The following is a 55,234-nucleotide window of genomic DNA, read 5'->3' as shown; positions in this document are numbered from 1 at the left end:
TCGCTGTGGGCCATGCCACAGCGGCGAAAGCCATCCCGTTTTGCAGTGATTTGAATCGACATTATGCAGTCTCCCCAGTCGAGCCAAACGCCATCTGCCAGAAACCATAACCGCCCGCAGCACGTGCTTCAGCACCAAACAGAAACTTCTTGCGCATGAAGACGTTATCGCTGTCATAGTCCGTTTGTTCAACGAACACCGGTTTTTTACGCTCTTGATAGATAAGCGGTTTAACTGGGCGTGTGGTGTCCAGAAGAAACCACGCGGTGTCTGAGACTAACTCTGGCACCACTAAAACTTCCGCCGTCCCTTTGTAGGTATTGGGCGTGTTATCAGGGAACCTGTCCGCCGTCATCAGATAGTTAGCGACATCTTCTAACGCAGGGGGGACAACTAGGATGGTTGGGCGAATTTTGAGTGAAGAGCCTTCCTCATCTTTGAAGCCGCGCATCGCGGTACGAGCGGCACCGTAGCTGGCTTGGGCTGCGGCAAGGGTAGCCGCTGACAACCGCTTGGTGCCTTTATTTGAAACGGATACCCCTCGTACTGGGTGGTCAGTATCAAAGAAGGGTTGGCCGTCATAGCAAAGGTTGATGAACCCGCCACTCAACAGAGCAAAGACAATGTCGGAAGGCAACTCTGCGGCGGACTGACCAGCGGCAGAGGCTTGTTGGGCATAGCCCAGCAGTTGATCGTCTTCAATATGATTACGGTCAACTTCAACTGTGGCTTCAAAATCATCATTGACGACGCTGTAGTTAAAGGCTTCAAGGGCTTTAACGACCTTGTCACCAATCCACTTGCGCATTTTTGGGAAGCGACTCAACCAGCTATAGTCGTTTTGCCCGCTGGTTGACGGCACCAGCATGGCGACTTTTTGCCAGTCGCTTGGGGTCTGATCAAAGGCATTCTGAAAAGTGGCTTTCAGATTGACGAAGATCTGTTTAACGTTCTTAAAGTTTACAAGCACGGTATTACTCCTTAAATCAGAACCCAAACACCGTCAGAATCAACGATGATCACTTTACCCGCGACAGGGCGGGCATCTTCACCATCACTCTTAGCAACCGTCTGGCTGTCCGCAACGTAACAATCCTTGCCGATATCAGATTGTGTCACGGCATCGCCCGCAAAATTGGCAAAACACCAGGCTTTACCACGGCGAACGAGGGCGTCAGCATCGCCATTAGCGCCAGCAAGGTTATCGACATAGCCATCTGAAACGCCCAGAGTCACCTGTGTTGCCACTGCCGATGCCATCACCGCGAAACCCGCAGCATTGGCACCAATGATGTGGCCACCAAAGATTTCAGTTTTCTGGGCAATCGGGACAGGCGACAACTCACCATCACGCCAGGGCGTATTGCGGTCTCTCATTTTTTCTCTCCTTTAATAAACTCGGCGATTTGTTTCGGGTCGGTTCCGAGAAGCGAGCAGATAGCCATATCCACTTCACCGTCATCTTCCTCACGGGCCGCTGGCGGTGAACCTGCTGGCGGCGTGCCTCCCGTCTGGGTTTGGGTGAGTGCGGCAATCTTGGGCGCTTTATCCAGGAAGCTTTTCAGGCTATCCGGGTTAGCCTTGGCCAGTGACTCTGCCCAGGCTTTCTGAGCCGGAAGCAATCGCCCGTCAGAGAGTGCGGCGGTAATCAGTCCATCACACTGCTGACTGGCCAATGCAGCTATATTGGCTTGAGCCTGAGTGACCGCTTCACTGACGGCCTGGTGCATCACATCGACAGACACCCATTTAACCGGGTCTGGCGTGGTGACCTGTGCGGTCAACGCGGCAATTTGTGTATCATGTTGGTCAAGCATTTGGAGCAAGTTCACCGACGCAGCTGCTGTTCCTTCATCATTTGAAAGACGCTTAATCAGCTTCATCAGTTCAGCCATGACTTCTTCTTGGGTGGTAGAGAGCGGCAGATTAAGCATCCAGCGCAATTGTTCGAGTAGTTCGTCCATTCCGGCGTTACCCTCAGAGGTTGAGTTGATGGCCAGGACGGATGCGGCGGCTAACATCACCTCATCCATATCATCCAGAGCCGGTGTGTTAGTCAGTGCTGCATGAAGTATTTGCAGCACATGACCGGATTTGCTGTAGTTAAAAACAGGGGAAATAAAGCGGTATTCTCCGGCGAGGATCATCTCCGCAGCGGCGTTAGTCCATTCGACATCGACCGCAAACAGACCATCATTCCCTCGCCATTCGAGCTTTTTAAACCAACCCGCTGCGGGGGCGGGCTGACCATTTTTGATGGCTCTTAATGTCTGGTGTTCGTAATCAATGACGTAGGGGGTTAACTTGGCATTGGCCGCATCAATGAGCCGCTGTGCAATCTCAGCGTTCATCACCCAGTGATCACATTCTTCAGGGCGACCATCTACCGCCCGGAATTCACCAGCGGGAAAGAGCTGGATGGTTCCGTGGGTCGCTTTTGTGATTTCGATTGCCAGAGCGGCGAATAATGTTTTTATGCCACCGAGAATACGGGGCCGTTAAAAGGGTATTCAGTGGAAGGGGTTCAGTGGATTACATCGAGGGATAACGCGCGGATCATCTTGCCACTTCACTCAGCACATTAGCAATGGCGTTAACCCATTTTTAAACACGATTTAAAAACTCGGTAGTGCGATTAAGAGGGGTAAAGTCCGGCGAGAGTGTCAGTAAACGATTAAAACGCCCTGCGTCGATTACAGGACGTTTACGGTTACGAATCAATAACACGGCGAAAGTAGTCTAAACCAGTATTTTCCATGGCTTCCACATCCTGCTCCGTCAGATGCAGAAAAGGACGTGCAGGCATCTTGATTGTGTGAGCACCCACCGCCGCCGTTTGCACAAAATTGGACTTTGACTTTTTGACGAACCGGTTACCGACTTCACCATTTTTATGCTGTTTGAAATGCATATCCTGCTGGCGGGCCTTACGTTTGATTTCACCGCCAAACTGGTGAATAGCCGCATAAGCCACATTGCTGCCGACACTGGCGCTGTCATTATCACTTTCTGAGACGATGCTCGCCGCCAGTCGTCCCGATAACTGTAGAATCTGACCACCGGCGCGTTTCTTGGCATAGGCCGGACTCCATCCCATCCACGCGGGTCGACCCTGATTTTTAAAGTTCTCTTCAACAGCGTCTCCCATTGCTGCCGCCAGTTCACGCATCAACGGCCCCCGGTGTTCCAGCTTGCTGATAAGCTCACCCAGGGAGCGCTCAAAATCAGTCACATTGAACTTGATACCGATACCCATCACAGACTCCCCGCCAGCACTGTGAGGTTAGCCAGCTCATTGCGTTGAGCCTCAGACAGCACCGCGCCTTTGTGCATCAGCTTGACCGCCAGACCGGTATTCCCGGCGCTGAGCGGAACGGTCACGCCATAGTCATTTTTTCCCTGGCGAACGATGTAGACCAGTTGCTCATCATCGAGCAATGTCGCCACCGGACGTTGCAACAGTTCCGGCAACTCCGCCCATAACGGCCCTGGCGCATCCAGTACCGCATTATCAAACGCCGTTAAAGTCACAGAGCCAGGCGCTTGCCCGCGCATCTCAAGCTTGGTGAGGGTCTCGGGTTCAATAGCACCAAGATGACGCAATGAGCCTTTGGGTTTTGGCTGGAGTGACACCTGATTGACCCAGCGTTTAACATCGGTTTTAACGGCATTTAACAGCGTGTTATCGCTCAGGGTCTCTTTGACGGCGAGGGATGCCAGGCGCGGAGACGCCACCGCCGATTTATCCATCAGCCGTTGTCCCAGTGCGGACAAATTACCCTGACCCGGATTGTGACCAAAGCCCGCATCCGGTGTATACAGTTCGCCATTGATACGAAAAGCCTGAACTGAGCGCGTATCATTTGGCCCCCACGCCTGCTGCACCGTCTCAATCCGGTCTTGGCTGGATTGCACGGTGATGCTGTGGCGGCTGATATCCGCCTCAGAACGCGCCCGAACGCGGCAGCGGCAACGGTAGCCATCTGGCGGATACATAAACTGCCAGACTGGGTCGTCATAACGGGCAGTAAAGCCATTTAACGCGGCATGTTTGGGGCGGGTTAGCCTGTCCATGACCGCAATCCGCTCCCAATAGGGGCGAAACTCGGCATTGGCAAGCTGCTCTTCATAGCGACCCGCGTTATAGGCAGATTGCATATTGGTCTGGAAGATGGTTTTCAGTCGGCGCGGGGTGAGCTGTTTGCCCTCCAGAACGCCATCCGCGTCGGCCACCAAGCCTTTACCCATCCAGCCCTTTTGCTCCAGCCCCGGGATAAGTTGTTTTTTGAACTGCTCAAAGGTGGTGCCGTTACGCAGGCTGTCACTCAGGCTATGGCGAACATCTTCCAGCACATCTTGCTTCAATATCCCTGCCACGGTGAACGCTGTCGCATGGGCGCGAGCTTCAACATCATGCCAGTTGAAACCGATGGTGTAGCCCTTGGATTCAAAGTAGCGAATAGCCTCTTCTGGCTTGAGCGTCATCGCCTGAGCCAGATTGACATCAGCTTTCGGCATTGAGATGCCCCCAGATATCAGCGACAAATATGGCCTGGGCCAGCAGCTGCTGGAGCTGATTATCATCCAGCGCCGGATAACTGGCCGCGATGATATTGATAGCTTCGTCAGGCGATTGGCCCTGACTTAGCGCAGCAACCAGCGGTGTAACGAGTTTTCCCATGGCCTGATTGATGGCTTCAGGCACGGTTTGCGCCTCATCCAGAACCACTTGCGCCGGGTCATCAATTTCCGGGTTCGCGCTCAATGCGGCAAAGGATTTAAACTGTTGCGACTTGGATGCCAGAGACAAACTGGCTGACATAGGCGCGGGTTCTGGCGCGGTCAGCACCTCTTCGCCTTGCTGCGGCACGGGAATGCCGAGCTTCTTATGTATCCACGATGTCGGGATGGTCTTCATACCGGCGCTCACTAAGTTAGACACCCCTTCAGAGAAGACTTTAATATCTTCAATATCACGGGTATCAAACACCAGCTTAGGCTGACGGCGTGCACTAACTTCTTTGCCATTGAGCGCCAATAACATCCGAATAAAGCCCCGGAAGAATCCCTCAAGTTGGCGGGCATCAGAGACCAGAATGTCATGGCGCACATCGTTATGGACATTGCCCAGTGCATTGGTTGAGGATTTGCCATCAGCCTGACTGGTGAGGGTTGCACCCAGGATAACTTTGGATTCGGTGCGCTCCGCCCAATCAATCATCGCCTGGAACGGGTCAGACTGACCAACGGCCGCAGACTCAAACTCAATCGAACTGCCATCAGGAATGATACCCGCCGCATCATGGCCCAATGTCACTAGCGCATGAAGCAAAGAATCTTTTTCTTGTTCAGTGGCTCCTGGCATGTATTTACCGACACGCAACGGCAGTCCGTAAATTTCCAGAAATTCGGCCATATCACGTAAGGCATAGTTTTTAAACAGATAAGGCCAGACCAACACGCGGTATAGACCGGACTGAGCAATAAACCCGGGCTTCGCGTTATGCGTATGCACCAGCCAGCCGAACGGCCAGAGCTCAGAACCCTGGAACGTGCCATCATTGAGGCGAATTTCGTCGTTGGTTTCCGGGGTGGTACTGAACCAGCGATGAGGCCGCAACACCACTTTGGTGGGTAACCAGACATTTTCCTCCAGCTCCCAGGTCTCAATTTCCTGCGCGGCAAAACCATGACCAATGGCGTCAGCCGCATTGAGAATGATATCTTCCATATCGGGGATGGATTTCAGCCAGGAAGAAACCACCACCGCCAGTTCTTTTTCGGCAGCAGTCGCATTTTCCGGTGGCTCAATGCTCCAGTCCAGCGTCAACAAGGCATTCTTGCGCTTGGCCATCTCCGAGAAAATATGCCCGTCACGCTCCAACATATCCTCAAACAAATCCGCCTGCGCGGACAGGTCGCCCCGTTCTGCGGCCTCAAGAATATGGGGCAATTTGCGAATACTCAGCCCTTTGGACGGGTGCATTGGCCACTGGCGGTTAAGCTGTGCGACGCGTGATGTCTGGGATTCTTTCAGTACTTCACGCTTAAGCGGACGACCATACTGGTCAACGATTTGTCCCATACTACCAACCTCCCGAGCCGAACCGACTACCGCGATCATTATCTCGGCTACGCGGCACCGGCGTAAATTCAAAGTGACCCGCACCGGAAACAGCCAGCGCCCACAACATGTGCAGGGCGTCCGGGCCATCATCATGATCGGCTTTGGGGAAATGACGTAATTGTTCAATCAACGTGGTCTGGCTGGCGTGCAGGCGGATCAAACCATTCACCATGTGCGGCTGTAATGATTCGATACGCAACAGTTTATCGGTGTGAGGAATAACGGCACGGGCTGGCACCGGCACACCGGCGATGGCTGAACGTTTGATGAGTTCGGTACGCAAGAACTCCTGAAACTGCACGGTTTCAATGCTCCATACCAGGCAGCGATAAACCTTCTGCAACTCGATAATGTCCGAGATTATCTTATCCGGCACCCGTTTGCGGATGGCTGCCTCGACCACGTCAAGAATCCCCGTGTGGCGGTTAAAGCCGCCGACCAATAAGGCCGAGGGGTCGCGGCTGGCACCCTGTTTACCCAGGCTAGGGTCACAAGCCCCGAAGAAAACCCACTCGGCAAGTCGGTTAACCCAAAAGTGAAACACACCTTCACCGGCAAAGATCGCATCTTCACCACTGACCGGATCATTCTGATATTCCGCATCAAAGGTGGCATGGCCATCACGCGCACGGATAAGCATCAAGGCGAGGATAGGACGGGCTGACCAGGACACAATGGCCCCTTCGTCCATCTCTGCGCGGTGTTGCTGGTAGTAGGCATTGGCCAGCATCTCGCCATCTGACCCGTTGTTGCGCAGGATCTCTTCCCATTTCTCCCACAGCGACATGTTGTCTGGCCAACGAATCAGGGCCTTAAAGCGGGCGACGCGCCACAGCGGATTTTTGAGGGTGCGGGAAAGGACGGAATCATAGTGCAGGATAGTCCCGATGTAGATCACATCGAGCTTTCCGCCCGCCGTTCCCAGCGGTAACACGGTCTTCTTCAGCCAGTTTTCCAGCTTCTCGCGCTGCTCCGGGCTGCGGACTTGCTCGTCATTCTCGATGTCATCCAGTACCACCAGATCAGGACGGTATGGCCCATGACGCAAACCACGGAGTTTCTTACCGGAACCGGCCACCTGAACTTTAATATCGTTACGGGTCAGGATAGTCCCCATCTGCCACACGCGACCCGCGCCACAAACATCAGGGAAGTCCATCAACAGACGCGGGTTGTACACCAGTTCCGCCTTGATAGCTTCAAGCATCGGATAAGCCTGGTCAATGGAGTCCATTACGATGACCGGGTAATGCTTGATGCCACAGATGATTGTCCACAGGACAAAGAGCTGACTGACCAGCGTGGATTTGGCTTCACCACGCGGGGCGGCAATGGCATCGTTCTCGCCTTTGGGACTGGCGACAATTTCAGGCAGACGACTGAACAGATATTTATGCAGTTCGCTCTTATCTTTATGGCGCACATAATGCGGGAAATAGTTCTCGATAAAGAACTCATAGCCCGTCACTGGGTTTTTTACCTGCTGGTGACGCTCAGCAATAGCTACCGCCGAGGGGTCAAAACCCACATCCTCGGCCTCAATGGTTCTGCGCAGGCTGGCGGCGAGGTCTGCCAGTTCGCTGGCAAAGTCACGCGCGGTGAATTTTTTAACCACGTATACCCCTATGAAAAACAATGTTGATTTGTTACTTTTTTAAACTCCGAATCAAAATTTTAAAGGAACTGATAAATGGCTTTGTCTCGATGCCCCAAATGCGAAAGCACCCGATTCGAACTGGTCGAAAAAGAAGTGGCTAACGCACGCTTTAAAATAATGTTCATACAGTGCAATTCATGCGGTACCGTGGTCGGTACAACCGATTATGAAAATACACCCAGCCTGCTTCATAAGCTGGCTACGGCACTAGGCGTTAAGTTATAAGCCTGTAGAAGAACTATTGAGGGCATTTTGCAGGCCCTCAATATCGTTTGTCTCAATCAGTTCATGCAGCTTGTTTTTCATCTCACGTGACCACGGCGCATAGGATTGATCTCCACTGAGCGCAACAGAATGACCTTCCTTAATGCTGTCTGAGTCCATGTTTAAACTGCTATTAACCGCGATACTGAATGCGTTTTTATGGGCGTGAGTTAATAACGCACGCCAGTCATACTTACCCATAGTGTTTCTCCACTTCATCACCAAAAGGCTCTAATATCTCAACGAATGCTGCTAAATGCTGGGGATGCTTCTCAGAAATAAAGATGCTGAGTTTCTGAAGAACATCCAGCGCAATGGCCAGTTGACTGGTTTCCGGCAATATCTTCTTGCTGGCAGATATCGCTTTATTAAACGCATCAGCCAGACTGGCCAACAGTTCGACCCGCTGTTGTGCCGGGAGGTCTGAATTACAGTTGAGTTGTTCCAGGGTGGTCTGGTACTGCGTGACTAACCCGGTAAGAACAGCCCGGCCAATATCCTCCAGTCCACCACCGGCAATAACGTGAGCTGCCCGTAATTTGTCCCAATCATCACCGCTATCCTGTGCCTCTTTTTTCCAGCGGCGAGCAGTGACAAATGACACACCCGCTTGTGCGGCAGCGATTTCCAGCGACATCTGGCCGAAAATATACGACCTACGCAGTCTGTCCCGTGTTTCCTGCGGATGCGCCATCGTTACAGCCCCAAACGGGCTTTAATAAGCACGATAGCCGTCGCGATAAGCCCCCCGGATAGACCACCGGCAATGGCTCCGGCTACCGCACCACGGCGCGTCGCTTCGACCTGAATGGTCGTCATATTGGTTTCTATCCGATCAAGTTTTAAATTGATGTCAGCTAATATCTCCAAGTCCTGTCCTGGAATAAAAAGCTGATCTAATTGGGTGCTGATTTTTTTCAGCGCATTAACTTCACTGTTGACGGCATTAACACGTCTACTCCGGCGTTTTTGGCGTGGTTTCATTTGTCTGCCTTCCTATCCAATTTTCCGTCAATACGATCAATGGCAATTCTGACATCACGTAATGTCGCCATCATGAGGTCAAAGTTTGTTTTGGCATCTTCACGCCGCTGATAATCGGTTTTTATGGTTTCAACCGATTTCTCTAAATTAGAAATATCCTTTTGTAATTCCTTTACCCAAAGGCCAAAAACAGCGGAAACTATTCCCAATAAGATTTGGAACCCGAGATCTAATGTCACTTGGCACCGCCTGAATAATATTTATTGATTTGTATTAATTGCGTTTCTAATTGCTGGCACCATTTCCCGTAGTCTGCGGCGTGGGCGAGAATATCCTCTGGTGGTAGCCCGCTATGGGTGGGCTGGGTTTCACTGGCAGTTGGTACAGAACCGCTGGCGGTGGGTTGCACTCGCTGATCACAATCGGGGTAGCCGAGAGCTGACTGGTAGACGCACAGGCTGTGAGGCCCAAGGCCAGTATAGGTAGCGCCATCTTGTTGAGTCGCATCATTGATTTGCCTCTTGAGTCTCTGGTTATCGCTATAGAGCTTGTCTATTTCGGCCTGCAACTCAGCAGACAATTTATCGCCCAACTGCTGAGCGGCTTTCTGACGTGCCAGCACGGCAGTCAAAGCGGCACTGGCGTCATTCGCGGCTTGCGCCTTTTCTTCTGCCCAGGTGGTTTTAGCCTGGCTAAAAGCCAGCCGCTCATTAGAAAGCTGCTTGCCGTAAATCAGTGCCGCCAGTGTAAACCCTGCGGCGGCGACAATAAGCAGCGCTAACAGCGGTTTCCAATAGGTTTTAAGGAGCGTCCGCAGAAGTGGCACTGGAGACCTCCTTATCGCGTTTGAGCGCCTGGTGTTTTGATGCCTGACTTTGAGTGACCCATGCGGCCAGATACAAACCGAACCAGATATCACCGGACTGGCCAAAAATGGTGGCCCACAGTAGCGCGAGAGAGGACACGATAAACGCCCCCACCAGAGTGGTATCTGACGTCGACAATCGCCCTGATGAGGGGTTGGTGATGAGTTCTTTGAGGGTTTTCATTATGGACATAGGACACGCTCGGCAATGGCTAATCGAGCCTGACGGTCAGCCAGGCCATTGCTGCCACCGTTAATCACTTTGGTCAAGCGAACAAAGCTACCGTTATCTGCATATGGGTTGCAGTTATTAACGTGCCAGAACCAGCCAGCAGAACGTGCCGCATACTCATCTTGCAACAACAGGTCAGGGTTAGTGATAAGGTCGATTTCTAACGCATGGCCACAACGGTAATAGTTATCCAGGAATGTGATTTGTTTCAGGCCACGGCCCCGGAATTTCCAGCCATCTCCGGGCGCGTTATTACCATAACGTTTGTGGTAAACAAGGTTGGCAATAGCTTTTTGTCGTTCAATAGGGACAACGGTTTCACCGGGCTGACGGCCCAACATCGCGCATTGATCCGCAGTTAAACGGGTATTAAAGGTGGCTTTTAAGCCCGCCACGCTGTAGTTAAATGACTCAGTAAGCGTTTTAAAACCCGCGCTTTCATGCCCGACCTGAGCGATAAATGCAGCCTGTCGACGTGGTGTATCAATACCGAATTCATTCATGGCCAACAATATATGCGGATACCAACGCGCTGCCAGCGTGGGCGATAAAGAAGCGGCAAGTTGAAACTGTGATAGGGAGATTTGCATGACACCATCCAATGGGTTGGGATGGTGTCAGTATTGCTATGGGGGCTTTAGTTAATCAGTGGAAGGGGTTCAGTGGATTAATTAGGCATTGCTTTTAGCGCGGCGAAAACAACATTCCAAACTTTCTCATTATCTGTTGGATGAACTTTTTTACAATCTACAGACTCATTACCAAAATCACCAGCGTCTATTTTATCAGCACCGGTCAATATAATAATCTTACGCCATGCACAAGCATGAATAGGTGATTGCGGAATATAATCAGGTTCACTACGTCCATCCATATAGTAATGAGCCAAATTTCTTTGTACCTGATAATCGCCTTGTAACGCTTTATTCACCATGTCTTTTTCTGACTCAGCATAGGCTGTTGCAGAACAAGTAAAAATCAGCGCCATGCAAAGGTATTTTTTCATTCTATCTAGCTCCATTAAAATAAAGAATGCTGTTGAGTATCCATAATATTTTTATTCCTCTCTAACAATCCCCAAGCGAACCTATCAGAGAAACCATATTTAGGGCATAGCTGCGTCATTACCATCAGTGAAGAGACGCCAGTGTCACGCAACTGCGCAAATTCAGCCAGGAACGAACGGTTACGCAACTCACGCAATGCCCGATCACAACGAGGGAGGTAAAGAACCTCCCCACCAAAGTGCTTGACCAACAGTTGCGCGTTTTCATCACCAATGGTTTCACGTAACAACGTGGCGCGGGCTGCGCCAAGTGCGCGCAACCCTTTACCGATTGGGAAGGTGGTGCCACCCAACTTATCGAGCAGGCGGGCTGTGGCTGGATAACCGATCAACTCGGCAATCTGCTGGACAGACTCTGGCAATAGCGCTTTAACCTGCTCAATATCCATCATGATTTCCCTCGACGTTTGGCATCAATAATCAATGCCTGCATCAGTTTTGTCAGTTGATCCAGCGGCAACCAATCAACATATCTTACCTGAAACATATGTTGCGCCATAGATTCAGCATAATCCCATGGTCGGTTTGCGTCAGCCAGAAGTGCTTCAATCTTACCGAGTATCGTCCTCTTGCTGGCGGGAACGCTGGGGCGACGTCCGCGTTTTGGGGTCGGTTTAGGCTCAAATCCATGAGCCCGCATATAAACCACAATACGTTCTTGCTGCTCGATGGAACAATGAGCCGAGCTGGTTTTACCTGTCAGGCGATAAATAACATCGCGGTAGGTTTCATCGTCCCAGGCTAAAGCAGACTTACCGACATGAATAAGCTGGATCAGTTTTTTGTCCATAACGCCCCCAGTTGAGTCCGTAAACTATCACTGACTCTTGTCGCCAAGCCCAACCGGATAAGCCAGTCAGATAGTGTATCCATCGCCTCGGCTGGTGAGGTATGCCAAGGAAACTTATCAAAGCCCACCAGAGCAAACCACTCGTTATTGAGAGAAGTTAAGGTTAATGATTGTTCAATAACAGTGTGTTGGTTTTGATGCGTCACCAATAAGTTAATCAAAGCGGAAGAACCTACAGAGTACGGGCTGCTGTGTTCAAACTTAGTGATGTGTTGGGTTAATTTCCCGCAGCCAGTCAGTAAATCAGCAGTATCCGCTGGAGAGTAACCGCCCAATTCAAGCAGCTTTGCCCGCGAGGTGGTAATCTCATCAAAAGCCGACTGGAGCACTTTCAGCAGTTCTTCGCTGTAGTCTTCACCCAGTGCCAGGTGATTTTTTAATACGCCAAGGTCAGTCATTCTGCACCTCATCTAATCGAGCGTGACCGGTCACATCAGTCAAATTTAAAGTCCGTGACTCACGATAAAACCAACATGCAGACTCACCCACAAATGCCGTATTGCAACCTGCTGGCAACGGAAGATTGCAGTGATTGCAATTACCCAACGCCGCCTCTTGCCGCTCCAGTCGCTCACCGTCACAAAAGATTAAAAGCTCAACATACTCGCTGGGGATATAAGGCTTACGACCCGGATTGCGGCGCTTGCAGCCATCAAGCAGCATTTTGAGCCCACGGTCAGAGAGAACGATTTCAAGACGATGCTGGCCGAACCGTGACTTTGCGCGGGCGCGGGAGAGGCGCTTACGCGCCGCTGCCTGCTCTTTATTGTTGTATTTAGTCATTGTCGTCATAGTCCTCTTCAATCAGCCGCGCTTCAAAAAGCATCAATCCCACAGGCCAAAGCAACACGGTTACGATGTAAGCAAGAGGGTGAATATCTTTTCTTGCCCAACCCAACCGTTTCAGAATGCTGACCCAGCAATAACCAAGGTAGATGTAGGATGCTACGGCCCAACAGATTAAGGTGATTTCTCTAATAGTCATCATGCCTCCTTAACCCATTCTGATTGTTCAAAACCCGCTTTCACTGCATCAACGATGCGAGACAAATATCGGTAGCGAGGATTTTCTATCATTGGCCAATTAGCGTAGTAAGGGTCATCTCCCAGCAAATCAGCTAAATCTGACCCCGAAATCCATTTGCAAACATCTGATTTGACATCCTCAGAGGAGACAGCCGCATCCCAATATTCACGGGCTTTTTCTTTCGTAATGTCATTTGCGCGAAGTAACCTGATAATCTCCCGCTTCACAAAAATAATATTATCGTCGTTATCACCATCATTTTGCTGGTCAAGCTGCGGGGATAAATAGCCGATAAGATAGTCATTGCCACAACGCCGGAAAAACTGACTGATTGTCTGGTCAGACATCGCGAACCACGATGCTGTCCATGCCTTTCCGTAGCAGGTGATAGTGATTTTCCCTTTGCCTGGCTCATAGTCATCAACCAGAACCTCAATAGGGTCTAAACGTTCCAGACCAGAGAGACGCATTTTCACTGATTGACTGATTTCAATTTCCATTAGACTCTCCCACAGATGCAATGGTTGGTTTCAGATGCTCAATGCTCAGGCCACCGGCGCGGCCATTGACGCTAACCACCACCGCACCATGCCCTAATGCCCAAGCCTCAGTGCGGGTGACCACCTCCACGCCGTCAGGAATACCCTTAACGGAGAAGTAATGGAAACGACTACCAATAGGGTATTTTTGATTGAATTTATCGGCTGATAACCCTTTCAGAAAATGGCTCATGGCTTCACCTTCCACTGTTTTTTATGGTGTTCAACGGCTTGCTTCATGGTGACGCGCTGTTGGTTCTTGTGAACCGTATTCCCGCGACTATCAAAGAAATTGAAGCGCGATTTACCAGGCAAGTTGGGGTACTCGATAACCACGCTGCCATCGGTCAGGGTGTAAATACGTTTGTTGCCGTTATCCTGATATTCCCGGCTGCTGACATGGGCTTTCATGGGCGACCTCCCCAGCCTTTAGACTGGGCTGATTCACAAAACATGGCGCGATGGAGGCACCATTGCTCGTTGACCAGCAGCATGGATGCGTCAGCAGCGGCCAGCCAGGCAGACATGGCGCTGGAGTATTTGAATTGTTGTTCAAGGACTACCGCTTTCTGGGCCAACGCCCTAAACGCAGGATTGGTGACGCCCAGTGGCAGGTAACGAACCTTACCTTTTCCCTTACCTGAGCCAACTTTACCAACAACAGAACCGGTATCCTGGAGAGTGCCAGCCATGCCGTAGCAACGTATTTTTCCATTCCAGCCACGGACAACGCGCCCTTTGCGGATATCACAGGCCAACAACGCACCAACGCGATCAATCGGTAAGCCGGTGAAGTTGGCCAGTTCGCGGCCTGTGGCAGTCCCCAGCACTTGTAGCGCCTGGCGCAATGAATCAGTCTTAGACAGATTTTCCATTATGACCTCCCAATCAATGCGGGCTGAGAATCAGTACCATTGACCGCATGAAGCAAGCTGGCATCTTTACCGGCTCGATATCCAGTCTCCGCAGCATCATCAGCCCCGCGACACTTTTTGGCTTCTCGCATATCGCCTGATTGCAGCCCAATATCTTTCTGCAATTTACGATGGTAGGCAGTGATTAGGGTTGCCTCTGTATCTGTAACCGTAAAATCTTTAATGACCTGATAAGCGCCTATTACCCACCCCTCACAGAAGGTATCCCCTCGGGCTATTTTGGTGCTGGCTTTAATGCTCTTGCGCATTGACGCGGTATATTCACGGCGGGCTTTCATCATTTGGCGAGAGAGTACGTCAAAGGCATAAGCTGCTATTTGTGGGCGTTCATTCGGGCCGTAGAAAATAACCTGACGCTGAGCGGTAGTGTAATAATTACGTTTAAAGGTCATATAACACTTAACGCCGAAAGCCCGACAGATGATATCTGCCAGCAGCCCCATATATTTAGGGACAGCCTGAGCATGAGAGGGAGCGCCTTTACTGCCTGCCTCGTTGATTTCCATCAAGTCGATATCAATGGATGTCAGACCATGCTCACGCATCAGGTTTTGAGCCTGACTCATCGCATTGGCAGCTTCATTGGGATTGGTACTGTGCTTAGCCAAATTCAGCAGTTTCTTTATTTTGGCGAGATACTTTTCTTTATTCATGATGATAGTTTTCCATTATTTTGGCGTAAGCGCGCCCCTGCGGGTTTACGCCATGTTTAAAGATGATTTAAAAGCGAATTAAATTAGCCCGCAGGCGTTAATGATTCCGTATTAGCAAAATAAGGTTCTTTATTAATTTCCACGACAGTCGCCGAATTAAAGTCACTAGCTGGGCCAACCGTCTTTACCGCTTTACCACCGCGTAAAACTTTGCAGGGTTGATAGATAAAAAATGCACCAATGGGATAGCGTCGATTAAACTCTTCGGCTCTCATATCAGACTCCAGAGATATCAAGGGAGATGGCCTGATATTGGTCACTGTCACCAATGCGTTCATAGACCCGGACATAAGAACGACTTCCCACCACCTGTACGGCTTCGCTGATGGCATCCATGGCGCGTAGCCAGCGTAAGTCCTGAATGTCATAACGACGCAGGGCCAAGACTGCCCCAGTATTGATCTCACCCTCTTTATCAGAGGAGAAAGCCCGGTTGATTAAGGTATGAATTTCTGGACGAGCACCTTCCACCCAATCGGCAAGGCATTCATCAATAAGCGCTTTAGCGGCTTGCAGGCGCTCATCAAAGGCAATGCGGTCTTGCATGGCCCGTTGGATTTTATATTTACCGTCAAAGGTATACAGCGTGACGTTGCCTTTCTTACCACCCAGTGAAACATTGTATTCATTGGCTGACAGGTCAACGAACGCGGCGATGTCAGCAAAGGTGGCCAACTTAAACTCGGTCAGCATTTTGTTAACGACCAGTGCGCGATTGATAATGTCACCCACTAATGTGTCGCGCATTTTGTCGATATCTTTAACCAGAGAGATTGGGGTCAGAATACCTTTAGCATCAACCCAGTACCCCTCTGGAGCGGCTTTATCAGTGAATTGTTTGTTATCAGTGGACATGCTTTTTACCTCGTTTTGTTTTAATTAATGCTTCGTGAGCCTTGATTGAAATATGCCCAGCCAACCCGCAAGAAACCGCTTTGGCTATCGCTAAATCATCCTTACCGTCTGTTTTTGTTGCTTCACACCGACAATCAACAGCCATCCGGTTTTTACTGTCTGTCGTAATATCAATGATTATTTTTGCCATAACTGGCTATCTCCAGATGATATGAGCGCCGCGCCAGATGGTCATTTTGACCAGGCTACGGACGCCATTGCGGGTTTCGGTTATCTCAACCGCGCCTTGTTCCCATGCCTTAAAGGGGCGATCAACTTCGATGATCGGACGGCGTAAGCGGGTATTTAATTCCACCACTTTAATACCGGCGCGTAATAAGCGATTAATAGGCTTCATTAAGGTCGGGTTATTAATAGGTAATTGGCACATGGCTTATTCCTTAATTAATTAACATTTTGGCGGCTTGGCGAACGGCACCGACACCCATGGGTGTTTCATTGATATGGCTAAGGCGAATTGCACCGCGCAGTAACTTAAATAAGCGGCGGGCATTGCCTTTTGATTCCTGATAAAGCGCCTCATTGATATCATCTGCTACCGCAGGTAACACACTGGCCGCAATGGCACTGACATCATCTTTAGGCAGGGCATTACCGATATTGAGCGCAAAAGCCACACGGCTATAAAGTTGGACGAATTCGCCACGCTTACCTTTCAGGTTAATCAACAGTCGCGGCATACCAACCAGGACAACGCCGATACCGCTTTTATCGTGCAGGCGGCGCAGCACTTCCAGTGACCGATGTGGCAGCAACTCCCCCTCGTCAATCAACAAGACATAGCCCGAATCACGTAATTTATTGGTACATAACTCAAAGGTTTCATGCATGTTGCCGCGAGGGGATAGCCCCAAACGGTTACAGATTTCTTCCAGTAAGACGCGAGCGGTAAAGCTGGGGTCAACTTCGATTAACAGCGCAGTTGAGTTCTGGCTGGCGTAAGCCTTTAATGCCATGGTTTTACCTAGCCCGGCCTCGCCGTAAATCACATTGATCTCACCGTCAACGTGGGCCATACGGATAATTTCCAGCGCTTTTTTGGATGCTGACGTTGCAACAAACTTCACGTCTACGCGCTGGGCTTTATCTTTCTCGCGAGTGCGATCGAGGAAAGCCTGTACCTCACTATTGACCCTGTCCAAATCCCCGTTATATTTATCTTGTAGATATTGATTGACGGTGGCAGTACTCATACCGATAGCGCGTGAAACCTGTGTTTGGTTGAGGCTTTTACGTTCCATCAGTTCTATAAGGTCATTTTTAATTGTCATGATTTAATTCCTATGTAGTGAATGAGCGGCATTTGATGGGCGTCAAATCGCCGCTTTTTTATTACCGTGTGTTTTTAAATATTCATCGCGATCAGATTGGAATAAAAACATCTCTTCCCGGTCATCATTAATGCGTGAGATATCACCCTGAATCAGTGAGCCAAAGTCAGGCGCACTATCAACGGTTAATACTGGATTAAGCTCGGCATTAATCTCTTCGGCTTTTTGTTCAACCAGTTTCATACGGCGGCTATGGCGGTCTTTTGCCACTTTCTGGACGTAATCGACAGGGAAGGCGGCGCGGGTATTACCATTCACAATCGCAGTACAGATAAACGAGCCATCAAGGCGGCGAACGGTAACGCTGCTGGCATCGTGAATATCGAACTCAACCAGAACTTCTTCGCCATCGACCTGAATTAAACCCTCAGCAAAATATTGGTTATTGAAGATAGACAGCCAACCGCGCTGGGCGGTACGTTTGACTTGCGGACGGAACATGTCGCGCAACTCGATATCGGAAAGGCGATCAATGGTCTCGCTGGCCAGCAATAACTGGCGGTACTCCGTAGCGGTATAGTGTTTACCATCGTCACGGCGGGGTAATTCACTGTGACGGTGAGTGGTGTTATAGGCTTCAATTTCATCTTCTATGGCATCGATAAGCTGCTGCCATGAGGGTAATTTAGCCATCGCCGCCTTTTGGCGACTGCTGAGCTCTTTATTCTTCCCCTGTGCATTGAAGGCTGAATTAAGGTCAACGCTGACCATACGAACCGTTTCGCGGTCAGCAGATTTACCGTTATAGGTGGCAAATTTACGGGCGATACGGGCAGGAATTTCGCGGTTAAGCCGCTCAATAATCCCACGTGCCTGCGGGTTACCGGGGATACCGGTGGGGTGTTCCACACCAAGACGCGATAAAATCCCCGTAATATCAGCATCTAATACGTTTGCGGTTTGACCTGCACCGTTATCTGAATAGTAAATCAGGGGTATGCCGTGACTCTGCATACCGTGGCGCAGTGCATCAGCCACAGCGATCACGTTCTCAGCCAGGCTCAGGCTCCAGCCGACGACATAGCGTGTCCGTCCATCAATAACCAGGGTTATTTCGGGGGTAAATGGGCGACCATGGTCAGGGTGTGCCACCTTCATTTTCATGCTGTGGCCATCGCCAATCCAAACACCATTAACGGGCATTTGTGACCAGTCACGCTTCACATAGGTATTCAGCGCTCGCATGGCAGAACCCGTAACACGGCCACGTTGTTTAACGACGGTTGGCAACTTGTCTAATGCCCGCCGCACGGCATAGACAGAAGGAATTGCGGCGAGCATAGCGGGCTGGTCTGCATACTGCATTTGCCAGTCATGCTCAAAGTTCTCGTAAGCCTCAGCAATGCTTAATCCGTTGGTGGTGCGGTAGTGCGCCATAAATAGTGGCATCCATTTAATGCGCTCAACGGGTTTGCCTTTATTGTGCCCTGGAGCCAATAAAACCAGACGCTCAGAGGGCGTGGCGGCACGTTCATAGTCAACAACCCAACCATTCAGGGTGCGGGTGCTGACGCCTGTGCGCAGACCTTTACGGGCATTGGCCATCGCGGCTGCTTTCTGCAAGTTCTCAGGCAAATTATTAGAACGTGACTGGTCACAAATATAATTAATGGCTCGAATGCGTGACAATCCAGCGTTCTGTAAATTGATAACCTCGGTCACCAGAGTGGCGCGGGCATCCGCAATATCACGCTGTAACTTGGTCAGATTGCCGGTGCTACGTTCCAACAGAGCGGGACATTGGCGCATAAGATCAAGTTCATGCTTGGCTTTTACCCTCGGGTTTAAATCGCCGTTAACTGCCGTTTTAACGGCCTTTTTTTCTGCTGTTAACAGAGAGTTGAGGTGGCGTTCTTTGATTATTGCCTGAGCGTCAGTGGGTAAACTCTCGACCAGATACTCGTAACTTAACCCTTTAACCCCGGTTAATTTTCTGCGTGTCCATCCTTCGTTCTTGGCTTTTTTACCTAGCCCCTGTGGGGTTTTGGGTAAACCATTAACAGACAGTAATTCATTCAGGGTTATCCAGATCATTTGCCAGCCCTCTCTGCATGGCGAGATGGCCAGATAACAGCAGGGGATACGCCAATAGCATTCGCGATAATGACTTCTGCTTTCGGGTAAGAGCCTCTGAGGGCATTTCTCAACGTGGATGGGGCCAGACCAGCATCGACTGATAAGGAAGTCAGTGACAACCCCTTCTTGTGTATTGCGGCAACGATATCCGCTCTATGCCAATCAGTTTCTTTCATTGTTTTCTTCCCGTTCTATTTGTTTTATGCCAACCTATACGGTTACACAGGTGGGTCACCTAACGGCGTTACACCATGTGGCTGATTTGAATATTAGACAGAAACTCAGTTGTTTTCAAATGGTTTCTTTCAAAGTTTCTTGCAAAATCGACAGTTTGAATTTAATCATTTGATATTTATGTGTTTTTATTTGAATGAATCCGTTTTGCTTTCTAGTTTATTTGTTTCGTTCATGGGGTTTTGTATGAAACAGGAATGGTATTTGGCAAAGGACTTGATTCATGTCCCTGGATTGCCTTCTACGCCGCAAGGAATTAATAAGCGGGCAAAGGTGGAAGGATGGGTGAAAAGGCCAGTGAGTGTGCCTGGTGTGCGTGGGCGTTCATTTGAATACCATATAGATAGCTTGCCGCAGGTTATCCGCCATTATCTTGGTTTGGCACAGGAAGCAGGCGTGAGTCAACCAAGCGCTAATTACAAGCGTGATGATTCTGTGGGCTTAGATGCGAATACACAGGAATGGCTGAAGATTTATGAATTAATGACCGAAGAAGAGCGTAACAGCACTTTACAGGTTGTTAGACGTAAGGGGATTGATACTTTGCTGGCAATTACTGACGAAGAGAACCAGGGCTTGATTAGCCTGCCTCCGCAGGCAAAGAAAACAGCACTGTTACTTGCAAAATTGCCACTTGAGAGAGTGAAAGAGATTTTTGATATCGCTGAGATGGGCGAACATGGCGCAGTATTAAATATCAACAAAAAGTAAGCAGATTCATAGAGATATATTCACGTACTTAATGATTTACCTCATAATTATCACAATGCTTTTAAAATGGATCATCGTATGATCTAATTTGTGCAGAATTGAATGCAAAAAAACGCACTTTTGATTATTTTTATCGTGACCATGCAAAATCGTTGAATTGCCCCGCAAGCCGCTCCTTTCAAGGCATCCCGCCTAAATCAGACTCTCCCTAAGCTATGTTAAAATGATCACTCCCCCACACGGATTATGAATAATAAGCCTGAAATAGATTACGAACAGGTATTAAAAGACAGCGGGATGCCGACCACTGAAACAGATATTCGGCTGAAATTTGACGAACTGGTAGAAGAAGAGGGGTTAATTACCAATACCTCCGGCATGTCGCCGTTCTGGCGGCTGATTAAAACCATTGTCACCCGCCCGGTGCTGTGGCTCAACGAGGTGTTAATCAATACCGTGCTGACCAATATGTATCTGGCCACTGCCAGCGGCTCTTTTTTGGATGTGTTTGGCTGGGGCGTCAATGCCAGTCGTAAACCGGCCACCGCTGCACAGGGCATGATCCGCTTCTATAAATCCGATACTCAGCAAGATGTGGTGATACCGGCCGGGACGATTATTCAGACCGAACGCATTAACGGCAAGGTCTACAGCGTGGTGGTGAGCAGTGAAACCGCCATTGCGGCCGGTGTCGCCAGTGGGTTGGTGCCGGTGAATGCGGCTGAGGTGGGCGGAGCGTTTAATCTGGCCCCCGGTTATTACCGAATTTTGCCGCAAGCGGTACCGGGCATTGAACGCGCCCAAAGCGAGGGCAACTGGTTGACGGTGCCGGGCGCTGATAAAGAGTCAGATGATGATTTTCGCGACAGGTGCCGTAACCAGTTCAATCTGGTTGGCAATTATCACACCGATGCGGTGTACCGCAGCATGATAGCCGGTGTTGTGGGGTTATCCATTGACCGGATTTATTTTTTGCATGATGCGCCACGCGGGCCGGGTACCGCCAACGCCTATTTACTGCTGGACAGTGGCGAGATATCCCAACCGTTTATTGATGCGGTCAATGACCATATCACCAATCAGGGCCACCACGGCCATGGTGATGATATGCAGTGTATGCCATTGCCGGAAAGCCAGCATGATTTGCGCGTCACGTTGTATATCAATAACAAAGAGAACCTGAGCGCGGATGAACTGACCGGGCTACACAACGGTTGTGAAAACCTGATCCGTTGCGCTTTTCGTCAAAACAGTCATTACAAAGTGCTTAAGACGTGGCCCTATTCCCGTTACTCATTTTCTAATCTGGGGCGGGAGCTGCACAAGGCGTTTCCGCTGATTGAGTCGGTGAGTTTTTCACTGACCGACATTGTCAGTGGCCTGAGTGTGCCACGCCTGAAAAGTTTAACGGTGGTAATAGAAAATGCCTGATTTCATCACCCGCTTAAAAAGCCTGCGTTTGCCCTCTTGGATGGACAAAGGCGAACCCAACAAGTTACTGCGTATTTGCCGTCGGTGGTGGCAATGGGTGCATGGCTGGCTGAGTTGGCCGCTTAATCAGTTGGATGCTGCCACTTGCACGGTGCCATTGCTTAACGTGCTGGCCTATCAGCGGGATATCAGCCGTTTTAACGGCGAGCCGTTGAGCTTATACCGCAAGCGGGTGCAGTACGCCTTTATTAACGCCGCTGACGCCGGTTCGGTAGCAGGTTTTATTGCCATCTTTGAGCGCTTAGGCATTGGGTATGTGGAATTGCTGGAGCGCCAGCCGGACATTGACTGGGACGTGATTCTGGTGCGCGTCAGTGATGGTCAGATAGCCAGTAACAGCGATTTGTTGATGCAGATTATTCGCCAGTACGGCAAAACCTGCCGCCGTTATCGCTTTGAAGTGATCACCGTCTTAGGGCTGCGTATTCGCGCTGGCTGGATGGGCAATGAATATGTGTGTTACAGCGCCAGCAGTGGCGTGGCAACCAGTGCCGCCGCAGCGGCCACCACCTTTACCGCCTCATTAACAGGGAAGAAATGATGTCTCAATCAATTATCACCACCGCTTTTGAGCAGTGGAAAGCGAGGGAAGCCGCAGGCGGTAACACCGTGGTGGTGGATGAATTTGTATTGGCTTTTGTGCCGGGGTTAAATCCGAATACTCCCATCAATCGCAGCGAGGGGTTACCCCCTGCCGGGCAGATTGTTCACCGTCAGGCGGTGAATAAAACCGGGGTGGTTAATCAAAATGCAGTGGTGTATTCGGTCACTATCGGTACCGAAATAGGGGACTTTGATTTTAACTGGATTGGTCTGGTGAATAAAGCCAGCGGCACGGTGGCCATGATTGTTCATGCGCCGACCCAGCGCAAAATTGCTAATGCCAATGGCCAGCAGGGCAATGCCTTAACCCGCAGTTTTTTAATGGAATATAACGGTGCTGCCAGTGAAACAGGTATCACGGTTCCGGCAGAAACATGGCAGATTGATTTTACCGCCCGGCTGACCGGCATTGATGAGCGGCAACGCCTGATTAACCTTGACCACTACGGCCCCGGTGCATTCTTCGGTAATGGCTTTTTGGTGGCCAAGACCGGCCAGCAATATTACGTGACCGCCGGTAATGCCTATGTGGGCGGGCTGCGGGCTGTGCTGGCGGCAAACAAAAATATTACGGTGTTGGCCAAGCCGGTGAAAGTGTGGGCAGACGTGAGTTTGCAGGGCAATGTGGTCAGTCAGTGGGAAAGCGTGGTATCCGTGAGCGTGGCGGCAACGCTGGCAGATTATCAGGACAATGCCGGGTTTATGCATCGGGTGTTTGCTGTGGCCAGCATTGATGCGGCGGGTAATATTACCGACCTGCGCCCGCAAGGTTCATTGACTGACGATGCGTTAGCAAAACATGAGAAATCCCGTAATCACCCGGACGGGACGCTGTTATATAAGGGGTTTGTCCAGTTAACCAGCGCAACGGATAGTACCAGCGAAACATTGGCCGCAACGCCGAAAGCGGTCAAGGCAGTGATGGACAGTGCCAGCAACAGCTTGGAGCTGCATGAAAAATCGCGTGATCACCCGGACGGGACGCTGTTATATAAGGGGTTTGTCCAGTTAGCCAGCGCAACGGATAGTACCAGCGAAACACTGGCCGCCACGCCGAAAGCGGTAAAAATCGCCATGGATAATGCCAACGCACGGCTGGCAAAAGACCGGAACGGCGCGGATATTCCCAACGTACCACTATTCCGGCAAAACCTTGCGCTCAAAGGCGCGGCACTGGTTGATATCGGTAAAGTTGCCGGTACCGTTGCCGCCGGTGACGATAGTCGCATTGTGAATGCATTACCCGCTACCGGCGGCACTATGACCGGCGCGCTAAAAATAACAGGGATTCACGGCGAGCCCATAGGACCGTCTGGATATAGAAGTTTTCTTATTGGCCCGACAAATTGCGGGATTACAAACCCGACAGGAACCGGCATAGGTCTGCATTCTGACAAGAATATTTACTTCTGGAATGACAACTCAGGCTATTCAATGATACTGCGCCCTGACAGGCTATCAGTGAATACACCCACTGGCTTTGCAAATATTAAAGGCTCTGGAATTACTCTAACAACAAATAGCATCACTGAGGCTCTTTATATTGAAGCCACAGGAAAGTGGTATGTCGGAAACGGCAGTGGAAACAACAGTAGTGTGCTGACTATATATAACAACGCGGCAAACGCGGGTCTGAATATTAGCGATACGGTATCGAGCACTGCACCATTTAAAGCCCCAAAGATTACAAGTGATGGCGATTTCTATGCGGGTGGCGGAGCCACAGCCTACGGTTATAACGGCGATATTAAAGGCGCAATATGGGGTAACGGCTGGCTATCTACTTATCTCAACGCGATGCGCAGTACATCAGCGTTGAGCGGAAATGGGTGGTGGCGTGACCCGGTATCAAAAATGATTATCCAGTGGTGTACCGGCCCCGCAATTATTCATGAAACGCTGAATGTGGTGACTAAATTCCCGATTCCTTTTCCGGCGGCGTGTTTGATGGCGCATGTGTCCACAAAAAACCCCGCTCAGGATATAAATAGTGATGTGTGGTATCAACTCGCAAGCTGGGATAACACCAGCGCAACGTGCATATTGCAGCGGCCCGGCGGCGGTACAGCCGGTGCAGCAGTTTACCCGCTATTTATTGCGATTGGTTTTTGACAGGAGGTCACTATGTATTGTTTTTCAGCTACAACACTGAGTTTTTACCCCAAAGAGTTGCTTGATGTTTATGCAGACGCCGGGACATTACCGAGTGACTTGATCGAGATTGGCGATGATATTTATGCGCAATTTGCAGCGCAACCGCCAGCCGGGAAAATGCGCGGTGCAGATAAAAAAGGTAAGCCGGTATGGGTGAATGTTCCTGCTCCCGTGGTTACGGCTGATGCTGTAGCAGCGACGGCCCGCCGCTATCGTGATGCATTTATTACGGCAACCGATGCCATCACCATTGTTGATTATTCAATTGATGATAAGCCTCTGACAGATGCACAGCGCAGTGAGTTAATGGCCATTCGTGCCGCTTATCGCGCATGGCCAACACTGGCCAACTGGCCATTAATCGAGTTGCCAGAATTACCGCAATGGCTTTTGATTGAAGCGGTAAATCAGGGCTATCGGGTGCCGGTATGGCCAGAGGTGCGGGATGTGGCGTAAAGCAACATTATCTATCCCCGGTAATATGGCCGCAGTCAATTGCGCCATGCTGCCGGTGCATCCGTGGGTTTATGGCGTAGGCCGTAGCGAGGAATCGGGCAGTTACCTTAGCCCGCAGAACGCCGTGGATCATCTGGCGGGAAAACTGGCGGGCAGCGGTGGCCAGCAGTCGGTGGTGGTATTTATGGTCTGCGCCGCTGACCATCCCGCCTTTATGCGAGCGCTCACGCAATTCTCTGCGGTGCTGCCGTTGCCGGTGTTCTCGCAAGTCGCCCGCATGGCCAGCACTGCGGCCACACTGGCCACCACCAAAATGCAGTTACCGGTCAATGCCGGAAGCGCTTTACCGCTGCCGCAGCCGTTATCCACCGCAACCAGCCGCATGGCCATCAATGCCCAACGTATCGCACAGGCCAAAGATGCCGCCGGGGCGGGGGCTAGCATGGCTGGATTGGGATCGGCGTTATCCGGTTTTGCCAGTGCTAAAGCGGCGGCATTGGCCAGTGTGGAAAATGCGTTAAATGGCTTACTGGCAGGCAGTGCGCAGGCGTGGGTATTTACCGCCAGCGGCAGCGCGGCCACGGTGGCCAGTGAGATGAAAAAGAACGTACCGCAGCAGGATGCGGTTTTTACTCTGGCCACGCTGTTTGCCGGAGAGGATTTAACCACGCTGGAGGCGATGATAAATGACCCAGATAGTCATGCTGGCACTGGACGGTGAAGCCATCCCGTTAAAGGGGTTGACCGTAACCCCTACTATGCAATTTCAGGAAAAAGACCAGTCCGGGCAGACGTCGAGCACCGCCACGGCAGAGCAGGGCATTAAGGCCAAAGAGCTGCGCGTATCCGGGCTGGTGTCGTTCAGCACCCCGGAGGTATTAACCCGCATTTTTGCACTGGCTGAAACCAAAGACGCAGGCGGCGCACTGAAAAAATACCGGGTAGCCAATCAGGTGGCGCAGGCGATTAATTTCCGGCTGGCCACCTTTACCGGCGCGATTGATGCGCCAAAACAGGATGGCAAAATGGCGTGGCTGGTGACCTTTACCCTCAAAGAGTTTTTGAGTGTGTCAGAAAAACGCGAGGCCCGCGCCGGGGGCAAAACTGCCGCCAAAAAGCAGACCGCAGGCGGTACCAGCGGCAGTGAAGCGGGCGAGGATGCCGAGAAGTTGAGCTGGTTTGAGCGCAAAGTGTTGAAACCGGTCAATGATGCGCTGGGGCCAACCTCATGAAATCTATTCGCAGGTTGATGCTGTCCGGCGATGTGGTGCCGCTGGTTGATGCCAATCTGGTGTTGGAGCTGAACGCCTGCGGGCGCGGCTTTATTACCGCAGAAACCACCACCGATTATACCGGCAAATTGGTGCGGCTGGATGCCGGTTACCCTGAATTAATCTTGCGCTGGTTTACCGGTTATGTGGAACGCTCGCAACCGGCAGAGAACGGCGCTCAACGGCTTTTTGTACGTGAGTTAACCGGCGTTTTCGAGCGCATGTGGCCGGTATCGATGCAACACCCGACCCTGCGCCAGTTGGCGGAATGGCTGACTGACAACAGCGGGTTAACGTTCCAGCTTGCCGCCAGTGCTGATTATAACGACAAGCCAATACCGCATTTTACCCACAGCGGCAGCGGCTATCAATTGTTGGCCAATATCGGCCACGCCTTTGGCATTACGGATTATGTCTGGTACCAGTTGCCAGACGGCGCGGTCTATGTGGGCAGTTGGCAACATTCATTATTTGCCGGTAAGCCAGTGGCTATCCCGCCTGAATTTAGCACCGCAGCGGCGGCAGGCAATACCATGACCGTGCCTATGATCCAATCGGTGCGCCCCGGAGTGGAATTGAATGGCCAGCGCTTAACTACTGTTCGGCTGAATAATGATGATTTGGTCTTAACGTGGACGCCGCGCAATAAAATCACCGGCCAGCCGTTGCAGAAAACCCCGATACAGCGTCAGATTGATAACGCCTACCCGGAGTTATCCGCCGGGTTACATCTGCCGAAAATGGCCCGTGTTGAGGGGCCAAGCGAGGCGGTGACCAGCGGTGATATGGCTGACCCGTTCCGGCCCCGTTATGCCGTTAATCTGCAATTGCTGGATGATGATGGCAAGGCCGCGGCAGATACGCCGGTTTACCCTGCGGTGCCGTTACCTCTGCCGATGGCCGGGGCCGAGTCGGGCATGTTCCAGTTCCCCCCGGCAGGTACCTTGGTGGAAGTGGGCTTTACTGGCGGCAGGCCGGATAAGCCATTTGTGCGTCAAACCTTATCACAGGGCAATAACCTGCCCACGGTGCAGCCGGGTGAGCAACTACAGCAACAGCGTGATGGGGTATCGCAGCGGGTGACGGTGGCGGGGGACTGGGAGCGTAAAACCGATCAGGTTATTCGTGAAGAATCCATGAGCCGGGTGATTACGGCTGACGATGAAACCCGCACACTGGTAGCCCGTGAAACCACCGTTCAGGCCACGGACAAAACCACGGTACTGGGGACGGCCACTTTACTGGCCGGTGCTATCCAGCAGATTAGCGAGGGGGATTACAGTCTGGCCACTCAAGCCAGTTACATGGCCAAAGTGGGCAAAACCTTAACCACCGATGTGGGGCAGGACTTGATAGAGAAAATTGGTAATATCCGCAGCAGCATAGCCGCCGCCCGGCAGGATGTGATAGCGCCAGTGGTGTGGATTGGTAGCCAGCAGATTAACGTGATGGCCCTCATGCTGGATACGCTGGATGTGGTGAAAGAGCTGGCGCAGTTGACCGCAGCACATACCCATACCAATACCGGAGGCCCGCTCAATGCTGCTAGCATCACCGCCACCGGTACCAAGTCAGACGGATTACGTGGTAAATACGCCCCTGTGATCGGCTAATCGATCTCGCACAATCAGCCCGCCGCGCGCGGGCTTTTTTACGCCTGTCACAAACCGCTGCCAATGGCCCAACACACCCCGCGATAAACTCACCACCACACCGTAATACTCAAAATGGATCACGCCAGCCACGGCTCGCGCACGTAGCGGAACATGCCACGAAAGAAACGTCATCATGACGGAAACGGCACTACACCGCACCCGCCTGCACACTTTGCGTAATAAAGTTTTTTCAGTTTTAATTTTCTACAAAACACCCCGCCAGCCCGCGCCGTGGCTGGGGCTTTGCAGAGTTTTGCCAACTGAAAAGATTGAAAAGAATTTCAGTATTTTTCAGTTTTCGGATCTCTAAGTGGATCGTGGAAAAGTATTAGTTAATTGAATTTAAAGGATATTATGTGAATTACGTGATTAGTAATATCTCTTTACATGGCTTTATATGTTTTATGAAAAATATAGTCAGGCTAGAGCTAGCACAGATTGCAAGAATGATAATTAAAATTCGCAAACTGAAAATAGTGAGGCAATATATTTAGCTAAGCTTGAAATGATTTTTTACACTCAAATAAAAATAGGATCGGTAATGAAAGTTAAAGAATCAGAAGTATTTGGTTCAATTGCGTCACCTGAAAATTTTAATCAGATACTGGAATTAGTACAGAAACACAATGCTCGGCGTAATAATGTATATATGTGGAGAGGGCAGGCTAACCTCAAATGGCCTATTCACAGTTCTGCATATAGACGTTTGAATTTAGACTCAAGTTCAGTAACAGAGCGGGGTATGAGGATGTATGAGAACTGGCTTCTGCGTCAGGCTAGCCATCAAGGCTATGACTATGAAAATGGACGAAGACTTTCAGACTTTGAATTACTCGCAAAACTTCAACATCATGGTGCGGCTACAAGATTGATTGATTTCTCAAGAAATATTTTAGTAGCTCTATGGTTTGCTTGTAGATCAGAACCGAATAAAACAGGGATTCTGCTTGGTTTACATACGGATGGATTAGGCGGTGTAGAGACTAAACTTGAAAATCGGCCCTATAAAAAAATATTTCAACTGGGGCAACACGACGATGATAGTCATCCCCAAGCATGGCAACCTCCTGTAGTAACAAAGAGAATAGCAGCTCAAAGCGCACATTTCTTATATAGCTCTGTTTGTGAACATAAAATGGGAAGTTTGGCATTTGATAGTAAGCCACATGCATTCTTAGCTATAGCTATATCTCCTAGCCTAAAAAGAATGTCATTGGAGCTTTTAGCTGGGACTTTTGATATTCGGCATATTACCCTTTTTCCAGATATTGACGGTTTTTGTTACGCCCACGGTGAACGATTTGGGCAATTTAATAACGAGCGGTGGTGATTTAGCTGGAGGAGTATTGTGTTTTATTCCATTGATTGAGCCTTGATCCATAATGATAGTATCGCCATTTCATCGCCAATAGCTATGCGAAGCGGTTGTAAGATATTGATAGGTAATGGCTTGGATTCCAGACAAGAAAAAACCCGATAGTCTTGAACCTAAGAAGGCGGGACTATCGGGCTCCTCAATATGGGGACATCAAAGAAAAGCAGTGGCACTAAATCAGACCCCAGTCTGGTAAGAAAGTTCTAGGGAAATGAAAAAAGGTTAAAATAATGTTTAGCTTTGTCTCGAATGTCTTTTTTAGTGCACTAGCCTAATATTCCCGGCCAGACAATGACGATTAATGAACCCGCCAATGTCAGTAACACGTTCGCAATGGCATAGGTACCGGCGTAACCTAATGCAGGGATGTTACTGCGAGCCGTATCACTGATGATATCCATGGCCGGTGCGCAGGTACGCGCGCCCATGATTGCGCCGAAAAGCAAGGCGCGGTTCATGCGTAATACATAAGCGCCAAAGATAAAACAGATAACCACGGGGACCAAACTCACGATCAAGCCGGAAATCAGCATTTGCCCGCCCACGGCACCCAGGCTGCTATTAATACCGCCACCTGCACTTAGCCCGACGCCCGCCATAAAGACCATCAAGCCGAACTCTTTCACCATATTTAGCGCCCCTTGCGGGATATAGCCGAAAGTCGGGTGGTTAGCCCGTAAAAACCCGAGCATGATGCCGGCCATTAACAGACCGGCGGCATTACCAATACCAAAACTGAAATTACTGAATTGGAAAGTAATCAAGCCAATCATTAATCCCAAAATAAAGAAGGCGCAGAATGCCAGCAGGTCGGTGACCTGGCTGTGAATGGAGATAAAGCCAATTTTTTCTGCCACGCTTTTGACGCGCCGAGCATCACCGCTGACTTGCAAGACATCGCCTTTATTCAACACCACATTGTCATCAATCGGCATTTCAATCTGGCTGCGGATCACGCGGTTCAGGAAGCAGCCGTGGTCGGTCAGTTTTAAGTGGCTGAGGCGCTTACCGACGGCATTGCTGTTTTTGACCACAATCTCTTCAGTAACAATGCGCATGTCCAGCAAATCACGGTCGAATACTTCTTTTCCGTTACGGAAACTGGGATCAAGGCGGGAATGGGCATCGGGATAGCCGACCAGCGAGATTTCATCGCCAACTTGCAGCACCGCGTCACCATCTGGGTTCGCCAAGATACCATTGCGGCGAATGCGCTCGATATAGCAGCCAGTTTGGCGATAAATCCCTAATTCACGGAGGTTTTTACCATCGGCCCACGCCACTAATTCCGGGCCAACGCGATAGGCGCGAATAACCGGCAAATAGACTTTGCGCTGGCTGTCAGTATCAAGGCCGCGCTCACGAGCAATTTGCTGAGCACTGGTCGGCAAGTCTTGATGCTGTAGTTTGGGTAAATATCTCGCGCCTAAAATCAGGCTGACCAGCCCAATAAGATAGGTCAGGGCGTAACCCAGGCTCAGATTATCTTGGGCGTGTTGCAGCGCCGGATTATTGGCGATGGTGTGGCGTAAAGTATCGCCAGCCCCCACCAACACCGGGGTGGAGGTCATTGATCCGGCCAGCATCCCGGCCGTCAGACCAATGTCCCAGCCAAAGAGTTTACCCAGCCCCAGCGCCAGAATCATCGCACTGCCCACCATGACCAAAGCCAGCATCAGGTAGTTTTTGCCGTCGCGGAAGAAAATAGAGAAAAAGTTTGGGCCAGCTTCGACACCGACACAAAAAATAAACAGCATAAAGCCCAGATTCAGTGCTTCAGTATTGATAGTAAAATGCTGTTGCCCAAGCAACAGTGATACCACCAACACACCAATAGCGTTACCTAATTGAATAGGCCCTAATCGCAGTTTACCCAGGCATAACCCCAGCGCTAAAACCACGAATAACAGCAAGATGTAGTTGCCGTTTAACAAATTTGCGACGTTTATATTCACGAGTATGACTTTCTATTCAGCCAGGATAATCCACGATATATACGCCCTTAATGTTAAATCAGAGCGACACATATCTTGTAATTTAAAAACCGTTTAATTCTAAAAAATACCGCCGACAGGATATAAATGTAGGCAATAGCGTGGGTTATTCTAGTCGGTCTGCTGCGAGACAGCCAGTAGTAAGCGGGAAGTTTGGTGTTGCCAGAGGGATATGCTTAATTATTAACTAAGTGCAGGGTTATCTGTTGGGAATGAGCCACATAAAGTGACTTTGGTCGGCCGCGATGACTGCGTTGATAGCAATGACAGGTAAGAAAAAAGGGCCGCAATGGCCCTTTTTCGCATAAAACTCATCATTATTGGCACTGCGGCTGTTACTGGCGGCACACCAACGGATCAGTTTGTCTGCCGATTACTTGAACAGGCTCAGATTTTCTTTAGCATAGGCTTCGAAATCTGTGCAACCGCCAATGTGTTTCTCATCGATAAAGATTTGTGGCACAGTTTCTACCGGTTTGCCGACTGTTTTTTCCAGATCAGCTTTGGTTATCCCTTCCGCGTGAATATCGATGTAACGGAATTTAAAATCGTCGCGTTCAGTTTCCAGTTTTTCCGCCAGCTCTTTGGCACGAACACAGTAAGGACATCCAGGACGCCCAAAAATCACAGCAAACATGTAAAACTCCTTGATTAAATTGAGGTAATCACTTCGTCAACAGTTACTGATATATTCAACTGTTAAATAACTTCTAGCGTATTACTCACTCTCACTTGGGTCTACTATGCCCTGTGGTGCAGTGAAAAAAAAGCAGGATTTACCTGTTAATCTGATTAATCCTACCTATTTGCTTCTCGATACTGTTACAAATAGTGAGGATTCAATACACTGGTTAAAAGCGAATAGAGGGCTTGTCGGAGGTAAAAATGCGCTCATTAGGAGATATGCCCCGTATTGTTATCGTGGCAGAAGTGCTGGGGATGTTGTTATTGGTCATGGCCTATTTAAGTATTAATGACTATGTGTCACTACCTGGCTCTATTGGGACACCGGCTGTTGCCATCATGATGATTTTTATCGGGATTGCTTTGATGATCCCGGCGGCAACTTGCATTGTTTGGCGTGTAGCCCATGGTTTTGGCCCGCTATTAGGCAGCGCTGATAGAGTATCCAGGCCACAATCAAAGAAAGAGTTAGAAGAAGCGCGAACCAAAAAAGAGAATAAATCTGGGTAAGGCCATGATTGAGTCTTTTTGGGGACATTAAATTAGTCGGGATTGAAGTGGCGCTGTCGGCCAATATTCCGTAAGCTATTCCACTTTTCATATTATGAGAATCGTGAGGTAGGTAGTTATGGATTCACTCATCGTCCCGGATTTAGCCTTATTACGGCGTTGGCTGGATCAACTCGGTATCTCATTTTTTGAGTGCGATTCCTGTCAGGCACTGCATTTACCACATATGCAAAATTTTGAAGGGGTGTTTGATGCCAAAATTGATTTGGTTGATAACATCATCCTGTTTTCAGCGCTGGCCGAAGTGCGGCCGACCGCCTTAATCCCGCTGGTTGCGGATCTTAGCCAAATCAACGCCAGCTCACTGACGGTGAAGGCTTTTATTGATATTCAGGACGATAATTTGCCAAAACTGATTGTCTGCCAGTCACTGACTGTAGAGGTTGGGGTGACATTCGCGCAATTTGGTTATTTTATGCAGCAGTGCGAAGAGCAGATTTCGATGATCATTCTGGAGGCGCGCGCTAACGACTTACTGTTTATTGGTAACAGTGATGACGATGAGTTGCCGCAAACCGCCACTGCTTACCCTGTCATACATTAATTGACTCCCGTGCATCAATAATCAGAGTGCTGCTGATCATCAGCGGCACACTGTCATTCCCCCCCGTAAACCATAAGATATTCTGCTTTTTACCCTCCTTTGCCAGATATTTATCGCCGTTTATGCCATTAGTGGCGCATTACATAGATAGAATATGCATAAAAAATCGATAAAAGGCGTTTTTTACCCTAGAGTCTGGTGCGGATTACCAACTGCGGTTATGCTGCTCTTTCTGCAAAGGGCATAATATTCCTCCGCAAAATCAGTGATTATCCTTGTTAGGTTAATCATCACCCACAGTGCATAGTCATGCATAGGGTATTTGTGGAAAGAGCGCTCGGCAGGACAAAGGCGTTGTATCCTACGGATGCACATTTATCGCACTAATTTACCCCCTATTTTGGAGGAGTTAACGGATGTTCACCCAACGTAAAAAGTGGTTATCGGGTGTTGCTGCTGGCCTATTAATGGCTGCGTCCGTCTCAGCATCTGCTGAAGAAAAAACACTGCACATTTACAACTGGTCTGATTATATCGCTCCAGATACGCTGGCTAATTTCCAAAAAGAAACCGGCATTAAAGTTGTCTATGATGTGTTTGACTCCAACGAGGTGTTGGAAGGTAAATTGATGGCGGGGAGCACTGGGTTTGACCTGGTGGTGCCGTCAGCCAGTTTCCTTGAGCGCCAATTGTCTGCGGGCGTATTCAAGCCGCTGGATAAAAGCAAATTACCGAATGACAAAAATCTTGATCCCGAGTTGTTGACCTTGGTCGGCAAGCACGATCCGGATAACAAATACGCGATTCCGTATCTGTGGGCGACTACCGGTATTGGCTATAACGTCGAGAAAGTCAAAGCGGTGTTGGGGAAAGATGCCCCGGTAAATAGCTGGGATTTGGTGCTGAAACCTGAAAACCTTGAGAAGCTGAAAAGTTGTGGCGTTTCCTTCCTGGATGCGCCAAGCGAGATTTTTGCTACTGTGCTCAATTACTTGGGAAAAGATCCTAACAGTATTCAGGCCACGGATTACACCGGCCCGGCGACTGAATTGTTATTAAAATTACGCCCCAATATTCGTTATTTCCACTCTTCACAATACATTAATGACTTGGCTAACGGGGATATCTGTGTCGCTGTGGGCTGGGCTGGCGATATCATGCAGGCCTCTAACCGCGCCAAAGAAGCCAAAAATGGTGTGAATGTGGCTTACAGTATTCCAAAGGAAGGGGCACTAGCCTTCTTTGATGTATTTGCCATGCCAGCGGATGCTAAAAATCAGGATGAAGCCTATCAATTCCTGAATTATCTGATGCGGCCAGATGTGATTGCCAACATCAGCAACCACGTGTTTTATGCCAATGCCAATAAAGCGGCGACCCCGCTGCTGAACGCAGAAGTCCGTGATAACCCTGGTATTTATCCGCCAGCCGATGTGCGAGCTAAAATGTTCACATTAAAAGTGCAAGATCCCAAAATTGATCGCGTGATCACCCGGGCTTGGACCAAAGTGAAAAGTGGTAAATAAACCATTGGCGGGAATCAGCCGCAGGCGATGAGCTGCTCACTGATAACGCGTTGATGGATAAGTAAAATAGACCATGGTAGGGACAGGGAGTTTATCTTCCTGTTCCTGTTTTTTATTGTGCCGCAGCTTGAATGCGGCCTGTTCTGCTTTCACGGAGAGCACGCTGAGTGAATGATGCCATTCCCCGCCCGCAGCCAAAATCCCAAAAGGTGTTTACACCCTTGTTGGAGATTCGCAATTTAACCAAATCATTTGATGGTCAGGCCGCTGTAGATGATGTCAATTTGACCATCTACAAAGGCGAGATTTTTGCCCTGTTAGGGGCTTCAGGTTGTGGGAAATCCACCCTATTGCGCATGCTGGCCGGTTTTGAACAGCCGACACAGGGCCAGATTGTCCTCGATGGGCAGGATTTGTCGCACGTGCCGCCTTATCAGCGCCCAATCAATATGATGTTCCAGTCGTATGCATTATTCCCGCATATGACTGTTGAGCAAAATATCGCGTTTGGTTTGAAGCAAGACAAATTGCCCACGAATGAAATCAAAAGCCGGGTGGCAGAAATGCTGACACTGGTGCACATGCAAGAGTTTGCCAAGCGCAAGCCCCATCAGTTATCCGGTGGTCAGCGCCAGCGAGTGGCATTGGCGCGTAGTCTGGCTAAACGGCCAAAGTTGCTGTTGTTGGATGAGCCGATGGGCGCGTTGGACAAAAAATTGCGCGACCGCATGCAACTCGAAGTGGTGGATATTCTGGAGCGCGTAGGGGCAACTTGCGTGATGGTGACCCACGACCAGGAAGAGGCCATGACCATGGCTGGGCGCATTGCCATTATGAACCGTGGCAAATTCGTGCAAATTGGCGAACCGGAAGAGATTTACGAGCATCCGAACAGCAGATTCAGCGCCGAATTTATCGGTTCAGTGAATGTGTTTGAGGGCGTATTAAAAGAGCGACTGGATGATGCATTGGTTATCGACAGCCCCGGCCTGCGCCATCCACTGAAAGTAGATTCGGATGCTTCTGTGGTTGACGGCGTGCCTGTTTTTGTCGCCTTGCGGCCAGAAAAAGTGATGTTGTGTGAACAGGTGCCGGAAGATGGCTGCAACTTTGCGGTCGGTGAAGTGGTACACATTGCTTATTTGGGTGATTTGTCCATTTATCACGTGAAATTACACAGCGGACAAATGCTTACCGCGCAGCTACAAAATGGCCACCGTTACCGTAAAGGGATGCCAACTTGGGGTGATGAAGTACAACTTTGCTGGGATGCCGACAGCTGTGTTGTCTTAGGTAGCTGATCGTTTGGGGAGCAAAAATATTGTGATACCAAAATCCACCCGTGGAGCAGCACAACCATCGGCCCGAGCTGTAAGGCCGGTAAAAGCGCTGATTCAACGTTTCCAGATGTCCCATGGCCGGAAATTGGTCATCGGCATCCCTTATTTATGGTTATTCTTGCTGTTTATGTTGCCGTTCCTGATTGTATTCAAAATCAGTCTGGCGGAGATGGCGCGCGCAGTTCCACCTTATACCGATCTAGTGACCTGGCTGGACGGCAAGCTGGATATCTCGCTCAATCTCGGCAACTATCTGCAACTGCTTGATGATCCACTGTATATCGATGCTTATCTACAATCACTGCAAGTGGCGGGGGTATCCACTTTATGCTGTCTGATTATCGGCTATCCATTGGCTTGGGCGATTGCCCATAGCAAATCATCTACACGCAATATCTTATTGCTGCTGGTTATTCTGCCATCATGGACATCATTCCTGATTCGGGTGTATGCCTGGATGGGGATCCTGAAAAATAATGGCATTTTGAATAACTTCCTGATGTGGACCGGGATTATTGATCAGCCGCTGATTATTCTGCACACCAATTTGGCGGTATATATTGGCGTGGTGTATTCCTACCTGCCTTTCATGGTGTTGCCTATCTATACCGCACTGACCCGATTGGATTACTCATTGGTCGAAGCGGCATCGGATCTGGGTGCCAGACCCTTTAAAACCTTTGTCAGTGTGATTGTCCCTTTGACCAAAGGGGGGATCGTGGCCGGTTCCATGTTGGTATTTATTCCGGCGGTCGGTGAATTTGTTATCCCTGAACTGCTCGGCGGCCCGGACAGCATCATGATTGGCCGTATTTTATGGCAAGAATTCTTTAATAACCGTGACTGGCCAGTGGCCTCCGCCGTCGCGACAGTCATGTTAGTGTTACTGATCGTGCCGATTATTTGGTTCCACAAGCACCAAAATAAAGCAGCAGGAGGCGCGGTATGAATAACTTACCGGAAGTGCGCTCGGTCTGGCGTCGGATTATCTTGATTGTCGGCTATACCTTCTTGTATGCGCCGATGTTGATGTTGGTTATATACTCATTTAACAGCTCGAAACTGGTCACTGTGTGGGCGGGGTGGTCTATCCGCTGGTATGTAGAGCTGTTCAATGATTCGGCGATGATATCAGCGGTGGGGTTGAGCCTCACTATCGCCGCGGCTTCTGCCACCATGGCGGTGGTGTTGGGGACGATAGCGGCGGTGGTCATGGTGCGCTTTGGCCGTTTTCGCGGCTCGAACGGTTTTGCTTTTATGCTGACAGCCCCACTGGTGATGCCCGACGTCATTACCGGTTTATCATTATTGCTGCTGTTTGTCGCCATGAGCCATGCAATTGGCTGGCCAGCGGAGCGCGGCATGTTCACCATCTGGCTAGCACATGTGACTTTCTGTACCGCCTATGTGACGGTGGTTATCAGTTCCCGTTTGCGCGAATTAGACCGGTCAATCGAAGAAGCCGCTATGGATTTGGGGGCGACCCCATTGAAAGTGTTCTTTGTGATTACTGTGCCGATGATTGCTCCAGCATTAGTCTCTGGTTGGCTACTGGCTTTTACCCTGTCACTGGACGATTTAGTGATCGCCAGCTTTGTCGCCGGGCCGGGTGCAACGACCTTGCCGATGCTGGTGTTCTCTAGTGTGCGCATGGGGGTGAACCCGGAGATCAACGCGCTGGCGACACTGATTTTGCTGGTGGTCGGGATTATCGGCTTAATTGCGTGGTGGTTTATGTCCCGTTCGGAAAAGCAGCGGTTGCGCGAATTACGCAAAGCTGCCCGCAGTTGATTATTAATAAATGGCTAATTGTGAATAAGTGATTAATTATTAATCAGTGGTTAATTGTGAATAAATAGCTGATTAGCCTGAAAACTGTTAGTCTTTCATTATCTTTTGACGCCGCTTTCGAGCGGCGTTATTGTCAGGGATAACATCAGGTTACAAAACCCGAACCGGGAGACAAACTGGGCAATATGAGATTGTTATTTTCATCCGCCGCCACCACGCCTGTCCCGGTGTTAATCGCCGGAACCGCCATTATTGCGACCCGTTTCCTCGGCGTAATCCTTTTGGTGGCGACGCTGGGCTGGAGAGGTACGGGCAGTTTTATCGCTGAAAGCCTGCAATACTGGGATTCCGCCCTGATCTTTATTGCCAGTATCTTGATCCTGTTGCTGGAAATAGTTTGTGGCGTAGCAGTATGTTTGCGGCAAAACTGGGCGCGCTGGAGCTATTTGGCTTGCCAATGGGTGGTCAGCATCTATTTACTGATGGCGTCACTGGACTGGTTAGAGCTGGATGTCGATGTCTTCCGCATTGATGGCGATACTGGCGCTGAAATTTTACATAGTCTACTGCTACAAAAGATCCCCGACGTGGTGATTCTCGGTTTGTTGTTTTTCCCTTGGCATCGCTATTTTCGGTCGTCAAAATGAGTGTTTAACGTAACACAGTGCTACAATTCGCCCTATCAACGGCCTCGGCCGCACATTCAATTTAATGTCTCAGAACGTTAATATCTAAGAACGGTTAATTATTAATGCATTGCGCACAATATACGGCGGGTAGCTGCCGTTCCTGTCAGTGGCTGGATAAACCTTATCCACAACAACTGGCTGATAAACAACATCATTTAGAAAATCTGTTATCTGGTCACGCCGTTACTCAATGTCTATCGCCGGTTTTCGGGCAGGAAAGTGCTTTTCGTAATAAAGCCAAAATGGTGGTTAGCGGCAGTGTTGAGCGCCCATTATTAGGAATGTTGCACCGCGATGGCACCCCGGTTGATTTATGTGAGTGTCCACTTTATCCCGCCAGTTTTGCGCCCGTTTTTGCAGTGCTGAAAACCTTTATTGCGCGTGCGGGCCTAACGCCTTATAACGTTGCGCGCAAGCGCGGTGAGCTTAAATTCCTGTTATTGACTGAAAGCACTTACAGTGGCGAGTTAATGCTGCGCTTTGTGTTGCGCTCACCCACTAAATTGGCACAGCTACAGGCGGCCTTGCCCTGGTTACAGCAACAATTACCTCAACTTGCCGTTATCTCGGCCAATATTCAGCCGGTGCATATGGCGATTTTGGAAGGGGAGCTGGAAATTCCATTAACTGAGCAGCAGGCGCTACCCGAGATCTTTAATCAAGTGCCGCTGTTCATCCGCCCACAAAGTTTTTTCCAGACAAATCAGCAGGTTGCAGCATCATTGTATGCTACTGCGCGCCAATGGGTGCGAGAGCTGAATATCAATAGCATGTGGGATTTATTCTGTGGGGTAGGGGGTTTTGGTTTGCATTGTGCAGATACTGAAACCCAGCTTACCGGCATTGAAATCAGCGCCGAAGCTATTGCCTGCGCGCGCCAGTCAGCGAGCCAATTGGGGTTAAAAAATGTCAATTTTGCCGCGCTAGATTCGACGCGTTTTGCCACCACAGAAAAGCAAGTGCCGCAATTGGTGTTAGTAAATCCGCCACGGCGCGGCATTGGTGCCGAACTGTGTGAATATCTCAGCCAAATGGCACCCGAATTTATTCTCTATTCAAGCTGTAATGCCGAGACAATGACGAAAGATATCAATTTGTTAGCGAACTATCGCATTGAGAGGGTGCAGTTGTTTGATATGTTTCCGCATACCGCCCACTATGAAGTTTTATCCTTACTTACCCTGCGCCCTTGACGCTGTAGGGGTGTTGGCTGCATTCACTTACCCGAATCACTTACTTGAGTAAGCTCATCGGGATGCGTTTTCTTGCCGCCTACCTACAACGCCAATGTCTTTGGGTATACCCTGCGCCCTTGACGCTGTAGGGGTGTTGGCTGCATTCACTTACCCGAATCACTTACTTGAGTAAGCTCATCGGGATGCGTTTTCTTGCCGCCTACCTACAACGCCAATGTCTTTGGGTATACCCTGCGCCCTTGACGCTGTAGGGGTGTTGGCTGCATTCACTTACCCGAATCACTTATTTGAGTAAGCTCATCGGGATGCGTTTTCTTGCCGCCTACCTACAACGCCAATGTCTTTGGGTATACCCTGCGCTCTTGAAGCTGTAGTGCGAAAGTACAAAGGGTATTACTGCGGGAACCACTTATCATTGATAGCCTTATATGTCCCGTCAGCTTTCACCGCTTCAATGGCTTTATTCAGTTTCTCCAGCAACGCGGTGTTATCCGGGCGCACAGCAATGCCAAGGCCGGTGCCGAAGTATTGCGGGTCAGTCACGTGCTCGCCAACTGATGCCAGATTTGGATTGGTTTTCAGCCACTCATTCACTACCGCTGTGTCGCCAAACACCCCGTCAATACGGCCATTTTTCAGGTCAATAATGGCATTTTGGTAGCTGTCATAAGCCACGGTTTGAATTTCTGGATGTTTATCCTGTAAAAATTTCTGGTGCGTGGTGCCGTTTTCCATCCCGATTTTCTTGCCTTTCAGGTCTGCGAAAGAACTGAATTTACCTTTCGGGGCAATAACAATGGCCGAGTTGGCATAGTAAGGCTGGGTAAATGCCACCTGCTTGCTACGTTCCGGTGTGATGTCCATACCAGAGATAACAGCATCATAACGTTTAAATTTAAGCGCCGGGATCAGGCTATCAAAGGCCTGATTGGTGAATGTACAGTTGGCTTCCATCTGCTTACATAATGCTTTCGCCAAATCCATATCAAAGCCGACGATTTCATTATTGGCGCCGATGGATTCAAAAGGCGGGTAGGTTGCTGAAGCAGCGAAACGGATGGTTTCAGCGGCCGTTGCACTGAACACCATACCACTTAAGATTGTCGCCAATAGTAACTTTTTCATGCTTAAACTCCTGTCTGAATTTTTTTAATAGAGTAAGTTCTTAATTATTGATTTTATTATAGCTTGTGATGCTTCATCACGATTTATTCGGATGAATGATGAGGTTTACATTGCCATTTTATGAATTTATATGCAAGTAATGTGATTAAAAATTTAGTTTTTTTATTTTTAAGAGATAAAGAGAGGGATGCTCCGAGATTGGATTGGATTGGATTGGATTTCGGTTGATAGTTTTGTTGTAGTGTTCGGTTGTTAAGGCTCCGCTGTTTACCTGACCTCCGCAGCTTCAACCGAGCAGGAGGGCAAGCCGGCCCTCCTGCACCTGCGGCTTGCGCGAAATATGACTGCTATTTGCAGTCCCCTCCGGCAGCCGTTGGCCTTATCGAGCCAGCGCGATTCGCTCCTGCTCAAGCGCGCTTTTCGCCGCCGTCCATGGCGGCTCACTCGGGCCATCGTCTTTGTCGGTAATATTCCTGATTGCGCTCAAAATCAAAACACTATCTTTAGTTTTTGATTTTATTTTTTGATTTTTAAAGCACATTTGAGCAGCCGAGTGAAGAGTGGAGCCAGGGAAATCCGCCATGGACGGCGGATTTAGGCGTCATGAGCAGGGACGCGAATAAAGCCGTCCCGCCAGCGAAATGATGAATCGAGGGCACCTGCGAAGCAGGCTAGCGATACGTGCGAAGCGCGGGATTGCATAAGGGGCCACGCTTAGGCCCCTTTGCCGGTTGGTTCATCGGAGGCCAGGTGAGCTGTGAAGCCCTAACAACCGAAGATGATCACTAAATTCTGTAACTAAATCATCAGGTGATAAAAATAATCTTAATTCCGCCGCTCAAACGCCAGCGCTCTGCGCTCCACCAACCGCATCAACAGTGTCAGCAACCCATTTACCACCAGATACACAATCCCCGCAGCACCAAATACCATCACATCATAAGTCCGGCCATACATCAGTTGGCTGTAACCCATAACTTCCATCAATGTAATGGTGTAAGCCAGTGAGGTACTTTTGAATACCAACACCACTTCGTTGGAATAGGAGGAAAGTGCGCGTTTAAAAGCAAATGGCAGCAAGATGCGCAATGACTGCGCCTTAGACATTCCCAGTGCTTCACAGGATTGCCATTGACCGGCAGGAATAGCGCGGACCGCACCATAAAACAACTGAGTGGTATAGGCCGCGCTGTTCAATGCCAATGCAATCATTGCACACAGCCATGGTTGCGACAGCAAACTCCATAACCACGGGTATTCACGGATGGCCGGGAACTGCCCTGGGCCGTAGTAGATCAAAAAGATCTGGACCAACAGCGGGGTGCCGGTGAACAGCGTGATATAAATTTTAACCAATGGCGTGACAATTGGAGTTTTCAGCGTCAACACAATGGTAAACAGCAATGACAGCACCAACGCGACCAACAAGGAGGCAATAGTCAATGTCAGGCTGGTATGTAGCCCTTTCAGGATCTCGGGTAAGAATTCCAGCATTAGGATGGGCTCCGTTCAAAACGGGTAGTTCGGAGTTCAATCCACTTGAGCACATACTGGCTAAGCAGAGTCACCACCAGATAAATAGCCGCGGCAATCACATACCAGGTAAAGGGTTCTTGAGTTCGGGTGGCAATACTTTTGGTTTGCAGCATCAAATCATTAACACTGATAAGCGACACTAACGCGGTATCTTTCAACAGCACCAACCATTGGTTGCCCAAGCCGGGTAGGGCATGACGCCACATCTGCGGCATAATCAAACGGAAGAAAATAGCCGTTTGACTCAAACCCAATGCTTGGCCTGATTCCCACTGCCCGATAGGCACGGCTTTCAGCGCACCGCGTAAAGTCTGTGATGCATAAGCCGAATAAAGCAGGGCCAGCGCAATAACACCGCACAGGAATGGGCTAACCTCAAAATCATCAATATTGAGCTTAATAGGCAGCTCAAAGAGATACAGATTCAAGGTAAAGCCGTCTGACAGCATCATCAACAGCTGAGAGGAGCCAAAATAGATAAACAGCACCACCAGAATCTCTGGTAGCCCGCGTAAAATGGTGACCCAGCCAGTTGTCAGGTAACTGACGACTTTCCATCGTGATGATTCACAGACGGCAAACAGCATCGCCAGAACCAGGCCGAGGGCCAGTGCACAAACGGCAAGGCCGACGGTCATACCGGCGGCGCTTGCTAAAGGTTGAAATTCATTCATGGGTGCTTAAATTACTGCTGGAACCATTTTTTATAAATTGTCTGATAGGTGCCATCGGCTTTAACTTTTGCCAATGCAGCATCTAACTTACCCTGTAATTCGGTGTTGTTCTGACGAACGGCAATCCCTAAACCGGTACCGAAATAGTCAGCGTCAGTGACTTTGTCACCCACCGCAGCTAATTGATTATTCTGCTTCAACCACTCATTGACCACCGCAGTGTCACCAAATACCGCATCCAGACGGCCATTTTTCAGGTCAAGAATGGCATTTTGATAGCTGTCATAAGGGACGGCGGTAATTTCAGGGTGTTTCTCCATCAGATATTTTTGATGAGTCGAACCATTCTGCATCCCGACACGTTTGCCTTTCAGGGCGGCTAAATCAGCCACTTTGCCTTTTTCGGCAATAAACAGCGCAGAGTTATCATAATAAGGCTGGGTAAAAGCCACTTGCTTTTGGCGCTCAGGGGTAATGTCCATCCCAGAAATAACCGCATCAAAACGCTTGAATTTTAAACTTGGGATCAAGCTGTCGAAAGCTTGATTGGTAAAGGTACATTCGGCTTGCATCTCTTTACACAGCGCATTAGCCAGATCGATATCAAAGCCCTGCATTTTATTATTGGCATCAATAAATTCAAATGGCGGGTAAGTCGCTTCAGCAGCGAAACGGACAGTTTCAGCGGCAGAGGCGGACAAACTGATACTGGCGAGGACTGCAGCAATTATTAATTTTTTCATCGCAAATTCCCAAATAGATATCAATGTGACAGATAGCTGGCAAAAGCTTCAGTTGTAGGTTGTGTAAAGTGGCTGGCATCACCTTGTTCGACTACGTGGCCGTTTTCCATGTAAACCACGCGGCTAGCCGTTTTACGGGCGACTTCGACCTCATGGGTGACAATCACTTGAGTGATGCCGGTTCCTGCCAATTCACGGATAATACTGACGATTTGTGCAGTAATTTCAGGATCAAGTGCTGCTGTCGGTTCGTCAAACAGCAAAACCTGCGGCTCCATCATCAATGCACGGGCAATGGCCACACGCTGCTGCTGACCACCCGAAAGATGCAGCGGGAAGCGGTCAACAAAATCAGTCAAACGCAGGCGGGTCAGTAATTTTTGCGCCCGCGCCATAGCTTCATCTTTTGATAGGCCCAGCACGCGGCAAGGGGCTTCAATCAGATTTTGCACCACAGTGAGGTGTGGCCAAAGATTATATTGCTGGAAGACCATCCCCACATTCTGGCGTAATTCGCGAATAGCTTTCGCGCCCGGAGCTTGGGAAAAGTCGAAGTGATTGCCCGCTATCTGCAAAGTCCCTGAACGCGGCATCTCTAGCAAATTAAGCACGCGCAGCAATGAGCTTTTACCGGCACCACTTGGCCCTAATAATACTAAGGTTTCGCCCGCAGGACAGTCTAATGTAATGTCGAACAGCGCTTGGTGTACGCCGTAGTAACAGTTAATTCCGTTAAGTTGAATACTCATGCGCCAAATCTGAATAGCCAATGATGCCGTGAATGGTAACTTCCGCGGCATACTTATGCAATCTTTGTGCGTTAAAATTTATTAATAACCAGTATTGGGTGTAAAAAATAGCATAACATTTGGATTTGAAAGCTATCGGAGGGAATTTGTCATGCGATGAATAAATCTGACAGAGTGATCCCCGTCATCTTTCAAATTGCAGCGGTGTTGGCTGCTCTCGCTAACCCGAATCACTTACTTGTGTAAGCTCATCGGGATGCACTCTTTTGCCGCCTACCTGCAATTCGAAATCTATAGGGGATATTCGTTTTCTTTCAAATTGCAGCGGTGTTGGCTGCTCTCGCTAACCCGAATCACTTACTTGTGTAAGCTCATCGGGATGCACTCTTTTGCCGCCTACCTGCAATTCGAAATCTATAGGGGATATTCATTTTCTTTTAAATTTCAGCGGTGTTGGCTGCATTTTGGGCTGGTTAGTGATCACCCAGCAGTTGACGTAAGCTGCTGGCCGGGGCTGAAACACCCATAAAGCGGATGTCATCGACAACCCAACAGGTTCCTTCGCGGATCATCAACACTTCGTCTTGCCACATCACTGACGGCCCACTTGCCGATTGGTGCGTCAAATTGACGCGTAATGGAATATTACGGGCATCAGTATTGGGAATGGTTGAAGCACTGGCAACATCCGCGCTGGTGCTGCCTTCACGCAAACTGGTGAAAATATCGCCATTGATGGTTTGTGTGGTATTCACTGCGGCTGCCGGGCGGTGACCCGCTTGCTTTCTAGCGGTTTGAATTTGTTCATAAAGTGCCTGACTCAGATAAGGGCGAAATTGAGCAGACAAATTATCATCGGGTAAGCCACTTTTATTGCCGATTTGCTGAATCCGCAGGTCATAGAATTTTTGCGCTACTGTGTCCGGCCCGCCATCAACACAAGGCGTGGTGCGGCTACTGATATCCTTGAATGCTGGGCTGACATTGCTGGTACAGGCACTCAATAAAATGGCGAGAGGAAGAATCAGGGCAATATTTTTCTTTTTCATATAATGACCTTAAGTGAAAAATCGATTATGAAAGTGATTGTAGCCTATAGCCAAAGAAAATGTGGAGTGCAGGTCAGGCACGTAATTTACCGTGATCTTTCAACCAACGGGCTGTGCGAATAATCCCTTCATCCAATGATACCTGCGGGCGATAACCTAATTCTAATTCTGCACGGCGGGTATCTAATGTCAGGTCAAAATTAAGTTTAGCGACGCCATAATGGGTCAATATCGGCTCTTTTTCGGCTTTATTGCCCAGTTTCTCCATCGCTCGGGCCATGATATCCAACATTGGGTAGGGCACAGAGCGAATACGGCAGGGCATATCCAACTCATCCAGCAGATGTTGCACGATGGTGCGCAGTGGGCGAGGTTGTTGATTAGTAATATTATAGGCCCTACCAGACTGTGTGTTCTGGCTTTGAGTCGCCAGCCACATGGCATGCACTGCATTTTCCAGATAGGTCATGTCCACCAAGGCATTACCACCACGGGGCAATAGCAGGGTGCCATAATATTTAATCATCTGTAGTAGGCGCGGTAGCATCACGGTATCGTGAGGGCCGAACAAGCCTTGCGGGCGCAAAATAGTAAAATGGGTTTGCGGATTAGACCGCGCTAATTGCTGAATAACCTCTTCGCTAGCGGCTTTGCTGCGGGCGAACTCATTGGCAAAACGGACTGGGCGGAAGTCTTCCTGAATATTTCGATGGTGGTGATAATCAAAATAAATGGCGGGTGAGGAAATATGAATGAAATTCTCCACACCATATGCGGCGGCCCATTCACCCAAACGGCGTGTCGCGCGGACATTGGCCAGTTCAAAAGTTTGCTCAGTGCCCCAGGGCGAAGTAAAACTGGAGCAATGCCACAGTGTATCGACACCGGCTAGCATGGCTTTCGCCTGTGCGGAAACCAGATTCGTCAAGTCGGCATGAATAAATTCAGCGCCTATTTTTGTCAATAATGCGCCCATCGCCGGATTATTGCCGGTGGCGATGACTTTGATACCCTGACGGCGGAGATATTCAACGGCATTTCGGCCTAACCCACAGGTTGCACCGGTGACCAATATCTTCATAACGAATTCGGTTCCCACCAAAAATCAGAATGCTAGAACTTTGAATTATTCGTCCAGCAAATAAGATGCCATTCTTTCTTGAAATGCAGCGCTATGCAATCAGAATCCCCTGCTTACTTGAATTTGCAGCGTTATTCACCACAATTACTTTTGCTGTTCGCGGTCATATTGCTGTTCACGGTCATACTGCACCGCCAAAGTGGCAATGCGTTTTGCCATACCGCGAAAAATAAACAGGTGTGCCGGCATCATCACAAACCAATACAGTAATCCGTTAAAGCCCGCCGGATGCCACCATGCCCGGACATCAAAGCTGCGTCGCCCACCCAACTCCTTGATAGTAAAAGTAAGCCGCCCAAGTCCCGGCGCTTTCATGCCGAACATCATGGCTAACTGACGTAATGGTTTGAGAGTGATAACTTTCCAGCCATCAATCAGATCACCCAATTCCAGCGTTTCTCTTTCCGGGCGGCCATAAACAACACCGCCACCGGCCAGATCATCCATCCAGGCGCGGGTTTTCCATAGCGGATTGCCATAGAAATAACCTTCTTTGCCACCAATTTGCTGGACGACATGCCACAGCGCCTCGCTGGAAGCGGAGGTATAAAGTGTGCAACCTGCCTGTTTGGGATAAAAACCGTAACCCGGTCGCCAACGGGCGCGAGCTTCGGGGTCATAGCCCCAATCGGGCGAATCCACCACTTCATCCTCGCGGCGCAATGTCTCTTTAACGGCATCATCAAAACTAATGAGTGATTGGGGAATTAGCGCCTGTAAAGCTTGGCCATCAGCCGGTAAATCGTGATTCAGCCCCTCAATCAAGGCACTGGCAATTGGCGTCGGGACTGAGGTCACCATATTGATGAAATAAACGGAGATAAAGCGGGTGGGGAGCGGAATAGGGATCAGCCAGCGCCGTTTACCACTGATAGCAATAAACCGCTCGAACATAGTTTGATAGCTAATATATTCCGGCCCGGCGACATCAAATATGCGGTTTTCTGCTGACGGATGATTGAGTAATTCTGTTAAGTAAATCAGCAAGTTTTCCAGCGCGACCGGGGATGATTTTGAGCGCACCCAACGCGGTGGCGTTAGAATCGGCAGGTTATAAACCATATCGCGCATCACTTCAAAGGCGGCAGAACCGGGGCCGACGATGATACTGGCGCGCAGCTCGGTCACCGGAATACCACTTTGGCGCAGCAGGTCACCGGTCAATTTGCGGGCAATCAGATGAGGGGAACTGTTATCATCCGGCTGTAATGCACTCAGGTAAATGATCTGCTTTACCGATGGGCTCTGTTGGAGCGCGGTTTTCATATTGGTGGCAGCCAGGCGCTCCTGCTCAATCAAATCCTGCCCGTCGCCCATGCCATGTACCAGATAATAGACGACATCAATATCTTGTAGCGCGGCGATAAGGGTTGAGGGCTGATAAAGATCGACAAAACGGCACTCGACCCCCGGCCAGGGCTGCTCTTTTAACCACTCGATACGGCGTGCGGCGGCAGTGACAGCATGCCCTTGCTGGCGTAGTTTTGGCACCAGATGTTGGCCAATATAGCCACTGGCGCCCAGCACCAATATCCGTTGCGGTGTCATGAGCGCTGCTCGGTTAAAAACTCGCGCCATAACGCCACCACTTTTTCCAGGTCACTGCGGCTGATATTAAGGTGAGTAATCATTCTGGTGATTGGCCCAGCACTGATTAATACGCCATGCTCGCGCATCCAAGGGCCAAGTTTAGCGGCGGCCTCGACAGATTGCTGAATATACAGCACATTCGTTTGCGCCCCCGGAGCCACTATCTGCACACCTAATGAGCGCAGTTGTTGCTCCAGCCAGAGGGCATTATCGTGGTCATCTTTTAACCGGGCGACATTGTGCTCTAGTGCATACAGCCCCGCCGCCGCCAAAATTCCCGCCTGGCGCATACCACCGCCGGTCATTTTACGCCAACGGCGTGCGCGTTTAATGTATTCTGCACTGCCACATAATAGCGAGCCAACTGGGGTTCCCAACCCTTTTGATAGACAAATTGTCAGGGTATCGCAATATTGGGTAATGTCACTCAGGGGGACATTCAGCGCTACAGCAGCATTAAAAATACGAGCACCATCAATATGTAACGCCAGTTTTTTCTCGCGGGTCAATGCCCATGCTTGCTGCAAGTAACTCAGTGGCAAGACTTTGCCGCTGTGGGTATTTTCCAGACTCAACAGCCGGGTTTGGGCAAAATGAATATCATCGGGCTTGATAGCCGCCAAGACTTTATCCAGAGGCAAAGTACCGTCATCATTTGCATCAATAGGTTGTGGCTGGATACTGCCAAGCACTGCGGCACCACCGGCTTCATACAGATAATTATGCGCTTTTTGGCCGACGATATACTCTTCGCCGCGCTGACAGTGAGTTAACAGTGCGACCAGATTCGCTTGTGTGCCCGTCGGCAGAAATAATGCGGCTTCTTTGCCGGATAACCTGGCGGCCAAAGCCTCTAAAGCATTCACCGTCGGGTCATCGCCGTACACATCATCACCGACTTCGGCATTGGCCATGGCATTGCGCATCGCGACATCAGGTTGTGTGACTGTGTCACTGCGTAAATCGATCAGCATAATTTTCTCGCAGGTTGGAAAAGAGTGGCTTTATCATAGCGAGAATAGTGAAACAAAAAAGCCCAAGAATATATTATTCATTTAATTCCATGCGCAATGGCCAGTGCTTTATTCAGTTTCCCGAGTGATTTCCCTTGTTTATTAGTGAAAAAACGCTGCTCCAGAATGTTGGCATCTGCTTCGTCATACAGCTTTATATGGTATTTATTGAGAAATGTCGGCAAGCTCCCTTTTTCGATGCCAAAAACCCAGTGCTCACCGATATTTTTTAATCCTTCGAAAACCTCTATCGAACCATATGATGTGTTCTCGCCGGCGAGGACATCGGAATAGACATAATCGAAAATGATTTCACTGCCAGTAGGAGCATAAGTGCCGATGGCTGAAAAGATACGGTCTACCGTGTTGGACGAGAGATACATAATTAGCCCCTCCAGTATAAATAGGTTTTTTTCTCCTTTTTTGACGGGTAAATTTTGTAAGATATCGGTCAAATCCTGTTGATTAAAATCAATGGGAATATAATGTAAGTTTTGTGGGGTTGGGATACTAAGTTCTTGTAGTTTTTCTTTTTTATTGCTCTGGGATACTGGGTGGTCAAGCTCATAAACCCGGCTTTGCTGTAGTTGATTCTGAAAGCGAATAGCCCTGGAGTCAAAACCGGCCCCCAGAATAAAAATGTTGGAGAATTCACTGGCACGTAATTGAAAGAATTCATCAATGTATTTTATTCGGCTAATTAAAAATTCATAGCTGCCCGCAGGTATCTGCGGTGAGAGAATATTGCCTGGCATCAAAAATGATTTTTGTGTCATGGAAAAGAATGAGGTTAAAGAGTGTGAAATTAATAGCGAGATATAATCATCTGTTTTGTATCCTTCTCTTTTTTCACCATAAGATTTTGCTCTGAGTATGCAGATTAGCTCAGCCGAGGGTGAGAAATCTGACATAGTATTTTTTGTCATTTCATTTATCCCCAATACAAATTCGATTTTATTATAAATTTACGCCGTACATTATGAATGAGGATTTAAATAAAACAGTCCCATGCACTTGCTTAATTTTTATCTGTATATGATGTAAAAACTGTTAAGTGGATGGGAAAAACACAAGAATTATTGGCCTCAGAGACCGGTACAAAACCGGTCTCTGGAGTAGGGGATTGAGGTTTTTTGGCAGAATGAACAGTATGTTATTAACGCAGCCAGTTAGTTTTCGCCAATTCTACTACTTCATCACCTCGGCCGTTAATTATAGCTCTAAGCATATAAAGGCTGAATCCTTTAGCTTGCTCAAACTTGATTTGTGGTGGCATCGACAACTCTTGCTTGGCAGTGACCACATCTAGCAAGACCGGCCCTGGGTGGGCAAAAGCACTTTCCAGTGCGATATCCAGCTCGGAGGCTTTTTCTACCCGAATGCCTTTAATACCCGCCGCATTGGCGATAGCGGCAAAGTCTGGATTATGTAGGTCGGTACCATCCGTCAAATAGCCACCGGCTTTCATTTCCATCGCGACAAAGCCCAGCACACTATTATTAAACACCACAATCTTCACCGGCAATTTTAGTTGTGCCAGAGTGAGGAAATCCCCCATTAACATGGTGAAACCGCCGTCTCCGCATAATGCCACAACTTGCCTATTCAAATCAGTTGCTTGTGCGCCGATAGCTTGTGGCATGGCGTTGGCCATCGAACCGTGGTTAAACGAGCCGAGCAAACGGCGCTTTCCATTCATCTCCAGATAGCGAGCGGCCCACACGGTTGGGGTGCCAACATCACAGGTAAAAATGGCGTCATCGGTGGCATGGCGGCTGATTTGTTGCGCCAGATATTGTGGATGAATTGGCTGATTGTCATTGGCGGTTGCCAGCCCGTCGAGATCTTTGCGGGTGGTACGATAGTGCTCAAGCGCTTTGGTCAAAAACGTATTATCACTTTTAGCGTCTAATTGCGGTAACAGTGCGCAGAGGGTGGTTTTGATATCCCCGACCAGCGCCATATTGACCGGGCAGTGAGCGCCGATGCTGCCGGGGTTGATATCAATCTGGATGATGTTTGCATGGGTGGGATAAAATGCGCGGTAAGGGAATTGAGTCCCTAGTAGCACCAAGGTATCGGCATTCATCATGGCATGATAACCGGAGGCGAAACCAATCAGCCCGGTCATGCCCACACTGTAAGGATTGTCCCACTCAATATGTTCTTTACCCCGCAGGGCATGTACTACCGGGGCTTGCAGCATTTCAGCCAGTTTTACCACTTCATCATGGGCATCTGCGCAACCACTACCGCACATTAGCGTGATATTTTTGGCTTTGTTCAAAATCTCGGCCAGAATATTTAACTCGCTCATAAGTGGCTGAACCAGCGGGAGTTTAGGGGTTTGCCACACCACGGCGGCATCTTCTGGGGCGGGCTGGAGCGCGACATCACCCGGCAGCACAATGACGGAAACACCGCGGTTAAGAATGGCTTTGCGCATGGCAATTTCTAACACGCGGGGTAATTGTTCAGGATTCGACACCAATTCACAGTAATGGCTGCATTCGCGGAACAGTTCTTGTGGATGGGTTTCTTGAAAATATCCGCTGCCAATTTCACTCGAGGGAATATGCGCGGCGATTGCCAGCACAGGAACATGATTGCGATGACAATCAAATAAGCCATTAATCAGATGTAAGTTTCCCGGGCCACAGGACCCCGCGCAGACCGCGAGTTGCCCGGTGAGCTGGGCTTCAGCGCCGGCTGCAAAGGCGGCAACTTCTTCATGGCGAGTTCCCAACCACTCGATAGTTCCCATGCGATGCAGGCTATCACTCAGACCATTGAGTGAGTCCCCGGTAACACCCCAAATGCGCTTAACACCTGCTTGCTCCAACGTTTTTGCGACCAGTGTTGCCACGGTTTGCTTCATAGTTGTTCCCTCAAGGATTAATAGCGAGTCATTATTCTATACCCGTCATACTTCAAGCTGCTGGTGTGTTGGCTGCTTTCGCTCACCCTGGTTACTTACTTATGTAAGCTCCCAGGGACTTGCTCAGTTGCCGCCTTCCTGCAACTCGAATTATTTAGGGTATATGAGGTCAAAGTATGGCGCGTTTGACGATTCCTGCCCTATTAACAACATGAATAGAGCAAGAATAATTCTATTAAGCCAGTTGGACATTTCCGTGTAACTGGCAACTGCAAGCCAGAACATAACCTTGGGCAATCTCGTCGGTTGTCAGGGTCATGGAGCTGGTGGTGGTGTATTCGCCGTGCAAAATACGGGTTTTACACGAGCCACAAACCCCCGCACGGCAAGCCGCCATCACTGGCACTTGGTGTTGTTCCAGTGCAAATAACAGTGAAGTGCCAACGGGAACTTTCACACTGCGAAGTGGGTGACTGATAGTCATCGTCAGTTCATTGCTGGTATCGATAACTTCATCAGAGGGTCGGAATTGCTCTCTCTGGAAATGGTGACTCGGAACAGCTTGTTCGCGGCAATACTGCTCAATCCAATCCATATAAGGCGCAGGCCCGCAAGTCATCACCCGGCGGTGAGCAATATCTGGAGCGACCTGTTGCATGATCTGAGCATTAATTCGTCCGGCAATAAATCCCTCCGTTGCACCTGATTCAGCCATCAATGTTAGTTGTAATTGCTGTGGATAGCGCTGTAACAACTGTTGCCAAGCATCTGCAAAAATGACATCTGCTGGCGAACGAACATTAAAAATCACGCGGATATCGGCTTTAGGGCGCTGAGCCAATAGATAGCGGCACATTGACATCACGGGCGTAACACCGCAGCCAGCGGCAAGCATCAGGTAGTGGTCATCATCAAAATTGGCGCAGGTAAACTCGCCCTGAGCATCCGAAAGCCACAGATAATCCCCCTTTTTGACCTGCTGAGTCAGCCATTGTGAGCCTTCGCCACCGGTTATGCAGCGCACAGTGATTTGGATAAATGGCGTTAAACCAGGTGTGGAGGAAAGTGTATAAGCGCGCAGGGTTTCATCACTATTACGAATGCTGACCAAGGCATATTGCCCCGGCAAATAAGGGTAAAAATCATGATTAATCAACTGCAAGCTCCAAACATCTGGGGTTTCTTGCACGATGGAGTGAACTTGCATGCGGTTAGGGCAGAGGGCGGTTGGGCAGTCAGTAGGGATAAAATCAGTCATCGGGGCCTCACAACAAATCAGGTCATTTCTGGTAAAAATAGGATTGATGCCCAGCCAGTGGTAATAAAGCGCATTGGCCGGGCATAAGGCAGTGAATTAATGACCTAAAATCGCATTCATATCTTGTTCTACGGTAGTAATTGGCCGCATACCAAATTTCTCATAGAGAATTGCCATCAAGTTGTCGGTCAAGAAGCCCGGCGCGGTCGGGCCGGTGTAAATATTCTTCACCCCCAATGACAGTAAGGTCAGCAGAATAACAATGGCTTTTTGTTCAAACCATGACAGCACCAAGCTGAGAGGCAGGTCATTGACAGTGCAACCCAGTTTTTCCGACAACTTAACCGCCAGCATAATCGCCGAATAAGCATCATTGCATTGGCCAACATCCAGCAGGCGCGGCAACCCTTCTAAAGTCCCGAAGTCCAATTTATTAAAGCGATATTTCCCACAAGCTAAAGTCATGATGATGCAATCTTGTGGAACACTGCGGGCAAAATCGGTGAAATAGCTGCGTTCTGTGCGGCTACCATCACAACCACCGACTAAAAAGACATGGCGCAGTTTTTTCGTGGCAACCAGGTCAATGACAGTATCCGCGGCATTGAGCAAGGTTTGGCGACCAAAGCCAACAGTGATGAGATGTTCCAGCTCATTGTATGGGAACCCCGCCATGCCCAGCGCTTGTTCAATCACGGGGGCGAAATCCTCGCCTTCCAGGTGATTAACACCCGGCCAGCCGACAATACTGCGGGTCCAAATACGGTCGCCGTAATTGCCCACATTCGGGTCAATGATACAGTTGGATGTCATCAGGATTGGGCCGGGAAATTTGGCGAACTCTGTCTGCTGGTTCTGCCAGCCACTGCCGTAGTTACCGACCAGATGCGGGTAGCGCTTTAACTCTGGGTAACCATGGGCGGGCAGCATTTCGCCGTGCGTATAAATATTTACGCCGGTTCCCTGAGTCTGCTCCAGCAACATTTGTAAGTCTTTGAGATCATGCCCAGAAATCAGGATAGCTTTACCGGCTACCGGGCGCACATTAACGGCAGTTGGTTGCGGATCGCCGTAAGCTTGAGTTTCGCCGTGATCCAAAATAGCCATGACATTGAAGTTCATTTTGCCAATACCCATGGCGTTATTCAGCAAGGTATCGACATCACGCGGTTGGGTACCCAACCAAGCCATATAGGCATGATAATCCGCGTAAATTTGTTCATCAAACTGGCCCAGTACATGGGCGTGTTCCATATAAGCCGCTGCCCCTTTTAGGCCATACAAACACAACATTCTCAGGCCATGAATATCATCACCGACCTCGGCTTTATCAGTATTAAGAGCAAACTGCTGCGCTTGTTGTTGCAGGGCAGGGATGTCGTCGGATACCAGTTGCAGCTCGGCCAACGGGTGATCGACCGCAATCTGGTGGTCAATGAGGCGGCAGCGGATAGCTAATGATTGGCGCAATAGAATGGCTTCTTTGGCATAACCGACGATGCGGTCTGAGTCAAAGTTCACATTGGTCAGTGTGGAGAAAAAGGCTCTGGGTGCAAAGCTGTCAATCTCATGATCAATAATGCCAAACTCGCGGGCGGTTAATGCCCAAGCGG

68 protein-coding genes (2 of these 68 running past the window's edge) are annotated in these 55,234 nt (G+C 49.5%); 18 read left to right on the top strand and 50 right to left on the bottom strand.

What is annotated here, in order from left to right:
• From OVO64_RS01975 to OVO64_RS01815, 33 genes are all read right to left on the bottom strand, one after another.
• A protein-coding gene (locus OVO64_RS01975; RefSeq protein ID WP_267248572.1) for an HI1506-related protein crosses the window boundary here: on the bottom strand, window positions 1-62 show its 5' end (the start). The gene continues 382 nt to the left of window position 1, outside the view; 62 of the gene's 444 nt are visible here — the first part of the coding sequence; its start codon is at window positions 60-62; the stop codon falls past the left edge of the window.
• Window positions 62-970, bottom strand: a complete 909-nt coding sequence (locus OVO64_RS01970) for a Mu-like prophage major head subunit gpT family protein (RefSeq protein ID WP_099529139.1) — start codon at window positions 968-970, stop codon at window positions 62-64. The genes OVO64_RS01975 and OVO64_RS01970 overlap by 1 nt, the downstream gene beginning before the upstream one ends.
• Window positions 971-981: 11 nt before the next feature.
• A complete protein-coding gene (locus OVO64_RS01965) occupies window positions 982-1,377 on the bottom strand; it encodes a hypothetical protein (protein WP_267248571.1) in 396 nt (131 codons plus the stop codon).
• On the bottom strand, window positions 1,374-2,477 hold the full coding sequence (locus tag OVO64_RS01960) for a phage protease (protein WP_267248605.1): 1,104 nt from the start codon (window positions 2,475-2,477) through the stop codon (window positions 1,374-1,376). Before OVO64_RS01960 ends, OVO64_RS01965 begins: the two co-directional genes overlap by 4 nt.
• A 233-nt stretch (window positions 2,478-2,710) precedes the next feature.
• Window positions 2,711-3,256, bottom strand: coding sequence for a phage virion morphogenesis protein (locus OVO64_RS01955; protein ID WP_099529142.1), 546 nt, complete (start codon window positions 3,254-3,256; stop codon window positions 2,711-2,713).
• Complete coding sequence (locus OVO64_RS01950) at window positions 3,256-4,518, bottom strand: phage minor head protein (RefSeq protein ID WP_245835019.1); 1,263 nt, start codon at window positions 4,516-4,518, stop codon at window positions 3,256-3,258. Before OVO64_RS01950 ends, OVO64_RS01955 begins: the two co-directional genes overlap by 1 nt.
• On the bottom strand, window positions 4,505-6,085 hold the full coding sequence (locus tag OVO64_RS01945; RefSeq protein WP_099529143.1) for a DUF935 domain-containing protein: 1,581 nt from the start codon (window positions 6,083-6,085) through the stop codon (window positions 4,505-4,507). Before OVO64_RS01945 ends, OVO64_RS01950 begins: the two co-directional genes overlap by 14 nt.
• Before the next feature lies 1 nt (window position 6,086).
• Window positions 6,087-7,742, bottom strand: a complete 1,656-nt coding sequence (gene terL / locus OVO64_RS01940) for a phage terminase large subunit (RefSeq protein ID WP_267248570.1) — start codon at window positions 7,740-7,742, stop codon at window positions 6,087-6,089.
• Between the two features lie 261 nt (window positions 7,743-8,003).
• Window positions 8,004-8,249, bottom strand: a complete 246-nt coding sequence (locus tag OVO64_RS01935; RefSeq protein WP_267248569.1) for a hypothetical protein — start codon at window positions 8,247-8,249, stop codon at window positions 8,004-8,006.
• Window positions 8,242-8,742 (bottom strand): DUF1804 family protein, encoded by a 501-nt coding sequence (locus tag OVO64_RS01930; RefSeq protein ID WP_267248568.1) that lies wholly within the window; start codon window positions 8,740-8,742, stop codon window positions 8,242-8,244. Before OVO64_RS01930 ends, OVO64_RS01935 begins: the two co-directional genes overlap by 8 nt.
• Window positions 8,743-8,744: 2 nt before the next feature.
• Window positions 8,745-9,032: a hypothetical protein gene (locus OVO64_RS01925; RefSeq protein WP_267248567.1), complete on the bottom strand. Its 288-nt coding sequence runs from the start codon at window positions 9,030-9,032 to the stop codon at window positions 8,745-8,747.
• Window positions 9,029-9,271, bottom strand: a complete 243-nt coding sequence (locus OVO64_RS01920) for a hypothetical protein (protein ID WP_012303398.1) — start codon at window positions 9,269-9,271, stop codon at window positions 9,029-9,031. Before OVO64_RS01920 ends, OVO64_RS01925 begins: the two co-directional genes overlap by 4 nt.
• Window positions 9,268-9,858: a hypothetical protein gene (locus OVO64_RS01915; protein ID WP_267248566.1), complete on the bottom strand. Its 591-nt coding sequence runs from the start codon at window positions 9,856-9,858 to the stop codon at window positions 9,268-9,270. The genes OVO64_RS01920 and OVO64_RS01915 overlap by 4 nt, the downstream gene beginning before the upstream one ends.
• Entirely contained in the window at window positions 9,833-10,090 is a 258-nt protein-coding gene (locus tag OVO64_RS01910) for a hypothetical protein (RefSeq protein WP_099529210.1), read from the bottom strand. Before OVO64_RS01910 ends, OVO64_RS01915 begins: the two co-directional genes overlap by 26 nt.
• Window positions 10,081-10,713 carry a glycoside hydrolase family 19 protein gene (locus OVO64_RS01905; protein WP_099529225.1) on the bottom strand — a complete coding sequence of 211 codons (633 nt, stop codon included), beginning with the start codon at window positions 10,711-10,713 and terminating at the stop codon, window positions 10,081-10,083. Before OVO64_RS01905 ends, OVO64_RS01910 begins: the two co-directional genes overlap by 10 nt.
• Window positions 10,714-10,796: 83 nt before the next feature.
• Window positions 10,797-11,135 carry a hypothetical protein gene (locus OVO64_RS01900; RefSeq protein ID WP_057628167.1) on the bottom strand — a complete coding sequence of 113 codons (339 nt, stop codon included), beginning with the start codon at window positions 11,133-11,135 and terminating at the stop codon, window positions 10,797-10,799.
• A gap of 14 nt (window positions 11,136-11,149) precedes the next feature.
• A complete protein-coding gene (locus OVO64_RS01895; RefSeq protein WP_057631313.1) occupies window positions 11,150-11,584 on the bottom strand; it encodes a Mor transcription activator family protein in 435 nt (144 codons plus the stop codon).
• Window positions 11,584-11,985, bottom strand: coding sequence for a gp16 family protein (locus OVO64_RS01890; protein WP_267248565.1), 402 nt, complete (start codon window positions 11,983-11,985; stop codon window positions 11,584-11,586). Before OVO64_RS01890 ends, OVO64_RS01895 begins: the two co-directional genes overlap by 1 nt.
• Entirely contained in the window at window positions 11,970-12,443 is a 474-nt protein-coding gene (locus OVO64_RS01885; RefSeq protein ID WP_267248564.1) for a hypothetical protein, read from the bottom strand. Before OVO64_RS01885 ends, OVO64_RS01890 begins: the two co-directional genes overlap by 16 nt.
• Entirely contained in the window at window positions 12,436-12,837 is a 402-nt protein-coding gene (locus tag OVO64_RS01880) for a hypothetical protein (RefSeq protein WP_267248563.1), read from the bottom strand. The genes OVO64_RS01885 and OVO64_RS01880 overlap by 8 nt, the downstream gene beginning before the upstream one ends.
• Window positions 12,821-13,033: a hypothetical protein gene (locus OVO64_RS01875; RefSeq protein ID WP_267248562.1), complete on the bottom strand. Its 213-nt coding sequence runs from the start codon at window positions 13,031-13,033 to the stop codon at window positions 12,821-12,823. Before OVO64_RS01875 ends, OVO64_RS01880 begins: the two co-directional genes overlap by 17 nt.
• The gene (locus OVO64_RS01870; protein ID WP_267248561.1) at window positions 13,030-13,572 is read right to left on the bottom strand and encodes a hypothetical protein; all 543 of its coding nucleotides are present in this window, start codon (window positions 13,570-13,572) and stop codon (window positions 13,030-13,032) included. Before OVO64_RS01870 ends, OVO64_RS01875 begins: the two co-directional genes overlap by 4 nt.
• On the bottom strand, window positions 13,562-13,804 hold the full coding sequence (locus OVO64_RS01865) for a hypothetical protein (RefSeq protein WP_267248560.1): 243 nt from the start codon (window positions 13,802-13,804) through the stop codon (window positions 13,562-13,564). Before OVO64_RS01865 ends, OVO64_RS01870 begins: the two co-directional genes overlap by 11 nt.
• Window positions 13,801-14,022, bottom strand: coding sequence for a hypothetical protein (locus OVO64_RS01860; RefSeq protein ID WP_267248559.1), 222 nt, complete (start codon window positions 14,020-14,022; stop codon window positions 13,801-13,803). Before OVO64_RS01860 ends, OVO64_RS01865 begins: the two co-directional genes overlap by 4 nt.
• Complete coding sequence (locus OVO64_RS01855) at window positions 14,019-14,486, bottom strand: ANR family transcriptional regulator (RefSeq protein ID WP_267248557.1); 468 nt, start codon at window positions 14,484-14,486, stop codon at window positions 14,019-14,021. Before OVO64_RS01855 ends, OVO64_RS01860 begins: the two co-directional genes overlap by 4 nt.
• A complete protein-coding gene (locus OVO64_RS01850; protein WP_077174015.1) occupies window positions 14,486-15,199 on the bottom strand; it encodes a DUF2786 domain-containing protein in 714 nt (237 codons plus the stop codon). The genes OVO64_RS01855 and OVO64_RS01850 overlap by 1 nt, the downstream gene beginning before the upstream one ends.
• An 83-nt stretch (window positions 15,200-15,282) precedes the next feature.
• On the bottom strand, window positions 15,283-15,474 hold the full coding sequence (locus OVO64_RS01845; RefSeq protein ID WP_077174014.1) for a hypothetical protein: 192 nt from the start codon (window positions 15,472-15,474) through the stop codon (window positions 15,283-15,285).
• Window position 15,475: 1 nt separating this feature from the next.
• Window positions 15,476-16,114 carry a DUF3164 family protein gene (locus OVO64_RS01840; protein WP_077174013.1) on the bottom strand — a complete coding sequence of 213 codons (639 nt, stop codon included), beginning with the start codon at window positions 16,112-16,114 and terminating at the stop codon, window positions 15,476-15,478.
• A complete protein-coding gene (locus tag OVO64_RS01835) occupies window positions 16,104-16,304 on the bottom strand; it encodes a hypothetical protein (protein WP_012303415.1) in 201 nt (66 codons plus the stop codon). The genes OVO64_RS01840 and OVO64_RS01835 overlap by 11 nt, the downstream gene beginning before the upstream one ends.
• A 6-nt stretch (window positions 16,305-16,310) precedes the next feature.
• Window positions 16,311-16,544, bottom strand: a complete 234-nt coding sequence (locus OVO64_RS01830) for a hypothetical protein (RefSeq protein WP_012303416.1) — start codon at window positions 16,542-16,544, stop codon at window positions 16,311-16,313.
• Between the two features lie 10 nt (window positions 16,545-16,554).
• Window positions 16,555-17,445 carry an AAA family ATPase gene (locus tag OVO64_RS01825; RefSeq protein WP_267248556.1) on the bottom strand — a complete coding sequence of 297 codons (891 nt, stop codon included), beginning with the start codon at window positions 17,443-17,445 and terminating at the stop codon, window positions 16,555-16,557.
• A gap of 42 nt (window positions 17,446-17,487) precedes the next feature.
• Window positions 17,488-19,539, bottom strand: a complete 2,052-nt coding sequence (locus tag OVO64_RS01820; protein ID WP_267248555.1) for a Mu transposase C-terminal domain-containing protein — start codon at window positions 19,537-19,539, stop codon at window positions 17,488-17,490.
• Window positions 19,536-19,757 carry a helix-turn-helix domain-containing protein gene (locus OVO64_RS01815; protein ID WP_049608950.1) on the bottom strand — a complete coding sequence of 74 codons (222 nt, stop codon included), beginning with the start codon at window positions 19,755-19,757 and terminating at the stop codon, window positions 19,536-19,538. Before OVO64_RS01815 ends, OVO64_RS01820 begins: the two co-directional genes overlap by 4 nt.
• A 244-nt stretch (window positions 19,758-20,001) precedes the next feature.
• Between OVO64_RS01815 and OVO64_RS01810 the strand changes: the two genes are divergently transcribed.
• The 8 genes from OVO64_RS01810 to OVO64_RS01775 all read left to right on the top strand — a co-directional run bounded on the left by OVO64_RS01810 (window position 20,002) and on the right by OVO64_RS01775 (window position 28,114).
• On the top strand, window positions 20,002-20,526 hold the full coding sequence (locus OVO64_RS01810; RefSeq protein WP_267248554.1) for a DNA-binding protein: 525 nt from the start codon (window positions 20,002-20,004) through the stop codon (window positions 20,524-20,526).
• A gap of 246 nt (window positions 20,527-20,772) precedes the next feature.
• Window positions 20,773-21,957: a baseplate J/gp47 family protein gene (locus OVO64_RS01805; RefSeq protein WP_267248553.1), complete on the top strand. Its 1,185-nt coding sequence runs from the start codon at window positions 20,773-20,775 to the stop codon at window positions 21,955-21,957.
• Entirely contained in the window at window positions 21,950-22,558 is a 609-nt protein-coding gene (locus tag OVO64_RS01800) for a phage tail protein (protein WP_050289564.1), read from the top strand. Before OVO64_RS01805 ends, OVO64_RS01800 begins: the two co-directional genes overlap by 8 nt.
• Complete coding sequence (locus OVO64_RS01795) at window positions 22,558-24,732, top strand: tail fiber protein (protein WP_267248604.1); 2,175 nt, start codon at window positions 22,558-22,560, stop codon at window positions 24,730-24,732. The genes OVO64_RS01800 and OVO64_RS01795 overlap by 1 nt, the downstream gene beginning before the upstream one ends.
• A 12-nt stretch (window positions 24,733-24,744) precedes the next feature.
• Window positions 24,745-25,230: a tail fiber assembly protein gene (locus OVO64_RS01790; protein ID WP_267248552.1), complete on the top strand. Its 486-nt coding sequence runs from the start codon at window positions 24,745-24,747 to the stop codon at window positions 25,228-25,230.
• The gene (locus OVO64_RS01785) at window positions 25,220-25,951 is read left to right on the top strand and encodes a hypothetical protein (protein ID WP_267248551.1); all 732 of its coding nucleotides are present in this window, start codon (window positions 25,220-25,222) and stop codon (window positions 25,949-25,951) included. The genes OVO64_RS01790 and OVO64_RS01785 overlap by 11 nt, the downstream gene beginning before the upstream one ends.
• Window positions 25,917-26,462: a hypothetical protein gene (locus OVO64_RS01780; RefSeq protein WP_267248550.1), complete on the top strand. Its 546-nt coding sequence runs from the start codon at window positions 25,917-25,919 to the stop codon at window positions 26,460-26,462. The genes OVO64_RS01785 and OVO64_RS01780 overlap by 35 nt, the downstream gene beginning before the upstream one ends.
• Window positions 26,459-28,114, top strand: coding sequence for a hypothetical protein (locus OVO64_RS01775; RefSeq protein WP_267248549.1), 1,656 nt, complete (start codon window positions 26,459-26,461; stop codon window positions 28,112-28,114). The genes OVO64_RS01780 and OVO64_RS01775 overlap by 4 nt, the downstream gene beginning before the upstream one ends.
• Here OVO64_RS01775 and OVO64_RS01770 read toward each other — a convergent pair.
• A complete protein-coding gene (locus tag OVO64_RS01770) occupies window positions 28,082-28,291 on the bottom strand; it encodes a hypothetical protein (RefSeq protein WP_267248548.1) in 210 nt (69 codons plus the stop codon). The two genes, OVO64_RS01775 and OVO64_RS01770, sit on opposite strands and share 33 nt — an antisense overlap.
• Here OVO64_RS01770 and OVO64_RS01765 point away from each other — a divergent pair.
• Together OVO64_RS01765 and OVO64_RS01760 are read left to right on the top strand one after the other, a co-directional pair.
• Window positions 28,290-28,466, top strand: a complete 177-nt coding sequence (locus OVO64_RS01765; protein ID WP_267248547.1) for a hypothetical protein — start codon at window positions 28,290-28,292, stop codon at window positions 28,464-28,466. The genes OVO64_RS01770 and OVO64_RS01765 overlap by 2 nt on opposite strands.
• A gap of 231 nt (window positions 28,467-28,697) precedes the next feature.
• Window positions 28,698-29,486 (top strand): FRG domain-containing protein, encoded by a 789-nt coding sequence (locus OVO64_RS01760; protein ID WP_267248546.1) that lies wholly within the window; start codon window positions 28,698-28,700, stop codon window positions 29,484-29,486.
• A 311-nt stretch (window positions 29,487-29,797) separates the two neighbouring features.
• Here OVO64_RS01760 and OVO64_RS01755 read toward each other — a convergent pair whose 3' ends face one another.
• Both OVO64_RS01755 and OVO64_RS01750 read right to left on the bottom strand, forming a co-directional pair.
• Window positions 29,798-31,486 carry an aspartate:alanine antiporter gene (locus tag OVO64_RS01755; RefSeq protein WP_050077825.1) on the bottom strand — a complete coding sequence of 563 codons (1,689 nt, stop codon included), beginning with the start codon at window positions 31,484-31,486 and terminating at the stop codon, window positions 29,798-29,800.
• A 412-nt stretch (window positions 31,487-31,898) separates the two neighbouring features.
• Complete coding sequence (locus OVO64_RS01750; RefSeq protein WP_004389584.1) at window positions 31,899-32,162, bottom strand: GrxA family glutaredoxin; 264 nt, start codon at window positions 32,160-32,162, stop codon at window positions 31,899-31,901.
• Window positions 32,163-32,410: 248 nt separating this feature from the next.
• Here OVO64_RS01750 and OVO64_RS01745 point away from each other — a divergent pair, with 248 nt between their 5' ends.
• The 8 genes from OVO64_RS01745 (at window position 32,411) to rlmC (ending at window position 39,862) form a co-directional block, all read left to right on the top strand.
• Window positions 32,411-32,719, top strand: a complete 309-nt coding sequence (locus OVO64_RS01745) for a YbjC family protein (RefSeq protein ID WP_038632014.1) — start codon at window positions 32,411-32,413, stop codon at window positions 32,717-32,719.
• A 118-nt stretch (window positions 32,720-32,837) separates the two neighbouring features.
• Window positions 32,838-33,323, top strand: coding sequence for a YbjN domain-containing protein (locus OVO64_RS01740; RefSeq protein WP_004389586.1), 486 nt, complete (start codon window positions 32,838-32,840; stop codon window positions 33,321-33,323).
• Between the two features lie 416 nt (window positions 33,324-33,739).
• Entirely contained in the window at window positions 33,740-34,849 is a 1,110-nt protein-coding gene (gene potF / locus OVO64_RS01735) for a spermidine/putrescine ABC transporter substrate-binding protein PotF (RefSeq protein WP_038632017.1), read from the top strand.
• A gap of 167 nt (window positions 34,850-35,016) precedes the next feature.
• On the top strand, window positions 35,017-36,150 hold the full coding sequence (potG, locus tag OVO64_RS01730; RefSeq protein ID WP_038632019.1) for a putrescine ABC transporter ATP-binding subunit PotG: 1,134 nt from the start codon (window positions 35,017-35,019) through the stop codon (window positions 36,148-36,150).
• Window positions 36,151-36,172: 22 nt separating this feature from the next.
• Window positions 36,173-37,138, top strand: coding sequence for a putrescine ABC transporter permease PotH (gene potH, locus OVO64_RS01725; protein WP_050291412.1), 966 nt, complete (start codon window positions 36,173-36,175; stop codon window positions 37,136-37,138).
• The gene (gene potI / locus OVO64_RS01720; RefSeq protein WP_038632021.1) at window positions 37,135-37,980 is read left to right on the top strand and encodes a putrescine ABC transporter permease PotI; all 846 of its coding nucleotides are present in this window, start codon (window positions 37,135-37,137) and stop codon (window positions 37,978-37,980) included. The genes potH and potI overlap by 4 nt, the downstream gene beginning before the upstream one ends.
• Before the next feature lie 185 nt (window positions 37,981-38,165).
• Entirely contained in the window at window positions 38,166-38,627 is a 462-nt protein-coding gene (locus OVO64_RS01715; protein ID WP_038632023.1) for a YbjO family protein, read from the top strand.
• 104 nt (window positions 38,628-38,731) lie between these two features.
• Window positions 38,732-39,862, top strand: coding sequence for a 23S rRNA (uracil(747)-C(5))-methyltransferase RlmC (gene rlmC / locus OVO64_RS01710; protein WP_267248545.1), 1,131 nt, complete (start codon window positions 38,732-38,734; stop codon window positions 39,860-39,862).
• A 396-nt stretch (window positions 39,863-40,258) separates the two neighbouring features.
• Here rlmC and artJ (OVO64_RS01705) read toward each other — a convergent pair whose 3' ends face one another.
• The 14 genes from artJ (OVO64_RS01705) to hcp form a co-directional block, all read right to left on the bottom strand.
• A complete protein-coding gene (artJ, locus tag OVO64_RS01705) occupies window positions 40,259-40,990 on the bottom strand; it encodes an arginine ABC transporter substrate-binding protein (RefSeq protein ID WP_038632027.1) in 732 nt (243 codons plus the stop codon).
• A 379-nt stretch (window positions 40,991-41,369) separates the two neighbouring features.
• Window positions 41,370-41,573 carry a hypothetical protein gene (locus tag OVO64_RS01700; protein ID WP_038632029.1) on the bottom strand — a complete coding sequence of 68 codons (204 nt, stop codon included), beginning with the start codon at window positions 41,571-41,573 and terminating at the stop codon, window positions 41,370-41,372.
• 242 nt (window positions 41,574-41,815) lie between these two features.
• Window positions 41,816-42,484 carry an arginine ABC transporter permease ArtM gene (artM, locus tag OVO64_RS01695; protein WP_038632031.1) on the bottom strand — a complete coding sequence of 223 codons (669 nt, stop codon included), beginning with the start codon at window positions 42,482-42,484 and terminating at the stop codon, window positions 41,816-41,818.
• On the bottom strand, window positions 42,484-43,200 hold the full coding sequence (artQ, locus tag OVO64_RS01690) for an arginine ABC transporter permease ArtQ (protein WP_038632033.1): 717 nt from the start codon (window positions 43,198-43,200) through the stop codon (window positions 42,484-42,486). Before artQ ends, artM begins: the two co-directional genes overlap by 1 nt.
• A gap of 11 nt (window positions 43,201-43,211) precedes the next feature.
• Complete coding sequence (artJ, locus tag OVO64_RS01685; RefSeq protein ID WP_004389595.1) at window positions 43,212-43,943, bottom strand: arginine ABC transporter substrate-binding protein; 732 nt, start codon at window positions 43,941-43,943, stop codon at window positions 43,212-43,214.
• Window positions 43,944-43,963: 20 nt separating this feature from the next.
• Window positions 43,964-44,692: an arginine ABC transporter ATP-binding protein ArtP gene (artP, locus tag OVO64_RS01680; RefSeq protein WP_038639446.1), complete on the bottom strand. Its 729-nt coding sequence runs from the start codon at window positions 44,690-44,692 to the stop codon at window positions 43,964-43,966.
• A gap of 473 nt (window positions 44,693-45,165) precedes the next feature.
• The gene (locus OVO64_RS01675; RefSeq protein WP_038632035.1) at window positions 45,166-45,741 is read right to left on the bottom strand and encodes a lipoprotein; all 576 of its coding nucleotides are present in this window, start codon (window positions 45,739-45,741) and stop codon (window positions 45,166-45,168) included.
• Window positions 45,742-45,814: 73 nt separating this feature from the next.
• On the bottom strand, window positions 45,815-46,822 hold the full coding sequence (locus OVO64_RS01670) for an NAD-dependent epimerase/dehydratase family protein (protein ID WP_050291299.1): 1,008 nt from the start codon (window positions 46,820-46,822) through the stop codon (window positions 45,815-45,817).
• A gap of 144 nt (window positions 46,823-46,966) precedes the next feature.
• On the bottom strand, window positions 46,967-48,430 hold the full coding sequence (locus OVO64_RS01665; RefSeq protein WP_145509663.1) for a DUF2867 domain-containing protein: 1,464 nt from the start codon (window positions 48,428-48,430) through the stop codon (window positions 46,967-46,969).
• Window positions 48,427-49,446 (bottom strand): low-specificity L-threonine aldolase, encoded by a 1,020-nt coding sequence (gene ltaE / locus OVO64_RS01660; protein WP_004389601.1) that lies wholly within the window; start codon window positions 49,444-49,446, stop codon window positions 48,427-48,429. Before ltaE ends, OVO64_RS01665 begins: the two co-directional genes overlap by 4 nt.
• Before the next feature lie 77 nt (window positions 49,447-49,523).
• Window positions 49,524-50,411, bottom strand: coding sequence for a class I SAM-dependent methyltransferase (locus OVO64_RS01655; protein WP_050118603.1), 888 nt, complete (start codon window positions 50,409-50,411; stop codon window positions 49,524-49,526).
• Window positions 50,412-50,641: 230 nt separating this feature from the next.
• Window positions 50,642-52,363, bottom strand: coding sequence for a ubiquinone-dependent pyruvate dehydrogenase (gene poxB, locus OVO64_RS01650; protein ID WP_267248544.1), 1,722 nt, complete (start codon window positions 52,361-52,363; stop codon window positions 50,642-50,644).
• Window positions 52,364-52,598: 235 nt separating this feature from the next.
• Window positions 52,599-53,621, bottom strand: coding sequence for an NADH oxidoreductase (gene hcr / locus OVO64_RS01645; RefSeq protein WP_145509647.1), 1,023 nt, complete (start codon window positions 53,619-53,621; stop codon window positions 52,599-52,601).
• Between the two features lie 96 nt (window positions 53,622-53,717).
• Window positions 53,718-55,234: the 3' portion of a hydroxylamine reductase gene (gene hcp, locus OVO64_RS01640; RefSeq protein ID WP_038632048.1), read on the bottom strand. It continues 136 nt past the right edge of the window; only the last 1,517 of its 1,653 coding nucleotides appear in the window; the start codon falls outside the window, past its right edge — the gene reads right to left on this strand; the stop codon is at window positions 53,718-53,720.

The sequence above is a fragment of the Yersinia sp. Marseille-Q5920 genome (assembly GCF_946902935.1).
Lineage (GTDB): Bacteria > Pseudomonadota > Gammaproteobacteria > Enterobacterales > Enterobacteriaceae > Yersinia > Yersinia rochesterensis.
The sequence above is the reverse complement of the archived record's forward strand: the minus strand, read 5'-3'. Positions and strand labels throughout refer to the sequence as shown.

Bases quoted from the DNA above. Each gene is read 5' to 3' on its own strand.
- OVO64_RS01930 (WP_267248568.1), bottom strand. From the start codon at position 8,742: ATGGCGCATCCGCAGGAAACACGGGACAGACTGCGTAGGTCGTATATT.
- OVO64_RS01955 (WP_099529142.1), bottom strand. From the start codon at position 3,256: ATGGGTATCGGTATCAAGTTCAATGTGACTGATTTTGAGCGCTCCCTG.
- OVO64_RS01780 (WP_267248550.1), top strand. From the start codon at position 25,917: ATGACCCAGATAGTCATGCTGGCACTGGACGGTGAAGCCATCCCGTTA.
- OVO64_RS01875 (WP_267248562.1), bottom strand. From the start codon at position 13,033: ATGATGACTATTAGAGAAATCACCTTAATCTGTTGGGCCGTAGCATCC.
- OVO64_RS01925 (WP_267248567.1), bottom strand. From the start codon at position 9,032: ATGAAACCACGCCAAAAACGCCGGAGTAGACGTGTTAATGCCGTCAAC.
- OVO64_RS01965 (WP_267248571.1), bottom strand. From the start codon at position 1,377: ATGAGAGACCGCAATACGCCCTGGCGTGATGGTGAGTTGTCGCCTGTC.
- artJ (WP_038632027.1), bottom strand. From the start codon at position 40,990: ATGAAAAAGTTACTATTGGCGACAATCTTAAGTGGTATGGTGTTCAGT.
- OVO64_RS01750 (WP_004389584.1), bottom strand. From the start codon at position 32,162: ATGTTTGCTGTGATTTTTGGGCGTCCTGGATGTCCTTACTGTGTTCGT.
- OVO64_RS01880 (WP_267248563.1), bottom strand. From the start codon at position 12,837: ATGACGACAATGACTAAATACAACAATAAAGAGCAGGCAGCGGCGCGT.
- artQ (WP_038632033.1), bottom strand. From the start codon at position 43,200: ATGAATGAATTTCAACCTTTAGCAAGCGCCGCCGGTATGACCGTCGGC.
- OVO64_RS01775 (WP_267248549.1), top strand. From the start codon at position 26,459: ATGAAATCTATTCGCAGGTTGATGCTGTCCGGCGATGTGGTGCCGCTG.
- OVO64_RS01770 (WP_267248548.1), bottom strand. From the start codon at position 28,291: ATGATGACGTTTCTTTCGTGGCATGTTCCGCTACGTGCGCGAGCCGTG.
- OVO64_RS01810 (WP_267248554.1), top strand. From the start codon at position 20,002: ATGAAACAGGAATGGTATTTGGCAAAGGACTTGATTCATGTCCCTGGA.
- OVO64_RS01795 (WP_267248604.1), top strand. From the start codon at position 22,558: ATGTCTCAATCAATTATCACCACCGCTTTTGAGCAGTGGAAAGCGAGG.
- artJ (WP_004389595.1), bottom strand. From the start codon at position 43,943: ATGAAAAAATTAATAATTGCTGCAGTCCTCGCCAGTATCAGTTTGTCC.
- OVO64_RS01805 (WP_267248553.1), top strand. From the start codon at position 20,773: ATGAATAATAAGCCTGAAATAGATTACGAACAGGTATTAAAAGACAGC.
- OVO64_RS01790 (WP_267248552.1), top strand. From the start codon at position 24,745: ATGTATTGTTTTTCAGCTACAACACTGAGTTTTTACCCCAAAGAGTTG.
- OVO64_RS01700 (WP_038632029.1), bottom strand. From the start codon at position 41,573: ATGGCGGATTTCCCTGGCTCCACTCTTCACTCGGCTGCTCAAATGTGC.
- OVO64_RS01670 (WP_050291299.1), bottom strand. From the start codon at position 46,822: ATGAAGATATTGGTCACCGGTGCAACCTGTGGGTTAGGCCGAAATGCC.
- potF (WP_038632017.1), top strand. From the start codon at position 33,740: ATGTTCACCCAACGTAAAAAGTGGTTATCGGGTGTTGCTGCTGGCCTA.
- OVO64_RS01890 (WP_267248565.1), bottom strand. From the start codon at position 11,985: ATGGACAAAAAACTGATCCAGCTTATTCATGTCGGTAAGTCTGCTTTA.
- OVO64_RS01675 (WP_038632035.1), bottom strand. From the start codon at position 45,741: ATGAAAAAGAAAAATATTGCCCTGATTCTTCCTCTCGCCATTTTATTG.
- OVO64_RS01800 (WP_050289564.1), top strand. From the start codon at position 21,950: ATGCCTGATTTCATCACCCGCTTAAAAAGCCTGCGTTTGCCCTCTTGG.
- OVO64_RS01945 (WP_099529143.1), bottom strand. From the start codon at position 6,085: ATGGGACAAATCGTTGACCAGTATGGTCGTCCGCTTAAGCGTGAAGTA.
- OVO64_RS01900 (WP_057628167.1), bottom strand. From the start codon at position 11,135: ATGAAAAAATACCTTTGCATGGCGCTGATTTTTACTTGTTCTGCAACA.
- OVO64_RS01850 (WP_077174015.1), bottom strand. From the start codon at position 15,199: ATGAATAAAGAAAAGTATCTCGCCAAAATAAAGAAACTGCTGAATTTG.
- OVO64_RS01865 (WP_267248560.1), bottom strand. From the start codon at position 13,804: ATGAGCCATTTTCTGAAAGGGTTATCAGCCGATAAATTCAATCAAAAA.
- OVO64_RS01870 (WP_267248561.1), bottom strand. From the start codon at position 13,572: ATGGAAATTGAAATCAGTCAATCAGTGAAAATGCGTCTCTCTGGTCTG.
- OVO64_RS01815 (WP_049608950.1), bottom strand. From the start codon at position 19,757: ATGAAAGAAACTGATTGGCATAGAGCGGATATCGTTGCCGCAATACAC.
- artP (WP_038639446.1), bottom strand. From the start codon at position 44,692: ATGAGTATTCAACTTAACGGAATTAACTGTTACTACGGCGTACACCAA.
- OVO64_RS01785 (WP_267248551.1), top strand. From the start codon at position 25,220: ATGTGGCGTAAAGCAACATTATCTATCCCCGGTAATATGGCCGCAGTC.
- hcr (WP_145509647.1), bottom strand. From the start codon at position 53,621: ATGACTGATTTTATCCCTACTGACTGCCCAACCGCCCTCTGCCCTAAC.
- OVO64_RS01950 (WP_245835019.1), bottom strand. From the start codon at position 4,518: ATGCCGAAAGCTGATGTCAATCTGGCTCAGGCGATGACGCTCAAGCCA.
- poxB (WP_267248544.1), bottom strand. From the start codon at position 52,363: ATGAAGCAAACCGTGGCAACACTGGTCGCAAAAACGTTGGAGCAAGCA.
- OVO64_RS01740 (WP_004389586.1), top strand. From the start codon at position 32,838: ATGGATTCACTCATCGTCCCGGATTTAGCCTTATTACGGCGTTGGCTG.
- OVO64_RS01830 (WP_012303416.1), bottom strand. From the start codon at position 16,544: ATGTGCCAATTACCTATTAATAACCCGACCTTAATGAAGCCTATTAAT.
- OVO64_RS01820 (WP_267248555.1), bottom strand. From the start codon at position 19,539: ATGATCTGGATAACCCTGAATGAATTACTGTCTGTTAATGGTTTACCC.
- artM (WP_038632031.1), bottom strand. From the start codon at position 42,484: ATGCTGGAATTCTTACCCGAGATCCTGAAAGGGCTACATACCAGCCTG.
- potI (WP_038632021.1), top strand. From the start codon at position 37,135: ATGAATAACTTACCGGAAGTGCGCTCGGTCTGGCGTCGGATTATCTTG.
- OVO64_RS01825 (WP_267248556.1), bottom strand. From the start codon at position 17,445: ATGACAATTAAAAATGACCTTATAGAACTGATGGAACGTAAAAGCCTC.
- OVO64_RS01855 (WP_267248557.1), bottom strand. From the start codon at position 14,486: ATGGAAAATCTGTCTAAGACTGATTCATTGCGCCAGGCGCTACAAGTG.
- OVO64_RS01715 (WP_038632023.1), top strand. From the start codon at position 38,166: ATGAGATTGTTATTTTCATCCGCCGCCACCACGCCTGTCCCGGTGTTA.
- OVO64_RS01745 (WP_038632014.1), top strand. From the start codon at position 32,411: ATGCGCTCATTAGGAGATATGCCCCGTATTGTTATCGTGGCAGAAGTG.
- OVO64_RS01765 (WP_267248547.1), top strand. From the start codon at position 28,290: ATGACGGAAACGGCACTACACCGCACCCGCCTGCACACTTTGCGTAAT.
- rlmC (WP_267248545.1), top strand. From the start codon at position 38,732: ATGCATTGCGCACAATATACGGCGGGTAGCTGCCGTTCCTGTCAGTGG.
- ltaE (WP_004389601.1), bottom strand. From the start codon at position 49,446: ATGCTGATCGATTTACGCAGTGACACAGTCACACAACCTGATGTCGCG.
- OVO64_RS01665 (WP_145509663.1), bottom strand. From the start codon at position 48,430: ATGACACCGCAACGGATATTGGTGCTGGGCGCCAGTGGCTATATTGGC.
- OVO64_RS01845 (WP_077174014.1), bottom strand. From the start codon at position 15,474: ATGAGAGCCGAAGAGTTTAATCGACGCTATCCCATTGGTGCATTTTTT.
- OVO64_RS01895 (WP_057631313.1), bottom strand. From the start codon at position 11,584: ATGGATATTGAGCAGGTTAAAGCGCTATTGCCAGAGTCTGTCCAGCAG.
- OVO64_RS01840 (WP_077174013.1), bottom strand. From the start codon at position 16,114: ATGTCCACTGATAACAAACAATTCACTGATAAAGCCGCTCCAGAGGGG.
- OVO64_RS01655 (WP_050118603.1), bottom strand. From the start codon at position 50,411: ATGACAAAAAATACTATGTCAGATTTCTCACCCTCGGCTGAGCTAATC.
- OVO64_RS01885 (WP_267248564.1), bottom strand. From the start codon at position 12,443: ATGACTGACCTTGGCGTATTAAAAAATCACCTGGCACTGGGTGAAGAC.
- OVO64_RS01860 (WP_267248559.1), bottom strand. From the start codon at position 14,022: ATGAAAGCCCATGTCAGCAGCCGGGAATATCAGGATAACGGCAACAAA.
- OVO64_RS01760 (WP_267248546.1), top strand. From the start codon at position 28,698: ATGAAAGTTAAAGAATCAGAAGTATTTGGTTCAATTGCGTCACCTGAA.
- OVO64_RS01835 (WP_012303415.1), bottom strand. From the start codon at position 16,304: ATGGCAAAAATAATCATTGATATTACGACAGACAGTAAAAACCGGATG.
- OVO64_RS01910 (WP_099529210.1), bottom strand. From the start codon at position 10,090: ATGTCCATAATGAAAACCCTCAAAGAACTCATCACCAACCCCTCATCA.
- OVO64_RS01935 (WP_267248569.1), bottom strand. From the start codon at position 8,249: ATGGGTAAGTATGACTGGCGTGCGTTATTAACTCACGCCCATAAAAAC.